This is a genomic window from Cellulomonas sp. B6, assembly GCF_001462455.1.
In the GTDB taxonomy this organism is placed as follows: domain Bacteria; phylum Actinomycetota; class Actinomycetes; order Actinomycetales; family Cellulomonadaceae; genus Cellulomonas.
In genome coordinates this window covers 1-55,279 of the sequence record NZ_LNTD01000129.1, presented here as the reverse complement: position 1 = coordinate 55,279, position 55,279 = coordinate 1, and the positions used below count along the sequence as shown (strand labels likewise).

Annotated in this window: 62 protein-coding genes and 1 tRNA gene; 51 read left to right on the top strand and 12 right to left on the bottom strand. The window is 72.1% G+C overall.

Translation table 11 applies throughout. The features are described from left to right. Positions 1–67: 67 nt before the first annotated feature. The 3 genes from ATM99_RS12375 to ATM99_RS12365 all read right to left on the bottom strand — a co-directional run bounded on the left by ATM99_RS12375 (position 68) and on the right by ATM99_RS12365 (position 3,227). Positions 68–874: an ABC transporter permease gene (locus tag ATM99_RS12375; protein ID WP_062103209.1), complete on the bottom strand. Its 807-nt coding sequence runs from the start codon at positions 872–874 to the stop codon at positions 68–70. A 104-nt stretch (positions 875–978) separates the two neighbouring features. After that, positions 979–1,878: an ABC transporter ATP-binding protein gene (locus tag ATM99_RS12370; RefSeq protein ID WP_062103201.1), complete on the bottom strand. Its 900-nt coding sequence runs from the start codon at positions 1,876–1,878 to the stop codon at positions 979–981. Between the two features lie 107 nt (positions 1,879–1,985). Next, positions 1,986–3,227, bottom strand: coding sequence for a pyridoxal phosphate-dependent aminotransferase (locus ATM99_RS12365; protein ID WP_062103200.1), 1,242 nt, complete (start codon positions 3,225–3,227; stop codon positions 1,986–1,988). A 251-nt stretch (positions 3,228–3,478) separates the two neighbouring features. Between ATM99_RS12365 and ATM99_RS12360 the strand changes: the two genes are divergently transcribed. From ATM99_RS12360 to rplA, 5 genes are all read left to right on the top strand, one after another. After that, positions 3,479–3,551: transfer RNA gene (locus tag ATM99_RS12360), tRNA-Trp, on the top strand. Between the two features lie 174 nt (positions 3,552–3,725). Beyond that, on the top strand, positions 3,726–4,007 hold the full coding sequence (gene secE / locus ATM99_RS12355) for a preprotein translocase subunit SecE (RefSeq protein ID WP_062103199.1): 282 nt from the start codon (positions 3,726–3,728) through the stop codon (positions 4,005–4,007). A gap of 97 nt (positions 4,008–4,104) precedes the next feature. Then, a complete protein-coding gene (gene nusG, locus ATM99_RS12350) occupies positions 4,105–4,938 on the top strand; it encodes a transcription termination/antitermination protein NusG (protein ID WP_062103198.1) in 834 nt (277 codons plus the stop codon). An 83-nt stretch (positions 4,939–5,021) separates the two neighbouring features. Beyond that, entirely contained in the window at positions 5,022–5,453 is a 432-nt protein-coding gene (gene rplK / locus ATM99_RS12345) for a 50S ribosomal protein L11 (RefSeq protein ID WP_062103197.1), read from the top strand. A gap of 103 nt (positions 5,454–5,556) precedes the next feature. Further along, complete coding sequence (gene rplA, locus ATM99_RS12340; protein WP_062103196.1) at positions 5,557–6,273, top strand: 50S ribosomal protein L1; 717 nt, start codon at positions 5,557–5,559, stop codon at positions 6,271–6,273. Between the two features lie 174 nt (positions 6,274–6,447). Here rplA and ATM99_RS12335 read toward each other — a convergent pair whose 3' ends face one another. The 3 genes from ATM99_RS12335 to ATM99_RS12325 form a co-directional block, all read right to left on the bottom strand. Further along, on the bottom strand, positions 6,448–6,966 hold the full coding sequence (locus ATM99_RS12335) for a hypothetical protein (RefSeq protein WP_062103195.1): 519 nt from the start codon (positions 6,964–6,966) through the stop codon (positions 6,448–6,450). Next, positions 6,947–7,582: an RNA polymerase sigma factor gene (locus tag ATM99_RS12330; RefSeq protein WP_062103194.1), complete on the bottom strand. Its 636-nt coding sequence runs from the start codon at positions 7,580–7,582 to the stop codon at positions 6,947–6,949. Before ATM99_RS12330 ends, ATM99_RS12335 begins: the two co-directional genes overlap by 20 nt. A 275-nt stretch (positions 7,583–7,857) precedes the next feature. Then, positions 7,858–9,189 (bottom strand): S8/S53 family peptidase, encoded by a 1,332-nt coding sequence (locus tag ATM99_RS12325; protein WP_062103193.1) that lies wholly within the window; start codon positions 9,187–9,189, stop codon positions 7,858–7,860. A gap of 42 nt (positions 9,190–9,231) precedes the next feature. Between ATM99_RS12325 and ATM99_RS12320 the strand changes: the two genes are divergently transcribed. From ATM99_RS12320 to rplL, 3 genes are all read left to right on the top strand, one after another. Then, positions 9,232–11,958 (top strand): CHAT domain-containing tetratricopeptide repeat protein, encoded by a 2,727-nt coding sequence (locus tag ATM99_RS12320; protein ID WP_062103192.1) that lies wholly within the window; start codon positions 9,232–9,234, stop codon positions 11,956–11,958. Between the two features lie 332 nt (positions 11,959–12,290). Beyond that, on the top strand, positions 12,291–12,818 hold the full coding sequence (gene rplJ, locus ATM99_RS12315) for a 50S ribosomal protein L10 (protein ID WP_046529003.1): 528 nt from the start codon (positions 12,291–12,293) through the stop codon (positions 12,816–12,818). Positions 12,819–12,911: 93 nt separating this feature from the next. Beyond that, positions 12,912–13,304, top strand: coding sequence for a 50S ribosomal protein L7/L12 (gene rplL / locus ATM99_RS12310; RefSeq protein ID WP_046529002.1), 393 nt, complete (start codon positions 12,912–12,914; stop codon positions 13,302–13,304). 145 nt (positions 13,305–13,449) lie between these two features. On the opposite strand, the gene ATM99_RS12305 is transcribed toward rplL, so the two are convergent. After that, complete coding sequence (locus ATM99_RS12305) at positions 13,450–14,061, bottom strand: hypothetical protein (protein ID WP_062103191.1); 612 nt, start codon at positions 14,059–14,061, stop codon at positions 13,450–13,452. Beyond that, positions 14,058–14,465 (bottom strand): DUF4383 domain-containing protein, encoded by a 408-nt coding sequence (locus ATM99_RS12300; protein ID WP_062103190.1) that lies wholly within the window; start codon positions 14,463–14,465, stop codon positions 14,058–14,060. Before ATM99_RS12300 ends, ATM99_RS12305 begins: the two co-directional genes overlap by 4 nt. Positions 14,466–14,893: 428 nt before the next feature. On the opposite strand from ATM99_RS12300, the gene rpoB reads away from it, so the two are divergent. From rpoB to ATM99_RS12115, 37 genes are all read left to right on the top strand, one after another. Beyond that, complete coding sequence (gene rpoB / locus ATM99_RS12295; RefSeq protein ID WP_062103189.1) at positions 14,894–18,400, top strand: DNA-directed RNA polymerase subunit beta; 3,507 nt, start codon at positions 14,894–14,896, stop codon at positions 18,398–18,400. Between the two features lie 127 nt (positions 18,401–18,527). After that, on the top strand, positions 18,528–22,397 hold the full coding sequence (locus ATM99_RS12290) for a DNA-directed RNA polymerase subunit beta' (protein WP_062103188.1): 3,870 nt from the start codon (positions 18,528–18,530) through the stop codon (positions 22,395–22,397). Between the two features lie 577 nt (positions 22,398–22,974). Then, positions 22,975–23,343, top strand: a complete 369-nt coding sequence (gene rpsL, locus ATM99_RS12285) for a 30S ribosomal protein S12 (RefSeq protein WP_013117883.1) — start codon at positions 22,975–22,977, stop codon at positions 23,341–23,343. A gap of 5 nt (positions 23,344–23,348) precedes the next feature. After that, entirely contained in the window at positions 23,349–23,819 is a 471-nt protein-coding gene (gene rpsG / locus ATM99_RS12280; RefSeq protein WP_062103187.1) for a 30S ribosomal protein S7, read from the top strand. Positions 23,820–23,912: 93 nt separating this feature from the next. After that, entirely contained in the window at positions 23,913–26,015 is a 2,103-nt protein-coding gene (fusA, locus tag ATM99_RS12275) for an elongation factor G (RefSeq protein WP_062103186.1), read from the top strand. A gap of 121 nt (positions 26,016–26,136) precedes the next feature. After that, positions 26,137–27,330 (top strand): elongation factor Tu, encoded by a 1,194-nt coding sequence (tuf, locus tag ATM99_RS12270; protein ID WP_062103185.1) that lies wholly within the window; start codon positions 26,137–26,139, stop codon positions 27,328–27,330. 367 nt (positions 27,331–27,697) lie between these two features. Continuing rightward, positions 27,698–28,006, top strand: a complete 309-nt coding sequence (rpsJ, locus tag ATM99_RS12265) for a 30S ribosomal protein S10 (protein ID WP_013117879.1) — start codon at positions 27,698–27,700, stop codon at positions 28,004–28,006. A 25-nt stretch (positions 28,007–28,031) separates the two neighbouring features. Next, on the top strand, positions 28,032–28,691 hold the full coding sequence (rplC, locus tag ATM99_RS12260) for a 50S ribosomal protein L3 (RefSeq protein WP_062103184.1): 660 nt from the start codon (positions 28,032–28,034) through the stop codon (positions 28,689–28,691). A 5-nt stretch (positions 28,692–28,696) separates the two neighbouring features. Then, positions 28,697–29,383: a 50S ribosomal protein L4 gene (gene rplD, locus ATM99_RS12255; protein ID WP_046530713.1), complete on the top strand. Its 687-nt coding sequence runs from the start codon at positions 28,697–28,699 to the stop codon at positions 29,381–29,383. Next, complete coding sequence (gene rplW, locus ATM99_RS12250; RefSeq protein ID WP_046528991.1) at positions 29,380–29,682, top strand: 50S ribosomal protein L23; 303 nt, start codon at positions 29,380–29,382, stop codon at positions 29,680–29,682. The genes rplD and rplW overlap by 4 nt, the downstream gene beginning before the upstream one ends. 25 nt (positions 29,683–29,707) lie before the next feature. Further along, positions 29,708–30,544, top strand: coding sequence for a 50S ribosomal protein L2 (rplB, locus tag ATM99_RS12245; RefSeq protein WP_062103183.1), 837 nt, complete (start codon positions 29,708–29,710; stop codon positions 30,542–30,544). 15 nt (positions 30,545–30,559) lie between these two features. After that, positions 30,560–30,841 (top strand): 30S ribosomal protein S19, encoded by a 282-nt coding sequence (rpsS, locus tag ATM99_RS12240; RefSeq protein WP_013117874.1) that lies wholly within the window; start codon positions 30,560–30,562, stop codon positions 30,839–30,841. Positions 30,842–30,896: 55 nt separating this feature from the next. Beyond that, positions 30,897–31,277 carry a 50S ribosomal protein L22 gene (gene rplV, locus ATM99_RS12235; protein ID WP_046528989.1) on the top strand — a complete coding sequence of 127 codons (381 nt, stop codon included), beginning with the start codon at positions 30,897–30,899 and terminating at the stop codon, positions 31,275–31,277. Further along, complete coding sequence (rpsC, locus tag ATM99_RS12230; RefSeq protein ID WP_062103182.1) at positions 31,277–32,110, top strand: 30S ribosomal protein S3; 834 nt, start codon at positions 31,277–31,279, stop codon at positions 32,108–32,110. Before rplV ends, rpsC begins: the two co-directional genes overlap by 1 nt. Positions 32,111–32,113: 3 nt before the next feature. Further along, on the top strand, positions 32,114–32,530 hold the full coding sequence (rplP, locus tag ATM99_RS12225; protein ID WP_062103181.1) for a 50S ribosomal protein L16: 417 nt from the start codon (positions 32,114–32,116) through the stop codon (positions 32,528–32,530). Further along, positions 32,530–32,766 (top strand): 50S ribosomal protein L29, encoded by a 237-nt coding sequence (gene rpmC / locus ATM99_RS12220; protein ID WP_062103180.1) that lies wholly within the window; start codon positions 32,530–32,532, stop codon positions 32,764–32,766. The genes rplP and rpmC overlap by 1 nt, the downstream gene beginning before the upstream one ends. Before the next feature lie 7 nt (positions 32,767–32,773). Continuing rightward, positions 32,774–33,064: a 30S ribosomal protein S17 gene (gene rpsQ / locus ATM99_RS12215; protein WP_062103179.1), complete on the top strand. Its 291-nt coding sequence runs from the start codon at positions 32,774–32,776 to the stop codon at positions 33,062–33,064. 176 nt (positions 33,065–33,240) lie between these two features. After that, complete coding sequence (rplN, locus tag ATM99_RS12210) at positions 33,241–33,609, top strand: 50S ribosomal protein L14 (protein ID WP_013770175.1); 369 nt, start codon at positions 33,241–33,243, stop codon at positions 33,607–33,609. A gap of 2 nt (positions 33,610–33,611) precedes the next feature. Beyond that, positions 33,612–33,953 (top strand): 50S ribosomal protein L24, encoded by a 342-nt coding sequence (rplX, locus tag ATM99_RS12205; RefSeq protein WP_062103178.1) that lies wholly within the window; start codon positions 33,612–33,614, stop codon positions 33,951–33,953. Further along, on the top strand, positions 33,953–34,525 hold the full coding sequence (gene rplE, locus ATM99_RS12200; protein ID WP_062103177.1) for a 50S ribosomal protein L5: 573 nt from the start codon (positions 33,953–33,955) through the stop codon (positions 34,523–34,525). Before rplX ends, rplE begins: the two co-directional genes overlap by 1 nt. A gap of 2 nt (positions 34,526–34,527) precedes the next feature. Continuing rightward, positions 34,528–34,713 (top strand): type Z 30S ribosomal protein S14, encoded by a 186-nt coding sequence (locus ATM99_RS12195; RefSeq protein WP_046528982.1) that lies wholly within the window; start codon positions 34,528–34,530, stop codon positions 34,711–34,713. Between the two features lie 75 nt (positions 34,714–34,788). Beyond that, positions 34,789–35,187: a 30S ribosomal protein S8 gene (rpsH, locus tag ATM99_RS12190; protein WP_062103176.1), complete on the top strand. Its 399-nt coding sequence runs from the start codon at positions 34,789–34,791 to the stop codon at positions 35,185–35,187. Positions 35,188–35,212: 25 nt separating this feature from the next. After that, entirely contained in the window at positions 35,213–35,752 is a 540-nt protein-coding gene (rplF, locus tag ATM99_RS12185) for a 50S ribosomal protein L6 (protein WP_062103175.1), read from the top strand. A 3-nt stretch (positions 35,753–35,755) separates the two neighbouring features. Further along, the gene (gene rplR / locus ATM99_RS12180) at positions 35,756–36,127 is read left to right on the top strand and encodes a 50S ribosomal protein L18 (protein WP_062103174.1); all 372 of its coding nucleotides are present in this window, start codon (positions 35,756–35,758) and stop codon (positions 36,125–36,127) included. A 34-nt stretch (positions 36,128–36,161) separates the two neighbouring features. Beyond that, on the top strand, positions 36,162–36,806 hold the full coding sequence (gene rpsE / locus ATM99_RS12175; RefSeq protein ID WP_062103173.1) for a 30S ribosomal protein S5: 645 nt from the start codon (positions 36,162–36,164) through the stop codon (positions 36,804–36,806). Beyond that, on the top strand, positions 36,806–36,988 hold the full coding sequence (gene rpmD / locus ATM99_RS12170; RefSeq protein WP_013117860.1) for a 50S ribosomal protein L30: 183 nt from the start codon (positions 36,806–36,808) through the stop codon (positions 36,986–36,988). Before rpsE ends, rpmD begins: the two co-directional genes overlap by 1 nt. Before the next feature lie 2 nt (positions 36,989–36,990). Then, on the top strand, positions 36,991–37,650 hold the full coding sequence (gene rplO, locus ATM99_RS12165; RefSeq protein WP_082659669.1) for a 50S ribosomal protein L15: 660 nt from the start codon (positions 36,991–36,993) through the stop codon (positions 37,648–37,650). Between the two features lie 255 nt (positions 37,651–37,905). Further along, a complete protein-coding gene (gene secY / locus ATM99_RS12160) occupies positions 37,906–39,201 on the top strand; it encodes a preprotein translocase subunit SecY (RefSeq protein ID WP_062103172.1) in 1,296 nt (431 codons plus the stop codon). After that, complete coding sequence (locus ATM99_RS12155; RefSeq protein ID WP_062103171.1) at positions 39,198–39,776, top strand: adenylate kinase; 579 nt, start codon at positions 39,198–39,200, stop codon at positions 39,774–39,776. Before secY ends, ATM99_RS12155 begins: the two co-directional genes overlap by 4 nt. A gap of 10 nt (positions 39,777–39,786) precedes the next feature. Then, positions 39,787–40,608: a type I methionyl aminopeptidase gene (gene map / locus ATM99_RS12150; protein ID WP_062103208.1), complete on the top strand. Its 822-nt coding sequence runs from the start codon at positions 39,787–39,789 to the stop codon at positions 40,606–40,608. Between the two features lie 349 nt (positions 40,609–40,957). Continuing rightward, positions 40,958–41,179 (top strand): translation initiation factor IF-1, encoded by a 222-nt coding sequence (infA, locus tag ATM99_RS12145; RefSeq protein WP_012867920.1) that lies wholly within the window; start codon positions 40,958–40,960, stop codon positions 41,177–41,179. Between the two features lie 63 nt (positions 41,180–41,242). Further along, positions 41,243–41,356 carry a 50S ribosomal protein L36 gene (gene rpmJ / locus ATM99_RS12140; protein WP_013117849.1) on the top strand — a complete coding sequence of 38 codons (114 nt, stop codon included), beginning with the start codon at positions 41,243–41,245 and terminating at the stop codon, positions 41,354–41,356. Between the two features lie 176 nt (positions 41,357–41,532). Continuing rightward, a complete protein-coding gene (gene rpsM, locus ATM99_RS12135; RefSeq protein ID WP_046528974.1) occupies positions 41,533–41,913 on the top strand; it encodes a 30S ribosomal protein S13 in 381 nt (126 codons plus the stop codon). A 77-nt stretch (positions 41,914–41,990) separates the two neighbouring features. Then, positions 41,991–42,392 (top strand): 30S ribosomal protein S11, encoded by a 402-nt coding sequence (rpsK, locus tag ATM99_RS12130; protein WP_046528973.1) that lies wholly within the window; start codon positions 41,991–41,993, stop codon positions 42,390–42,392. 202 nt (positions 42,393–42,594) lie between these two features. Beyond that, positions 42,595–43,608 (top strand): DNA-directed RNA polymerase subunit alpha, encoded by a 1,014-nt coding sequence (locus ATM99_RS12125; protein WP_062103170.1) that lies wholly within the window; start codon positions 42,595–42,597, stop codon positions 43,606–43,608. Between the two features lie 80 nt (positions 43,609–43,688). Further along, entirely contained in the window at positions 43,689–44,198 is a 510-nt protein-coding gene (gene rplQ, locus ATM99_RS12120) for a 50S ribosomal protein L17 (RefSeq protein ID WP_062103169.1), read from the top strand. A 124-nt stretch (positions 44,199–44,322) separates the two neighbouring features. After that, positions 44,323–45,168, top strand: coding sequence for an alpha/beta fold hydrolase (locus ATM99_RS12115; RefSeq protein ID WP_082659667.1), 846 nt, complete (start codon positions 44,323–44,325; stop codon positions 45,166–45,168). On the opposite strand, the gene ATM99_RS12110 is transcribed toward ATM99_RS12115, so the two are convergent. Then, positions 45,049–45,816, bottom strand: a complete 768-nt coding sequence (locus ATM99_RS12110) for an ROK family protein (protein ID WP_062103168.1) — start codon at positions 45,814–45,816, stop codon at positions 45,049–45,051. The two genes, ATM99_RS12115 and ATM99_RS12110, sit on opposite strands and share 120 nt — an antisense overlap. A 34-nt stretch (positions 45,817–45,850) precedes the next feature. Between ATM99_RS12110 and truA the strand changes: the two genes are divergently transcribed. Next, positions 45,851–46,798 carry a tRNA pseudouridine(38-40) synthase TruA gene (gene truA / locus ATM99_RS12105; protein WP_062103167.1) on the top strand — a complete coding sequence of 316 codons (948 nt, stop codon included), beginning with the start codon at positions 45,851–45,853 and terminating at the stop codon, positions 46,796–46,798. 127 nt (positions 46,799–46,925) lie between these two features. On the opposite strand, the gene ATM99_RS12100 is transcribed toward truA, so the two are convergent. The 3 genes from ATM99_RS12100 to ATM99_RS12090 all read right to left on the bottom strand — a co-directional run bounded on the left by ATM99_RS12100 (position 46,926) and on the right by ATM99_RS12090 (position 49,789). Continuing rightward, positions 46,926–47,408, bottom strand: a complete 483-nt coding sequence (locus tag ATM99_RS12100; protein ID WP_062103166.1) for a DUF5709 domain-containing protein — start codon at positions 47,406–47,408, stop codon at positions 46,926–46,928. Between the two features lie 111 nt (positions 47,409–47,519). Continuing rightward, positions 47,520–47,855, bottom strand: coding sequence for an STAS domain-containing protein (locus ATM99_RS12095; RefSeq protein ID WP_062103165.1), 336 nt, complete (start codon positions 47,853–47,855; stop codon positions 47,520–47,522). Next, positions 47,855–49,789, bottom strand: coding sequence for a glycosyltransferase family 2 protein (locus ATM99_RS12090; protein WP_062103164.1), 1,935 nt, complete (start codon positions 49,787–49,789; stop codon positions 47,855–47,857). The genes ATM99_RS12095 and ATM99_RS12090 overlap by 1 nt, the downstream gene beginning before the upstream one ends. A gap of 125 nt (positions 49,790–49,914) precedes the next feature. Between ATM99_RS12090 and ATM99_RS12085 the strand changes: the two genes are divergently transcribed. The 5 genes from ATM99_RS12085 to ATM99_RS12065 all read left to right on the top strand — a co-directional run bounded on the left by ATM99_RS12085 (position 49,915) and on the right by ATM99_RS12065 (position 55,049). Further along, entirely contained in the window at positions 49,915–51,591 is a 1,677-nt protein-coding gene (locus ATM99_RS12085) for an ABC-F family ATP-binding cassette domain-containing protein (protein ID WP_062103163.1), read from the top strand. Between the two features lie 263 nt (positions 51,592–51,854). Further along, complete coding sequence (rplM, locus tag ATM99_RS12080) at positions 51,855–52,298, top strand: 50S ribosomal protein L13 (RefSeq protein WP_062103162.1); 444 nt, start codon at positions 51,855–51,857, stop codon at positions 52,296–52,298. Between the two features lie 43 nt (positions 52,299–52,341). Further along, complete coding sequence (gene rpsI / locus ATM99_RS12075; RefSeq protein ID WP_062103161.1) at positions 52,342–52,830, top strand: 30S ribosomal protein S9; 489 nt, start codon at positions 52,342–52,344, stop codon at positions 52,828–52,830. Positions 52,831–52,984: 154 nt separating this feature from the next. Continuing rightward, positions 52,985–54,331, top strand: a complete 1,347-nt coding sequence (gene glmM, locus ATM99_RS12070) for a phosphoglucosamine mutase (protein WP_062103160.1) — start codon at positions 52,985–52,987, stop codon at positions 54,329–54,331. Between the two features lie 7 nt (positions 54,332–54,338). Next, entirely contained in the window at positions 54,339–55,049 is a 711-nt protein-coding gene (locus ATM99_RS12065) for a peptide deformylase (protein ID WP_062103159.1), read from the top strand. Positions 55,050–55,279 lie beyond the last annotated feature (230 nt).

The following is a 55,279-nucleotide window of genomic DNA, read 5'->3' as shown; positions in this document are numbered from 1 at the left end:
GGACTCTCCCACACGCGCGGCAGCCCGCCGCCGCAGGACCCGGCGGGTCCCGCGGCGGCACGCGTCGTCAGCCGTCGTCACGGCGCCGCCAGCGGAACGTGCGCACGCCCACCACGAGCCCGACCACGAGCCACGCCGCGAGCACAGCGGCGGTCGCGCCGTGCTGCCAGGTCCCCGCCGGCTCGACCACGACCGCGGCGTCGGGCAGGAACACCGAGCGCATGCCCTGGGCCATCCACTTGAGCGGGAACACCGAGGCCACCTGCTGCATCCAGGTCGGCAGCTGGTCGAACCGGAAGAACACGCCCGACACGAACTGCAGGACCAGCACCACGGGGATGACGACGGGGCTCGCGGAACGCCCGGTGCGGGGGACCGACGAGTACGCGACCCCGCAGACCGCACCGGCGGCGGTGCCGAGCACGAACACCCACGCGAACGTGCCCCAGCGTGCCGCGTCGTCGGGCAGCGGCACGTCGAACACGAGCGCCGCGACCGCGAGCAGCAGCGCGGTCTGCACGCCGGCGGTCACGAGCACCTGCCCGGTCTTGCCGAGGAAGTACGCAGCCGGCGGCAGCGGTGTCGAGCGCAAGCGCTTGAGCGTGCCGTCGTCGCGCTCGCCCGCGATCGAGATCGCGAGGTTCTGGAAGCTCGAGAGCATGACGCCCGTCGCGACCATCCCGGGCAGGAAGTACTGCGGGAAGTGCACGCCCGACCCGGCGACGACCTCGTCGTCGGTGCCGAAGACCGTCGCGAAGATCGCGAGCATGAGGATCGGGTAGGCGAACACGAACACCACGGCGTCGCGCTCGCGGAAGAAGGTCAGCACCTCGAACGCGGTGCGCGACCACGCGAGCCGCGTCGTGCCGGGCAGCCGTGCGGGGGGCGCCGCACGGCGCGTCGTCGCGTGGGCCGCGGCGCCCGCCGGCGGAGGCGTCCGGGGTGTCGTCGCGGGTGTCGTGGGAGGTGTCGTCGCGCTCACAGGTCCGTCTCCTCGTGCGTCGTGGCGCCGGTGCCGTCGGCGGCGGCGATGAGGCCGAGGTACACGTCCTCGAGCGTGGGGCGCAGCACCTGCAGCCCGGCGACCTCGCCGTCCGGTCCGGCGAGCCGGTCCGTGAGGTGCGCGACGAGCGCTGTGGGGGTCTCGGTGGCCTCCTCGCGGGGTGCGCCGTCCTCGGTCCAGCGGACGCGGGCGCGACGCGCCTGACGTCCCCCGAGGCCGTCGGGCGTGCCCTCGGCCACCACCCGCCCGTCCGCGACCACGACGACGCGGTCCGCGAGGCGTTCGGCCTCCTCGAGGTAGTGCGTCGTCAGCAGGATCGTCGTGCCCTCGTCGCGCAGCGCGTGGACGAGGTCCCAGAACTCGTGGCGGGCCTGCGGGTCGAACCCGGTGGTCGGCTCGTCGAGGAACAGCAGCTCGGGGTCGCCGACCACGCCGAGCGCGACGTCGAGGCGGCGCCGCTGCCCGCCCGACAGGGCGCGCGTGCGCGCCGACCTCTTCTCGCGCAGCCCGACGGCGTCGATCACGGCTTCGGGGTCGCGCGGCGCGGGGTAGAAGCCCGCGACGTGGTGCACGATCTCCCGCACGGTCGCCTCGGCCATGTCGTGGTTGTCCTGCAGCACGACGCCCAGCCGCGACCGCCACCGCCGGTCGCCGTGCGCCGGGTCCTCGCCGAGCACGCGCACGTGCCCGGCGTCCGCGCGGCGGAACCCCTCGAGCGTCTCGACGGTCGTCGTCTTGCCCGCGCCGTTGGGGCCGAGCACTGCCACGATCTCGCCGTGCTCGACCCGCAGGTCCAGCCCGTCCACGGCGCGCTTGGCGCCGTACCTCTTGTGCAGGCCCTCGACCAGGACGGCCGGGGCACTCGTCGTCGTCATGCGCCCAGCGTGGCCGCCGGGTCGGCCCGCGCGGGACGACCGGGAGACGGGGCCGGGGGTCCACCGATCGGTGGACCCCCCGGCTCAGCGCGGCGCGGCGACCGACGTCAGACGGCCTCGCCCAGCAGGGCCTGGATGCGGCGCACGCCCTCGACCAGGTCGTCGTCGCCCAGCGCGTACGACAGTCGCAGGTACCCGCTCGGGCCGAACGCCTCGCCCGGGACCACCGCGACCTCGGCCTCGTCGAGGATGAGCGCGGCCAGCTCGGCCGACGTCGTCGGCGTGACGCCGCGGATCGTGCGGCCCAGCACGCCCTCGACCGACGGGTACGCGTAGAACGCACCCTGCGGTGCGGGGCAGCGCACGCCGTCGATCGCCTCGAGCATCTCGACCATGGTGCGGCGGCGGCGGTCGAACGCCGCGCGCATCGTCTCGACGGCCGACAGGTCTCCCGTGAGCGCGGCGACGGCCGCGCGCTGCGACACGTTCGCGACGTTCGACGTCAGGTGCGACTGCAGGTTGGTCGCGGCCTTGACGACGTCCGACGGCCCGATCATCCAGCCCACGCGCCAGCCCGTCATCGCGTACGTCTTGGCGACGCCGTTGAGGACGATCGTGGTGTCCGCGAGCTCGGGGACCACGCGCACGACGGGCGTGAACACGGCGTGGTCGTACGTGAGGTGCTCGTAGATCTCGTCGGTGATCACCCAGATGCCGTGCTCGAGCGCCCAGCGCCCGATCTCGGCCGTCTGCTCGGGCGAGTACACGGCGCCCGTCGGGTTGGACGGCGAGTTGAACAGCAGCGCCTTGGTGTGCGGCGTGCGAGCGGCCTCGAGCTGCTCGACGGTGACGAGGTAGCCCTGGTCGACGCCGGCGAACACCTCGACCGGGGACGCGCCGGTGAGGCGGATCGCCTCGGGGTAGGTCGTCCAGTAGGGCGCGGGCAGCAGCACCTCGTCGCCCGGGTCGAGGATCGCCGCGAACGCCTGGTAGACGGCCTGCTTGCCGCCGTTGGTCACGAGCACGTCGGACGGGCGCACCTCGTACCCGGAGTCACGCAGCGTCTTGGCCGCGATGGCCTCGCGCAGCACCGGCAGGCCGGCGGCGGGGGAGTAGCGGTGGTTCGCGGGGTCCTGCGCGGCGCGCACCGCGGCCTCGACGATGTAGTCGGGTGTCGGGAAGTCGGGCTCGCCGGCGCCGAACCCGATCACGGGCCTGCCGGCGGCCTTGAGGGCCTTCGCCTTGGCGTCGACCGCGAGCGTCGCGGACTCCGCGATGGCGGCGACGCGGGTGGAGACCCGCGCGCGGGGGGACGAGGTCGGTGCGCTGTGCTCGCTCACGAGGTCCATCCAAGCAGAGCCGCCCTCGCGTGCGCCCGGGGTGTCACGACGTGGTACGCGAGGTCCCGGCGGCCGTCCCCCCGGTCGCGTGCGGACCCTGCCCGGACGTCCGCGCGGACCCCGCCCGGACCTCGGGGGCCGACGTGTTCGACCACGCGCCGCGGGTCGCGTACAGTGATCCCCCGGCGGTTGACGTCCGTCATGATGAAGCACGCCCTCGCGCGAGGGTCGGGCGGACCCGTGACGAACCAGGCCGTCGTAGGGCAGTGGCGCAATTGGTAGCGCAGCGGTCTCCAAAACCGCAGGTTGCAGGTTCGAGTCCTGTCTGCCCTGCGCACGCGGAGCGGCCGCGGCCCGACCACCCCCCGCGGGTCGGTCGGGTCGGGGTCGCCCGCCGTGAGCAGGACCGCCGGACGGTCCGGCGCGACGCGTCGGCCTGTCGGCACGTCCTCGACCCGCGGCGCCCACCCGGGAGTCGCACGACGAGTCACGAGACAGGGGCCAGACGTGAGCGATACCGCAGCCGCAGCGGCGTCCGACGCCGAGGGCTCGGCCGCCCGCAAGGGCGAGCACGCACCGCGTCGTGGCGAGGAGAAGCGCGGGCTGTTCGCGCGCATCGCGCTCTTCGTGCGCCAGGTCGTGGCCGAGCTCAAGAAGGTCGTCCGGCCCACGCGTCAGGAGCTCGTGACCTACACGAGCGTCGTGCTCGTCTTCGTCGCGGTCGTCATGGCCTTCGTGACGGTCGTCGACCTGGGCCTCGGCCAGCTGACGTTCCTCGTCTTCGGGTGACGCGCGCCGGCCACGGGCCGGCACCCACCCCACCCGCGCGGCCCCGGGCCGCGCACCGCCGGCCCGCGGGCCGACCATCGGAGAAAGCAGGTTGCACGTGTCGCAGGAGTCGCAGGAGCCCACGCCGGGCGCCGAGGACGAGCTCGCGGACGCCATCGCGTCGGTCGAGTCGGTCGAGGCGACCGCGGGTGACGAGGTCGACGGCACGGACGTCGAGGCGACCGAGCTCGACGACGTGACCGGCGACGACGAGGTCGACGCCGACGGGTCCGACGTCCAGGAGTCCGACGCCGAGCCCGACGAGTCGGACGACGACGAGGACGACGAGGACGAGGACCCGGTCGAGGCGTTCAAGACCGCGCTGCGCCGTCAGCCCGGCGACTGGTACGTCATCCACTCGTACGCGGGCTACGAGAACCGCGTGAAGACGAACCTCGAGTCGCGCACGCAGAGCCTCAACATGGAGGACTACATCTTCCAGGTCGAGGTGCCGATGGAAGAGGTCGTCGAGATCAAGAACGCGCAGCGCAAGGTCGTCAAGCGCGTGCGGATCCCCGGCTACGTCCTCGTGCGCATGGACCTCACCGACGAGTCGTGGGGCGCGGTGCGCCACACGCCCGGCGTCACCGGCTTCGTCGGCCACACGCACCAGCCGGTGCCGCTCACGCTCGACGAGGTCTTCTCGATGCTCGCGCCCGTGATCGAGGCGAAGACGCCGGCGCAGACCGCCACCAAGGCGGCCGCCAAGCCCATCGAGGTCGACTTCACGGTCGGCGAGTCCGTCACCGTCACCGACGGCGGCCCGTTCGACACGCTGCCCGCGACGATCTCCGAGATCAACGCCGAGAGCCAGAAGCTCAAGGTCCTCGTCTCGCTCTTCGGCCGGGAGACCCCGGTCGAGCTGTCCTTCAGCCAGGTCTCGAAGATCTGACCTGCTGACCGCCCCGCGCCGCGGGGCCCTGCAACCGGGTCATCGCCCACGGCGTCGGCCCACGAGGAAGAGAGGGAGGCATCATGCCCCCGAAGAAGAAGGTCACCGGCCTCATCAAGCTCCAGATCAACGCCGGTGCGGCCACCCCCGCGCCGCCGATCGGCCCCGCGCTCGGTCAGCACGGCGTCAACATCATGGAGTTCTGCAAGGCGTACAACGCGGCGACCGAGTCGCAGCGCGGCAACGTCATCCCCGTCGAGATCACGGTGTACGAGGACCGCTCGTTCACCTTCATCACGAAGACGCCGCCGGCCGCCGAGCTCATCAAGAAGGCTGCGGGCGTCGCCAAGGGCTCGCCCACGCCGCACACCACCAAGGTCGCGAGCCTCACCCGCGAGCAGGTCCGTGACATCGCGTCGACCAAGCTCGAGGACCTCAACGCGAACGACCTGGCCGCCGCCGAGAAGATCATCGCCGGCACCGCGCGTTCCATGGGGATCACGGTCCAGGACTGAGACCCCGAGGGGCGGCACCCGCCGGGTGCCGCCCAGCACCACCCCTGTGGCAGGGCCCGTGTGCGGCCCGTTCGACCACGACTGCTGAGAAGGAGACAGGCAGATGCCCAAGCACAGCAAGGCGTACCGCGCCGCCGTCGAGAAGATCGAGGCCGGCCGGATCTACTCGCCGCTCGAGGCCGTGCGCCTCGCCCAGGAGACGTCGACCACGAAGTACGACGCGACCGTCGAGGTCGCGTTCCGCCTCGGCGTCGACCCCCGCAAGGCCGACCAGATGGTCCGCGGCACGGTCAACCTGCCGCACGGCACCGGCAAGACCGCGCGCGTCATCGTGTTCGCCAACGGCGAGCGTGCCGAGCAGGCCCGCGCCGCCGGCGCCGACGAGGTCGGCGGCGACGAGCTCATCGCGAAGGTCGCCGACGGCTGGACGGACTTCGACGCCGCGGTCGCGACGCCGGACCTCATGGGCAAGGTCGGTCGACTCGGCAAGGTCCTGGGCCCGCGTGGTCTCATGCCGAACCCGAAGACCGGCACCGTGACGATGGACGTCGCCAAGGCCGTCGCCGACATCAAGGGCGGCAAGATCGAGTTCCGCGTGGACCGTCACGCGAACCTGCACTTCATCATCGGCAAGACGTCGTTCTCCGACGTCCAGCTGGTGGAGAACTACGCCGCGGCGCTCGAGGAGATCCTGCGTCTGAAGCCCGCGTCGTCGAAGGGTCGCTACATCAGCAAGGCGACCATCTCGACGACGAACGGCCCCGGCATCGCGCTGGACCAGAGCAAGACGCGCAACCTCACGGAGGAGGACGCCGCCTGACGGCTGCCCCCCCTGCGACGACGGCCCGGCACCCCACGAGGGTGCCGGGCCGTCGTGCGTCCCGGGCCGTGGTCCGGGAGGGGCGGATGCCCCGGGTCGGCGTGCGGTGCGGTCCCCCCTGCGGACCGCACCGCGCGGGTACGGAGCACCCCGACGGGCCTCACGACGTCCGCGTCACCACGGCAGCCACTCGGTGACGCACACGCCGTCCGCGCTCTCGCAGACCAGACGGACGGGGCCGGTCGGTGGCGCGTCGAGCCGGAAGTAGCCGACCTCGTCGGTCGTGACCGCGCCGACGTCACCGTCCGGCGTGCGCAGGACGACCCGCCCCTGCCGTGCGGGGATCAGCTGTCCCTCGACCCCCGCCTCGCCGACCTCGACCTCGACGGCCACGCCGTCGCCCTCGAACACGAGCGTCCGTGAGGGCTGACCGCTGCGGTCCCGGACGCCCGCCGTGCGCGCGGACGTGCGGGAGTCGTGCACGAGGGTGAGCAGCAGCAGCTCGGTGTCGAGCTCCTCGCGCAGCGCGAGCATGCCGCGGTGCGCGCGCAGCGCCGTGGCGCCCGCGTGCTCGACCCGACGGCGGACGTCGTCCTCCGCGAGCGCCTGAGCGAGCTCGTCCGCGAGGACGTCGTCGTCGTGCCAGCGCCGCGCCGACCCCGGGGGCCTCACGTCATCCGAGCGCCAGGGCATCGTGGCCTCCTTCGTGCAGCGCGGCTCCGACCGCGAGGTAGCGGCGGATCGCGTCGGTCCGACGCAGGCGCGCGAGCGCGCGCTGACGCGTCGGGCCGATCGACCCGACCGGGACGCCGAGCCGTGCCGAGATCTCCTGGTAGCTCGGCGCCGGGTCGGTGGACAGCAGGAGCAGCAGGTCACGCTGGTGGGCGGGCAGCTCGTCGAGGGCGGCCCGCAGCGCCGCGCGCCGCTCGTCGCGCAGCAGCTCGCCGTCGACGTCGGCGTCGGCGGGCACGTCGAGGCGGCCGGTCGCCGGGTCGACGGGCACCGAGCGCCGTGCCTGGTTCGCGGTGCGGATGCACTCGTGACGCGTGGCCGTCGCGATCCACCCGGGCAGGGCCTCGGGCTCGCGCAGCGAGCCCAGGTGCTCGAGCAGGTTGAGCCACACGGTCTGCGCGACGTCCTCCGCCTGCTGCGGCGTGAGCCGGAACTGCCGGACGCGCGCGAGCACGAGGCCGGTGTGGCGGCGCACGATCTCCGACCACGACGCCTCGTCACCCGTCAGGGCGCCGGTGACGAGCTGGGAGGTCGTGCGCTCGTGGTACGGACCGCCCAGCTGCTCACGGCTGCTCACAGCACGCCTCCCTCGCCCGTCCGGTCGCTCCCGCAGGCCATCATGGCGTGCCGGCAGGCACGTGCCCAGCACGTCAGGCACCTCGGTGGCGCGCGTCCGGCGCACCGGGCGTCGACGGCCCGGTGCACCGGGTGGCCCGTGGGTCGCGGGGCGTGGGTCGTGGCACGGGCGCTCCTCGGTCCGGGCGCCGGGCGGTGGCCGGCGCGTCCGCCTGGTGAGAGACCGGCGGGGGGCGCCGTGATACCTCGGCGGGCCGGCCGGGTCGCGGGTGGGCGTCACAGCCCGTCCAGCACGTGCAGCGCGCGGCCGTAGTCGGGGAGCGGACGCCCGGTCGCGCGCAGCCGGGCGTAGGCGCGTCGCGCACCCACGCCGTGCTCGAGCATGAGGTTCGCGACGGCGCCGGCGACCTGCGGCGCGGCGAACGACGTGCCGGACCACCACGCGAACGCGTCGGCCGGGAAGTCGTCGGGGTCGGCGGTGAACTCGTACGACTCGCGACCCTCGACGAACGGCGCGCGGATGCCCTCGGCGACGGCCGAGCAGTCCACCCAGAACCCGTGGCTCGACCACGGCGCGGGTCGGCCGTCGGGCGTCAGGCCGGCGACGGCCACGACCTGACGGAACGCGGCGGGCCACACCGGTCGGGCGGTGCCCGCGTTGCCCGCCGCGGCGACGACGAGGATCTCGCGGCCCGTCTCGTCCTCGATCTGGTCGATCGCGTCGAGCGCGGCCTCGACCGCCAGCGACGGCTGGTCGAACCGGGTGCTCGAGCCGAGCGAGAGGTTGATGACGTCGGCGCCCTGCCGGGCCGCGCGCACCATGGCGGTCGCCACGTCCACCTCGCTGCCCACCCCGCCGCCGAGCAGCGCGCGGTGGACCGTGAGCCGTGCGCGCGGCGCGACCCGGGCGACCACACCGGCGACGAACGTGCCGTGGCCGGCGCACAGGTCGAGGTAGCCGTCGTCGGGCTCGACGTCGAGCGGGTCGACGTTGCGGTCGCGCCCCCGCCGGTGGCGGGGCACGGACGCGAGCCAGCCGTCGCCGCGCACGCGCGCGTCGATCCCGGTGTCGACGACGGCGACGTGCGGCGCGTCGTCGGCCGGCTGCTGGGTCACGGGGGGCAGGGGCTCCGCGAGCGCCGGCCCGCCGAGGTTCTTCATGACGGGGTCGCACGGCAGCACCTGGTTCTGCGAGGCGGCGAAACCCCGCAGGCGCAGCTCGGCGACGGTGTCGTCCAGGTCGTCGAGCGACACGTCGTCGGCGCGCAGCAGGACGACGTGCTCGGCGATGCCGTCGAGGTCGACGCGCGCCCGTCGCAGCCCCCGCGCCTCGAGGTAGGCCCGGGCGCCGCGGTCGGACCACGTCGCGGCGGTGACGACGAGCTCGCCCTCGACCGCCAGGACGTGCGGCGCGCCGTCGCCGACGGTCCCGATGCGCTGGTCGGTGCGCGCGCGGTAGCGCCGCGAGATCGACCGCGCGGCCTGGCGTCGCAGCGCCGGGTCCTGCGCGGTGCGGACCAGCTCGGTGACCTGGCGGCGGACCTTCGTCCGCGCGGCGGACCGCTCGTGGTCGCCCTGCGGCTGACCGGTAGCGTCGGACGTGCTCATCGTCGGGCTCCTTCGGGGGCGTGGTGCCTGGGGTGGAGGGTCATGACGGGGACGTCGCACCAGCCCGACGCGCCCACGCACCAGGAGGGCCCGGACGCGCTCCTGATACGTGCGCGGGCGCTCGCGGAGCGGGCGGCCGCGGACCCGCGCCCGGTCGAGGCGGAGGCGCGGGCCCTGGCCGACCACGCGCGGGGCGTCGGTGCGCACGCCGCGCACGCGGTCGCGCTGCGCGCGCTGGCCGCGGTCCACCGCGTGCGGTGGGAGCACGCCGAGGCGGCACGGCTGCTGGGCAGGGCGCTGCGCCTGGGGTCGAGGCACGGCGACGCGCTGGTGGACGCCGAGGTGCTCGGAGCCCGTGCGGCGGTCCGGCACGGGCAGGGGCGGGTGCTGGGCGCCGCGCGCGACGTCGACGCGGCGCTCGCGGCCCTCGGGCGCGCGCACCGGGCGTCCGTGGCCGAGCGGGAGGGGCTGCGCGCGTACCTCGAGCTGCAGCGTGCGGCGCTCGACCACAACGCCGGCCGGCTGCGGGACGCTGAGACGCGGTACCGCCGGGTCCTGGCCTCGGGTCGCGCGTCGCAGGACGTGACGGTGCGCGTCGCGAACAACCTCGCGCTGGTCCTGGCGGCCCGGGGCCGTCACGCCGAGGCGCTGACGTGGTCGGCGCGTGCCGTCGAGGTCGCGGCGGACCTGGGCCCGGTGCCGCACGCGGTCACGCGTCAGACGCACGCGTGGATCGCGGTGCACCAGGGCCGGCTCGCCGACGGCCTCGCGGAGCTCGCGCAGGTCGCCGACGCCTACCGGCGCGCGGGCGTGCCGCTCGGCGAGCACCACGTGGAGGTGGCCGACGCGATGGCCGACCTGCGCCTGCTGCCCGAGGCCGTCGCCGCAGCCCAGGCCGCCGCCGACGAGCACGCGCGGTCGGGGACCTGGCTGATGTGGGTGGAGGCGCAGACGCGGCTCGCGCACCTGCACCTCGCCGGTGGTGACGCGGCACGGGCGCGCACGGCGGCCGCGGCCGTGCTGGCCCGCAGCCGCAGCCAGCGTCGAGACGCGTGGCTCGCGCGCGCCCGCGTCCTGGACTCGCGTGCGCGTGCCGCGCTCGGCGAGGACGTGTCGTCGGACGCGTCCGCGCTCCGGCGGGCGGCGAGCGGGCTGCAGCGCCACGGCGACCTGGTCGCGGCCGTCGACGCGCACCTGGCGGCGGGGCGCGCCGCGCTGACGGGACCGCGGCCGGACCGGGCGTACGACGACCTGGCGACCGCGGCGCGCCTGGCCGTGCGGGGGCCGCTGCTGCTGCGCGTGCGGGGACGGGTCGCCTCCGCCACCGCGGCGCTCGTGCGGGCCGACGACGCGCGCGCGCTCCGCGAGGCGCGCGCGGGCCTGCGGGACCTCGCGTCGCACCGGTCGTCGCTGCCGACCATGGAGCTGCGGGCGCTCGCGTCGGGGCACGGCGGCGAGCTGGGGGAGATCGGCCTGCGCGTCCTGCTGCGCACCGCGGGGCCGTCCCGCGTGCTGCGGTGGATGGAGCGCACGCGCGCGGCGGCGCTCGCGGCGCGGCTGCCCGTGGTGCCGCCGGGCGACGAGGCGCCGCGCGTGCCGCCGGGTGACGACGAGCCCGGCCCGGCGGTGGGGAGCGGTGCGGCGGGCGGCCGTGAGGTCGCCGCCCCGTCCGGCGGGCAGGAGCGGGCGCTGCACGTCGTCGCGCGGGGCGTGGTTCGTGCGGCGGCGCCACCGGCACCTGTCGGCCCCGACGCGCCGACCACCCTGCCGGAGGACCTCACGACGCTCCCGGTCCCGTCCGGTGCGGCGCTGCGGTCGGCCCTGGACGGCCGCGTGCTGGTCGAGCTCGGGACGTGCGACGGCCGGTACGTCGCGGTCGTGGTGGACCGGCGCGGCGCGCGCGTCGTCCCGCTGGCGGCGACGGCCGACGTCGCGGCGGCGCTGCGGCCCCTGGTGTTCGCGCTGCGGCGGCTCGCCGACCCGCGGTCGGCCGCGGCGGGCACGGCGGCCCGCGCGAGCGCGGAGCTGTCCTTGCGCCGCCTGCGGGCGCTGCTGCTCGAGCCGCTCGACGTCGGGGGCGCCGAGCTCGTCGTGGTCCCCGTCGGAGACCTGCACCAGGTCCCGTGGGCGGCGCTGCACGACGCGCCGCTCGCGCTCGCGCCGTCGGCCACCGTGTGGTGGGCCACCGCGGCGGCGGGCGCCGCGCCGCCGCCGGGGCCGGTGGTCCTCGTGGCCGGTCCCGACCTGCGGGGTGCGCAGGACGAGGTCGACGCGCTCGCACGGCTGCACGACGCGCCGCACGTGCTGGGCGCGGCCGGCAGCACGGCGGCGGCCGTGCTGCCGGCCGTCCGCGGCGCGGGCCTGGCGCACCTCGCGTGCCACGGCGTGCCGCGGGGCGACAACCCCATGTACTCCGCGCTCGTGCTCGCCGACCGGGCGGTGACGGTGCAGGAGCTGCACGCGGCGGGGGTCGCGCCCCGGCGGCTGGTCCTGGCCTCGTGCCACGCGGGTGCCGACGTCGCGTACGACGGCGACGAGGTGCTGGGCTTCGTGTCGGCGATGCTCGCACGCGGCACGCGGGGGGTCGTGGCCTCGATCGCGGCGGTGCCGGACGTCGAGGTGGTCGACCTCATGGTGGGGCTGCACCGCGGACTGGCGCGCGGCGAGACGATGGCGCGTGCGCTGCACGCGGCGCGGGCGGAGGTCGACCGCACGTCCCCGGCGGGCTTCGTCAACTGGTGCACGTTCGGGGCGCACGGGGCCGCGTGAGGACGAGCGCGGTCGCGCGGCGCGAGCCCGCCGGCCACGGCGCACCTCCCCGACGTCCGCCCGTGGCGCGATTTGGCGCCACAGGCGGTCTGCCGTAGTCTCGTGGGGCCCAAGACCGCCGGTCGTCGGTCCGCTCGTCGGACAGGCCGAAGCTCCGCGAGAACGCGGGGGCCAGCGCAGGCGAGAGTTCACCGCACGGCACGTCCGCACGTCCGAGCCTCACGGCTCGAGTGCGTCCCGCCCTGCTCCGAGCCCCGCGCCTGCGCGGGGCTCTCTGTCGTTCTGGGGGTGCGACGCAGACGCCCGGTGGCACCACCATCGGAAGGATTGCCATGGCGAGGCCGGACAAGGCTGCCGCTGTCGCGGAGCTCGCGGAGCGCTTCCGCGGCGCGAACGCGGCCGTGCTGACCGAGTACCGCGGGCTCACCGTCGCGCAGCTCAAGACGCTGCGCAAGGCGCTCGGCGGCAACGCGCAGTACGCCGTGGTGAAGAACACGCTGACCGCGATCGCGGCCAAGGAAGCCGGCCTCGAGGGCCTCGACGACGCGCTCGCGGGCCCGTCGGCGATCGCCTTCGTCACCGGTGACCCGGTCGAGGCGGCCAAGGGACTGCGTGACTTCGCCAAGGCGAACCCCGCACTGGTCATCAAGGCGGGTGTGCTCGACGGGCGCCCGCTGACCGCTGCGGACATCACCAAGCTCGCGGACCTCGAGTCCCGCGAGGTGCTGCTGGCCAAGGCGGCCGGCGCGATGAAGGCCAAGCTCTACCAGGCCGCGTACCTGTTCACGGCTCCTGCCTCGCAGGCCGTGCGCACCGTCGAGGCCCTGCGTGCCAAGCAGGAGTCCGACGCCGCAGCCTGAGCCCGACGCTCCGGCCGCACGCTCTCGTAGCAAGCCCAGCACCCCCCGCCGCCGACGACCGGACGGCGGGTCCGAACGGAAGGAAGCGCCACCATGGCGAAGCTCACCACCGACGAGCTCATCGACGCGTTCAAGGAGCTCACGCTCATCGAGCTCTCGGAGTTCGTGAAGGCGTTCGAGGAGACCTTCGAGGTCACCGCTGCCGCTCCGGCCGCCGTCGCGGTCGCCGCCCCCGCCGCCGGTGGCGGCGCGGACGCCCCGGCCGAGGAGGAGAAGGACTCGTTCGACGTCATCCTCGAGGCCGCCGGTGACAAGAAGATCCAGGTCATCAAGGAGGTGCGCACGCTCACGTCCCTCGGCCTGAAGGAGGCCAAGGACCTCGTGGACGGCGCGCCGAAGCCGGTCCTGGAGGGCGTCAACAAGGAGACCGCCGACAAGGCGAAGGCTGCCCTCGAGGGCGCCGGCGCGACCGTCGGCCTCAAGTGATCCGACCCGGTCGGGGCGCTTGACGCCCTCACCGGTCGAGCACGGCACGAAGCCCGGCCCCCTCGTGGGGGCCGGGCTTCGTGCTGTCCGCGGCGACCGCGTCCCGGGCGGTGGTGCGGTGGTGCGTGCCGGGGGAGCGGACGCGTCAGCCGTGGTGGCCGTGCGTCCCGGGGTCGAGCAGCAGGCCGTGGCTGCCGTGGGGCACCGCGTGCGCGCCCGCCTCGGTGGCCGCCAGTCCGTGCACCGTCGCGGCGGACGCGAGCAGCGCGCCGACGGTCAGGACGCCGAGCCGTGCCCACGGCCCGGGCGTCGTGCGGTCCGCGCGCCCCACCGGGGTGCGCGCCGCGACGCCCAGCAGGACGGCCCCGCCCAGGGTCAGCGCGCCCGCCGTGACGGCCGCGGTGCCGACGAGGCCCCAGCTGGGTGCCGAGAGCAGCACGGCCGCCCCCGTGGCCGTGGCCGCCCCTGCGGCGGCGCGAGCGGCCCGGCCGGGTCCCCGCAACGTGGCGACCGACCCCACGGCGGTGGCCGCGGCGAGCAGCAGCAGCGCCGTGGCGAGCAGCACGTGGCTCGCGAGGTGGGGGACCGCGACGGCCACGGTCACGAGAGCGCCGCCGCCGACCGCGAGGGCGCCCCACGAGCGCGCGCCGAACGACGTCCCGCCCTCGTCCGGCCACGCGGCCCGCGCGGATGCGCCGCGCGGACCGGACGGCGCCGGGGGCGCGGCCGCCGCGGCGCGGCCCGCGGTGGTCGTCACGCCGTCGCGGTGCGGGCGGCGGGCGCCTTGTCCGCACCGAGCCCGACCGCGAGCAGCAGGACCGCGCTGGCCAGGTGAAGGACGTTGTCGGCGCCGTTGAGGGCCAGGATGTTCGCGCCCGAGCCGATGAGGAACAGGCCGAGGACGCCGACCAGCAGGTAGACCGCACCGATCGTCGTGGTGGTCGCGCGGGCGCCGGCGACCGAGCGCGACGCCAGGAGCAGCGCGAGGCCGATCCCCAGGTGGACGACGTTGTGCAGCGGGTTGACGTCGAAGACGACGAGCGCGTTGCCCTGCTGGCCCGCGAAGGGCAGGCCGCCCGTGACGAGGAAGCCGGCGAGGCCGACGAGCAGGTAGACGGCGCCGAAGACGGTGGCGACGAGCCGGTTCGGGGACGAGGTCATGGCGGGGCCCTTCTGTCGCGGGCGGGTGCCCGGGCCGGCGTGCGCCGGGAGGGTGCGCGGTGCGGCTCCCTCGACGGTGGTTCGGAGCCGTCCGCCCGTCGGATGGCCCGCGACACCGGGGCAGCCGCGCCTCGACCGGTCGCGCAGCCCGGCGCGCGCCGGCCCGGCTACCGTGCGCGGGCGGCGTGTGCCACCATGTTGACCGACGGGTTCGTCGTCGACGACGACCGCGAGGGAGCGGTCGTCGGACGGGGTTTACTTCGCGTGCCTGCGCGGGTATGCTGTCGCTTTGCGCTGGCCTGTGCCCGCGACCTCAGATATCCCGACCACGGTGACGACGTACGTGCGCGTCGCACCGGGCGTCGTGGCGGGGGGTCGCGCATCGCCTGGCCGCGCAGCGTGCCACGATCCGCAGGGAAGGACCCCTCTTGGCTGCCTCGCGCATCCCTTCTGCACCGTCCGCCGACGCCATCGCGAACCGCACCGCATCTCGTCGTGTCTCCTTCGCCAAGATCCACGAGCCGCTCGAGGTCCCCGACCTGCTCGGCCTGCAGACCGAGAGCTTCGACTGGCTGCTCGGCAACGAGCGGTGGCAGGCCCGAGTGGCCGCCGCGCTCGAGCTCGGTCGCAACGACGTGCCGGAGACCGCGGGCCTCGAGGAGATCTTCGAGGAGATCTCGCCGATCGAGGACTTCGGCGGCACCATGTCGCTCTCCTTCCGCGAGCACCGCTTCGAGCCGCCGAAGTACACGGCCGAGGAGTGCAAGGAGAAGGACTTCACCTTCGCCGCGCCGCTGTTCGTGACGGCCGAGTTCGTCAACTACACGACCGGCGAGATCAAGTCGCAGACCGTGTTCATGGGTGACTTCCCCCTCATGACCGAGCGCGGCACGTTCATCATCAACGGCACCGAGCGCGTCGTCGTCTCGCAGCTCGTGCGCTCGCCCGGCGTCTACTTCGAGCGCGTCGCCGACAAGACGTCCGACAAGGACGTCCTCACGGCCAAGGTCATCCCGAGCCGCGGCGCGTGGCTCGAGTTCGAGATCGACAAGCGCGACAACGTCGGCGTCCGCGTCGACCGCAAGCGCAAGCAGAACGCCACCGTGCTGCTCAAGGCGCTCGGCATGACCGAGGGCGAGATCCGCGAGGAGTTCGCGGACTACCCGGCCGTCATCGACACGCTCGAGAAGGACAGCGTCCAGACGCAGGACGAGGCGCTGCTCGACCTCTACCGCAAGATCCGCCCGGGCGAGCCGCCGACCGTCGAGGCCGGCCGCGCGCTGCTCGAGAACTTCTACTTCAACCCCAAGCGCTACGACCTGGCGAAGGTCGGCCGCTACAAGCTGAACAAGAAGCTCGGCCAGGACGCGCCGCTGTCGGACTCGGTCCTGACGCTCTCCGACGTCGTCGCGACGATCAAGTACCTCGCCGCGCTCCACATCGACCGCCCGTCGCTGCCCGGCACGCGCGGCGGCGAGGCGATCGAGATCCGCGTCGAGCCCGACGACATCGACCACTTCGGCAACCGTCGCATCCGTGCGGTCGGCGAGCTCATCCAGAACCAGGTCCGCACGGGCCTGTCGCGGATGGAGCGCGTCGTGCGCGAGCGCATGACGACCCAGGACGTCGAGGCGATCACGCCGCAGACGCTGATCAACATCCGCCCCGTCGTGGCCTCCATCAAGGAGTTCTTCGGGACGAGCCAGCTGTCGCAGTTCATGGACCAGAACAACCCGCTCGCGGGCCTGACGCACAAGCGGCGTCTGTCGGCCCTCGGCCCGGGTGGTCTGTCCCGCGACCGCGCCGGCATGGAGGTCCGTGACGTCCACACCTCGCACTACGGCCGCATGTGCCCGATCGAGACCCCCGAGGGCCCGAACATCGGTCTCATCGGCTCGCTCGCGACGTACGGGCGCATCAACCCGTTCGGCTTCGTCGAGACCCCCTACCGTCGCGTCGTCGACGGGAAGGTCACCGACGAGGTGGACTACCTCACCGCGGACGACGAGGACCGGCACATCATCGCGCAGGCCAACGCGCCGCTGCACGGCGACGGCTCGTTCGTCGAGGACGCCGTCCTCGTCCGCACCAAGGGCGGCGAGCCGGACCTCGTGCCCGGCGCCACCGTCGACTACATGGACGTCTCGCCGCGCCAGATGGTGTCGGTCGCGACCGCGCTGATCCCGTTCCTCGAGCACGACGACGCCAACCGCGCCCTCATGGGCGCGAACATGCAGCGCCAGGCCGTGCCGCTCGTGCGGTCCGAGGCGCCGCTGGTCGGCACCGGCATGGAGCGCCGCGCCGCGGTCGACGCCGGTGACGTCATCGTCGCGACCAAGGCCGGTGTCGTCACCGAGGTGTCGGCCGACCTGGTCACCGTCGCCAACGACGACGCGACCACCTCGACCTACCGCGTGGCGAAGTTCCGCCGCTCGAACCAGGGCACGAGCTACAACCAGCGCGTGCTGGTGGACCAGGGCGCGCGCGTCGAGCCCGGCTCGGTGCTCGCCGACGGCCCGGCCACGGACGAGGGCGAGCTCGCGCTCGGCCGCAACCTGCTGGTCGCGTTCATGTCGTGGGAGGGCCACAACTACGAGGACGCGATCATCCTGTCGCAGCGCCTCGTGCAGGACGACGTGCTGTCCTCGATCCACATCGAGGAGCACGAGGTCGACGCGCGCGACACCAAGCTCGGCCCCGAGGAGATCACGCGGGACATCCCGAACGTCTCCGAGGAGGTCCTGGCGGACCTCGACGAGCGCGGCATCATCCGCATCGGCGCCGAGGTCGCGGCGGGCGACATCCTCGTCGGCAAGGTCACGCCCAAGGGCGAGACCGAGCTGACCCCCGAGGAGCGCCTGCTCCGCGCGATCTTCGGCGAGAAGGCGCGCGAGGTGCGCGACACGTCGCTCAAGGTGCCCCACGGCGAGTCCGGCACGGTCATCGAGGTGCGCACGTTCAGCCGCGACGACGGCGACGAGCTGCCCGCCGGCGTCAACGAGCTGGTCCGCGTGTACATCGCGCAGCGCCGCAAGATCACCGCGGGCGACAAGCTCGCCGGCCGTCACGGCAACAAGGGCGTCATCTCGACGATCCTGCCGCAGGAGGACATGCCGTTCCTCGAGGACGGCACGCCGGTCGACATCATCCTCAACCCGATGGGCGTCCCCGGGCGCATGAACGTCGGCCAGGTGCTGGAGGTCCACCTCGGGTGGATCGCCAAGCAGGGCTGGGACATCCAGCTCGCCGAGGGCGACGTGCAGTGGCGGGACGGCGTGCCCGAGGTGGCGCACCGCTCCGAGCCCGGCAACCCCGTCGCGACCCCCGTCTTCGACGGCGTGCCCGAGGGGACCCTCACGGGTCTGCTGTCCTCGACGCTGCCGAACCGGGACGGCGAGCGCATGGTCAAGGGTGACGGCAAGGCGCGGCTCTTCGACGGCCGCTCCGGCGAGCCGTTCCCCGAGCCCGTGTCGGTCGGCTACATGTACATCCTCAAGCTCCACCACCTCGTGGACGACAAGATCCACGCCCGGTCGACCGGCCCCTACTCGATGATCACGCAGCAGCCGCTGGGTGGTAAGGCGCAGTTCGGTGGCCAGCGGTTCGGCGAGATGGAGGTGTGGGCCCTGGAGGCGTACGGCGCCGCCTACACGCTGCAGGAGCTGCTCACCATCAAGTCGGACGACGTCCCGGGCCGCGTCAAGGTCTACGAGGCGATCGTCAAGGGCGAGAACATCCCGGACTCCGGCATCCCGGAGTCGTTCAAGGTCCTGCTCAAGGAGATGCAGTCGCTCTGCCTGAACGTCGAGGTGCTGTCGTCCGACGGCGTGTCCATCGACATGAAGGAGAACGACGACGAGGTCTACCGCGCGGCGGAAGAGCTCGGCATCGACCTGTCGCGGCGTCCGAACGCCAGCAGCATCGAGGAGATCTGAGGCCGAGCCCCGGCCCGGTACCGCACCCCGCGCACGCGGGGCAGCGGGTCCGGGCCGGGCGCCGACACCCCTGTTGCAGATTCGCCGGTGAGCCGTCAGGCCCCGGAACGCGAAGGAAGTAGGAACCTTGCTCGACGTCAACGTCTTCGACGAGCTGCGCATCGGCCTGGCCACGGCCGACGACATCCGTGCCTGGTCGCACGGTGAGGTGAAGAAGCCCGAGACCATCAACTACCGGACCCTGAAGCCGGAGAAGGACGGGCTCTTCTGCGAGAAGATCTTCGGTCCCACCCGGGACTGGGAGTGCTACTGCGGCAAGTACAAGCGCGTGCGCTTCAAGGGCATCATCTGCGAGCGCTGCGGCGTCGAGGTGACGCGCTCGAAGGTGCGCCGTGAGCGCATGGGCCACATCGAGCTGGCCGCCCCCGTCACGCACATCTGGTTCTTCAAGGGTGTGCCGTCGCGGCTGGGCTACCTGCTGGACCTGGCGCCCAAGGACCTCGAGAAGGTCATCTACTTCGCGGCCTACATGATCACGTGGGTCGACGTGGACGGTCGCCAGGAGGACCTCCCCAACCTCCAGAACGAGATCGACCTGGAGAAGAAGGAGATCGAGGACCGCCGCGACAACGACATCAACGCCCGCGCCCAGAAGCTCGAGGCCGACCTGGCCGAGCTCGAGGCCGAGGGTGCCAAGGCCGACGCGCGCCGCAAGGTGCGCGACTCGGCCGAGCGCGAGATGGCGCAGCTGCGCAAGCGTGCCGACGCCGAGCTCGACCGCCTCGCGCAGGTGTGGGACCGCTTCAAGAACCTCAAGGTCGCCGACCTCGAGGGCGACGAGATGCTCTACCGCGCCCTGCAGGACCGGTACGGCAACTACTTCGAGGGCTCGATGGGCGCCGCGGCGATCCAGAAGCGCCTCGAGGCGTTCGACCTGGTCGCCGAGGCCGAGTCGCTGCGCGAGACCATCCGCAGCGGCAAGGGCCAGCGCAAGACGCGTGCCCTCAAGCGCCTCAAGGTCGTCAACGCGTTCCTCACGACGAACAACTCGCCGACGGGCATGGTCCTCGACGCGGTCCCGGTCATCCCGCCGGACCTGCGCCCGATGGTCCAGCTCGACGGTGGCCGCTTCGCCACGTCGGACCTCAACGACCTGTACCGCCGCGTCATCAACCGGAACAACCGCCTCAAGCGGCTGCTGGACCTGGGCGCGCCGGAGATCATCGTCAACAACGAGAAGCGGATGCTCCAGGAGGCCGTGGACTCGCTGTTCGACAACGGTCGTCGTGGCCGCCCGGTGACGGGCCCCGGCAACCGGCCGCTCAAGTCCATCTCCGACATGCTCAAGGGCAAGCAGGGCCGGTTCCGCCAGAACCTGCTCGGCAAGCGCGTCGACTACTCGGGCCGCTCGGTCATCGTCGTCGGCCCGCAGCTCAAGCTGCACCAGTGCGGTCTGCCCAAGCAGATGGCGCTCGAGCTGTTCAAGCCGTTCGTGATGAAGCGCCTGGTGGACCTCAACCACGCGCAGAACATCAAGTCGGCCAAGCGCATGGTCGAGCGCGCCCGCCCCGTGGTGTGGGACGTGCTCGAGGAGGTCATCACCGAGCACCCGGTGCTGCTGAACCGTGCGCCCACGCTGCACCGTCTGGGCATCCAGGCGTTCGAGCCGCAGCTCGTCGAGGGCAAGGCGATCCACCTGCACCCGCTCGTCTGCGCCGCGTTCAACGCGGACTTCGACGGTGACCAGATGGCCGTCCACCTGCCCCTGAGCGCCGAGGCGCAGGCCGAGGCCCGCATCCTCATGCTCTCGAGCAACAACATCCTCAAGCCGTCGGACGGCCGTCCGGTGACCATGCCCTCGCAGGACATGATCATCGGCCTGTTCCACCTCACCTCCGACAAGGAGGACCCGCTGGGTGCGGGCCGCTCCTTCAGCTCGGTGTCCGAGGCGATCATGGCGTTCGACCAGGGGAGCCTGGACCTCAACGCGGTCGTCAAGATCCGCTTCGAGGACCTGGTCCTGGACGAGGAGACGGCGCCCGAGGGCTGGGAGCCCGGTCAGCCGCTGCTGTTCGAGACGACGCTCGGCCGTGCGCTCTTCAACGAGCTGCTGCCGGTCGACTACCCGTACGAGAACGGCGTGGTCGACAAGAAGCGCCTCTCGGCGATCGTCAACGACCTGGCCGAGCGGTACCCCAAGGTCGAGGTCGCGGCGTCGCTGGACGCGCTGAAGGAGGCCGGCTTCCGCTGGGCCACCCGCTCGGGCGTGACCATCGCGATCTCCGACGTCGCCACGCCGGCGATCAAGCAGGAGATCCTCGAGGAGCACGAGGCGCGCGCGGCGAAGGTGCAGGGCCAGTACGACAAGGGCCTCATCACCGACGACGAGCGTCGTCAGGAGCTCATCGAGATCTGGACGAACGCCACCGACAAGGTCGCGAAGGCGATGCAGGCCAACTTCCCGGCCCGCAACACCGTCTTCCGCATGGTCGGCTCGGGCGCGCGAGGCAACTGGATGCAGGTCCGCCAGATCGCGGGCATGCGTGGCCTCGTCGCCAACCCGAAGGGCGAGATCATCCCGCGCCCGATCAAGGCGAACTACCGCGAGGGCCTGTCCGTCCTCGAGTACTTCATCGCGACGCACGGTGCCCGCAAGGGGCTGGCGGACACCGCTCTGCGGACCGCCGACTCGGGCTACCTCACGCGTCGTCTGGTGGACGTCTCGCAGGACGTCATCGTCCGCGAGGAGGACTGCGGCACCGAGCGCGGCCTGACCATGCCGATCGGCGTGGCCGCGGCCGACGGGACGCTGCGCCGGCACGACAAGGTCGAGACGTCCGTCTACACCCGGACGCTCGCGACCGACGTGTCGGTCGGCGACGAGGTCGTCGGCCACGCGGGCGACGACGTCGGCGACGTGCTGCTGGACCGGCTGCTCGAGGCGGGCGTCACCGAGCTCAAGATCCGCTCGGTGCTCACCTGCGAGTCGCGGGTCGGCACGTGCGCCAAGTGCTACGGCCGGTCGCTCGCGACCGGCAAGCTCGTCGACATCGGCGAGGCCGTCGGCATCATCGCGGCCCAGTCGATCGGTGAGCCCGGCACGCAGCTCACGATGCGTACCTTCCACACCGGTGGTGTGGCCTCGGCCGACGACATCACGCAGGGTCTGCCCCGTGTCCAGGAGCTCTTCGAGGCCCGCACCCCCAAGGGTGAGGCGCCGATCGCGGAGTTCTCGGGCCGCGTGACGATCGAGGAGGGCGACCGCTCGCGGGCGATCGTCCTGACGCCGGACGACGGCTCCGAGGAGATCCGGTACCCGATCACCAAGCGCTCGCGCCTGCTGATCGGCGACGGCGACCACGTGTCGGTCGGCACCCAGCTGGTCCAGGGTGCGGTGGACCCCAAGAAGGTCCTGCGCATCCTCGGCCCGCGCGCCACGCAGAAGCACCTGGTGGACGAGGTCCAGGAGGTCTACCGCTCGCAGGGCGTGGACATCCACGACAAGCACATCGAGGTCATCGTGCGGCAGATGCTGCGCCGCGTGACGGTGCTCGACTCCGGCGAGACGGGTCTGCTGCCCGGCGAGCTGGCCGAGCGCGGTCGTTTCGAGGACTTCAACCGTCGTGCGGTGTCCGAGGGCGGGCAGCCGGCCTCGGGTCGTCCCGAGCTCATGGGCATCACCAAGGCGTCCCTCGCGACGGACTCGTGGCTGTCGGCCGCGTCCTTCCAGGAGACGACCAAGGTGCTGACCGAGGCCGCGATGTCGAGCCGCTCGGACCCGCTGCTGGGTCTGAAGGAGAACGTCATCCTCGGCAAGCTGATCCCCGCCGGCACGGGCCTGCCCCGCTACCGGAACATCGCGGTGGAGGCGACCGAGGAGGCCAAGGCCGAGCTGTACCCGGCCTTCGGCTACGACGAGATCGACTTCCCCGCGCTCGGCCTGGGCAGCGGCGACGCGATCCCGCTCGAGGACATCGACTTCGGCGACTACCGCTGAGGTCGACCACCTCCCAGCACCACCCTCGAGGGGCTCGTCGGTTCGTCCGACGGGCCCCTCGGGCCGTCCCGGCCTGCGGGGGCGCGAACGGGGTGCACCCGTGGCCGGGCGTCGCGCCCCTGGGCGCCGGTCGTCCGTCGCGGCGTGCCACGGGTGCGGCGCCGGCCGTCGCTGTGCTCGCGACGGCGTGCACGAGCCCGTACGCGGCGCGTACGCGGCGCGTACGCGGAGGCGTGCGTCGGGGTGGCGTCGTCCCGTTGCCTGGTCCTTTGACGCTCCCTTCCGTGGCGGGTAACGTAGGACACCGTGCCCGCGCCGTCGGGCCCTTGTGCGTGCACGCGGTCGGCCCTCTTGCGGGGTGGTCGCGCGGCACCGGGTGGTTCGCCACCCTCCCCACGGATCGTCCTCCGGGACAGTCTCGTGCGGAGGAGAGCGAGCGACACGCCCGGGCGCGGGGGTCGGTGCGGGACTCGAGACCTCCGGGGTAGCCGCGCGACGGGCGGCGATCCGGGCCGAGCCGGCCGTCCTGGGTGACGGGTGCCGGTCAGACCAGAGAACACCGACAGACGGAGACGTAGTGCCTACGATCCAGCAGCTGGTCCGCAAGGGCCGGCAGGCGAAGACCAACAAGTCGAAGACGCCTGCCCTCAAGGGCTCCCCCCAGCGACGCGGTGTGTGCACCCGCGTCTACACGACGACCCCGAAGAAGCCGAACTCGGCGCTCCGCAAGGTCGCGCGCGTCCGCCTCTCCTCGGGCATCGAGGTCACGGCGTACATCCCGGGTGTCGGCCACAACCTGCAGGAGCACTCGATCGTGCTCGTGCGCGGCGGTCGTGTGAAGGACCTCCCCGGCGTCCGCTACAAGATCGTGCGCGGCGCGCTCGACACGCAGGGCGTCAAGAACCGCAAGCAGGCGCGCAGCCGCTACGGCGCGAAGAAGGGCTGAGACAGATGCCTCGCAAGGGTCCCGCTCCGAAGCGGCCGCTCGTCGTCGACCCGGTCTACGGATCGCCCGTCGTCACGCAGCTCATCAACAAGATCCTCCTCGACGGCAAGAAGACCGTCGCGGAGTCGATTGTCTACGGCGCCCTCGAGGGCGTCCGCGAGAAGACGCAGTCCGACCCGGTCGTCGTGCTCAAGCGCGCGCTGGACAACGTGCGCCCCGCGCTCGAGGTCAAGTCGCGTCGCGTCGGTGGCGCCACCTACCAGGTGCCGATCGAGGTGCGTCCCGTGCGCGCCACGACGCTCGCGCTGCGCTGGCTCACGGACTACTCGCGCGCCCGTCGCGAGAAGACCATGACCGAGCGCCTCATGAACGAGATCCTCGACGCGTCCAACGGCCTCGGTGCCGCGGTGAAGCGCCGTGAGGACATGCACAAGATGGCCGAGTCCAACCGGGCGTTCGCGCACTACCGCTGGTGATCCCGTGCGCCGCGGCGGGTCGACCCTCACGGGTCGACCCGCGGCGGCGCGGACGGCACCCCACCGCAAGCCAACCGACAAGGGGCTATTCACGTGGCACTGGACGTGCTGACGGACCTCACGAAGGTCCGCAACATCGGCATCATGGCGCACATCGATGCCGGCAAGACGACGACCACCGAGCGGATCCTGTTCTACACGGGGGTCAACTACAAGATCGGTGAGACGCACGACGGCGCCTCGACGATGGACTGGATGGAGCAGGAGCAGGAGCGCGGCATCACGATCACGTCGGCCGCGACGACCTGCTACTGGAAGAACAACCAGATCAACATCATCGACACGCCCGGCCACGTGGACTTCACGGTCGAGGTCGAGCGCTCGCTGCGCGTCCTCGACGGCGCGGTCGCCGTGTTCGACGGCAAGGAGGGCGTCGAGCCCCAGTCGGAGACCGTCTGGCGCCAGGCCGACAAGTACGACGTCCCGCGCATCTGCTTCGTCAACAAGATGGACAAGCTCGGCGCGGACTTCTACTTCACGGTCAAGACGATCGTCGACCGCCTCAAGGCCAAGCCGCTGGTCATCCAGCTGCCGATCGGCTCCGAGAACGACTTCATCGGCGTCGTGGACCTGGTCGAGATGCGCGCCCTGGTGTGGCGCGGCGAGACCGCCCTCGGCGAGAAGTACGAGATCGAGGACATCCCGGCCGACCTGCAGGAGAAGGCGGAGCAGTACCGCGCCGAGCTCCTCGAGGCCGTCGCCGAGACCAGCGACGAGCTGCTCGAGAAGTTCCTCGGCGGCGAGGAGCTGACGGTCGCGGAGATCAAGGCCGGCATCCGCCAGCTCACGGTCACCTCGTCGGCGTACCCCGTCCTGTGCGGCTCGGCGTTCAAGAACAAGGGCGTGCAGCCCATGCTCGACGCCGTCATCGACTACCTGCCGACGCCCCTGGACGTCGCCGCCGTCGAGGGCCACGACGTCAAGGACCCCGAGAAGGTCGTCGAGCGTCACCCCGACGCGACCGAGCCCTTCTCGGCCCTCGCGTTCAAGGTCGCCGCGCACCCGTTCTTCGGCAAGCTGACCTACGTCCGGGTGTACTCGGGTCGCGTCGAGTCGGGCGCCGCGGTGCTCAACTCGACCAAGGGGAAGAAGGAGCGCATCGGGAAGCTCTTCCAGATGCACTCCAACAAGGAGAACCCCGTCCCCGAGGCGCAGGCCGGCCACATCTACGCCTTCATCGGCCTCAAGGACGTCACCACGGGTGACACCCTGTGCGACCCGGCCGCGCCGGTGATCCTGGAGTCGATGACCTTCCCGGAGCCCGTCATCGACGTGGCCATCGAGCCGAAGACGAAGGCCGACCAGGAGAAGCTCTCCACGGCCATCCAGAAGCTCGCCGAGGAGGACCCGACCTTCCGCGTCAAGCTCGACGAGGAGACCGGCCAGACCGTCATCGGCGGCATGGGCGAGCTCCACCTCGACATCCTCGTCGACCGCATGCGGCGCGAGTTCAAGGTCGAGGCCAACGTCGGCAAGCCGCAGGTCGCGTACCGCGAGACCATTCGTCGTGCGGTCGAGAAGATCGACTACACGCACAAGAAGCAGACCGGTGGCTCGGGCCAGTACGCGAAGGTCCAGATGACCTTCGAGCCGCTCGACCCCGCCGAGGGCGAGCTGTACGAGTTCGAGAACAAGGTCACCGGTGGCCGCGTCCCGCGCGAGTACATCCCGTCGGTCGACGCCGGCATCCAGAGCGCGATGCAGCTCGGCGTCCTCGCGGGCTACCCGCTCGTGGGCGTCAAGGCGATCCTGCTCGACGGTGCCGCGCACGACGTCGACTCCTCGGAGATGGCGTTCAAGATCGCGGGCTCGATGATCCTCAAGGAGGCGGTCCGCAAGGCGGACCCCGCTCTCCTCGAGCCGATCATGGCCGTCGAGGTGCGCACGCCCGAGGACTACATGGGCGACGTCATCGGCGACATCAACTCGCGACGCGGCATGATCCAGTCCATGGAGGACGCGACGGGCGTGAAGGTCATCCGCGCCCAGGTGCCGCTCTCCGAGATGTTCGGGTACGTCGGTGACCTGCGGTCGAAGACCCAGGGTCGTGCCGTCTACTCGATGCAGTTCGACAGCTACGCCGAGGTTCCTCGGAACGTTGCCGACGAGATCATCAAGAAGACCCGGGGCGAGTAGTCCCACAGGTCGAACCCTGCAGTTCCAGCTACACATCCGACCCGTAGGACCGCACGCCGCGCAGGTACCGTCAGGTGGCTGCCGTCGGGCAATCTCTACCAAGTCCTGAGGAGGACACCCAGTGGGCAAGGCGAAGTTCGAGCGGACCAAGCCGCACGTCAACATCGGGACCATCGGTCACGTCGACCACGGCAAGACGACGCTGACCGCCGCGATCTCGAAGGTGCTGCACGACAAGTACCCGGAGCTGAACCCCTTCACGCCTTTCGACGAGATCGACAAGGCGCCCGAGGAGAAGCAGCGCGGCATCACGATCAACATCGCGCACGTCGAGTACCAGACCGAGAAGCGTCACTACGCGCACGTCGACGCCCCCGGTCACGCCGACTACATCAAGAACATGATCACGGGTGCGGCGCAGATGGACGGCGCCATCCTCGTGGTCGCGGCGACCGACGGCCCGATGGCCCAGACGCGTGAGCACGTCCTGCTCGCCCGTCAGGTCGGCGTGCCCTACCTGCTCGTCGCGCTCAACAAGTCCGACATGGTCGACGACGAGGAGATCCTCGAGCTCGTCGAGATGGAGGTCCGCGAGCTGCTGTCGTCGCAGGAGTTCGACGGCGACAACGCTCCCGTCGTGCGCGTCTCGGGCCTCAAGGCGCTCGAGGGCGACCCGCAGTGGGTCAAGTCGGTCGAGGACCTGCTCGACGCCGTCGACGAGAACGTGCCGGACCCGGTGCGCGACATCGACAAGCCGTTCCTCATGCCGATCGAGGACGTCTTCACGATCACCGGTCGTGGCACGGTCGTCACCGGTCGCGTCGAGCGCGGTCAGCTCAAGGTGAACGAGGAGGTGGAGATCGTCGGCATCAAGGAGAAGGCGATCAAGACCACCGTCACCGGCGTCGAGATGTTCCGCAAGCTGCTCGACTACGCCGAGGCCGGCGAGAACGTCGGTCTGCTCCTGCGCGGCACGAAGCGCGAGGAGGTCGAGCGCGGCCAGGTCGTCGTCAAGCCCGGCTCGATCACGCCGCACACCGAGTTCGAGGGCCAGGTCTACATCCTGTCCAAGGACGAGGGTGGCCGTCACAACCCGTTCTACGGGAACTACCGTCCCCAGTTCTACTTCCGGACGACGGACGTCACCGGTGTCATCACGCTGCCCGAGGGCACCGAGATGGTCATGCCCGGCGACAACACGGAGATCTCCGTGACGCTGATCCAGCCCATCGCGATGGAGGAGGGCCTCGGCTTCGCCATCCGCGAGGGCGGCCGCACCGTCGGCTCGGGCCGCGTCACCAAGATCACCAAGTGATCCCCGCCCTTCGGGGCTGATCCACCACGCAGGGCCCGGGAGCTTCGGCTCCCGGGCCCTGCGTCGTCCCCGGCGCCGGTCGTGCGGCGTGGGCGGCGGCGTCCTCACCTCGGAAGTTGGCCTTTGCGGCCCGTGTCTGGCAGACTGTCGGGGTTGCCCGCTGGGGTGTGCGTTCACGCGCGCCCATCGCTGGGCGAACAGACGTGGCGGACGCCCAGACCCTCGGGGTCACCCGACGGGGGGCGGACGACAACCACGGCCCCCGTCCGGGTTCGGTGCGCGAGCGCCGAGGTGCGTCGCGCAGAGCGACACGCCCGAGTGCGGGGGTCGGACAGGACCGGTTCGAGAGAGAGAAGTAGACGACGCCATGGCGGGACAGAAGATCCGCATCAGGCTCAAGTCCTACGACCACGAGGTCATCGACAGCTCGGCGCGCAAGATCGTCGACACGGTGACTCGCGCTGGTGCGTCGGTCGTGGGTCCGGTGCCGCTGCCGACGGAGAAGAACGTCTTCTGCGTCATCCGGTCGCCCCACAAGTACAAGGACAGCCGCGAGCACTTCGAGATGCGCACGCACAAGCGGCTCATCGACATCATCGATCCCACGCCGAAGGCCGTCGACTCGCTCATGCGTCTCGACCTGCCTGCGGACGTGAACATCGAGATCAAGCTCTGATTCGCTGGGAAGGGACTGATCTTTCATGGCTACCCAGCAGAACGCGCGCCCCGTCACGGCGCTGCTCGGCACCAAGCTCGGCATGACGCAGCTGTGGGACGAGGCCGGTCGCCTCGTGCCCGTCACGGTCATCGCCGTCGGCACGAACGTCGTGACGCAGGTCCGCTCCGCTGAGAGCGACGGCTACGCCGCGGTCCAGCTGGCCTACGGCCAGATCGACCCGCGCAAGGTCACCAAGCCGCTCAAGGGTCACTTCGAGAAGGCGGGGGTCACCCCCCGTCGGCACGTGGCCGAGATCCGCACGTCGGACGCCTCCGAGTTCACGCTCGGCCAGGAGATCACCGCGACGGCCTTCGAGGCCGGCCAGGTGGTCGACGTCATCGGCACCACCAAGGGCAAGGGCACGGCCGGTGTCATGAAGCGTCACGGCTTCTCCGGCGTCGGCGCCTCCCACGGTGCGCACCGCAACCACCGCAAGCCCGGCTCGATCGGTGGGGCCTCGACCCCGTCGCGCGTCTTCAAGGGCCTGCGCATGGCCGGTCGGATGGGCGTCGCCCGTCAGACCACCCAGAACCTGACCGTGCACGCGGTCGACGCAGAGAAGGGTCTGCTGCTCGTCAAGGGCGCGGTTCCCGGCCCCAAGGGCGGCGTCGTCGTCGTGCGTACCGCTGCGAAGGGTGCGTGACCTCGATGAGCGACACGCTGACCGTCGACGTCCTCGACGAGAAGGGCAAGAAGGCCGGCACGGCCGACCTGCCCGGTGACGTCTTCGACGTGCAGACGAACGTCCCGCTGATCCACCAGGTCGTCGTCGCCCAGCTCGCCGCCGCGCGGCAGGGCACCCACGACACCAAGACCCGCGGCGAGGTCCGCGGTGGTGGCAAGAAGCCGTACAAGCAGAAGGGCACCGGCCGCGCCCGTCAGGGCTCGACCCGCGCGCCGCAGTTCGCCGGCGGTGGCACCGTCCACGGCCCGACCCCTCGCGACTACTCGCAGCGGACCCCGAAGAAGATGAAGGCCGCGGCGCTCCGCGGTGCTCTCTCGGACCGCGCGCGTGCCGGCCGCGTCCACGTCGTCACGGGCTTCGCCCCGGGCGAGGTCCCGTCGACCAAGGCCGCCCTCGCGGTGCTCGACAACCTCTCCGGTCGCAAGCACGTCCTCGTGGTCGTCGAGCGCCAGGACGAGATCACCTGGAAGTCGCTGCGGAACGTCGAGCGGGTCCACCTGCTCGTCGCCGACCAGCTCAACACCTACGACGTCCTCATCTCGGACGACGTGGTCTTCACGCAGGGTGCGCTCGACGCGTTCCTCGCCGGCCCTGCCAAGGGTGCGAAGGCCGTCGCCACCGAGGCCGAGGCCAACGAGGAGACGAAGTGACCGCCGTCGGTAAGGACCCGCGCGACATCCTGATCGCGCCGGTCGTCTCGGAGAAGAGCTACGGCCTGCTCGACGAGGGCAAGTACACGTTCCTCGTGGACCCGCGGGCCAACAAGACCGAGATCAAGATCGCCGTCGAGCAGGTCTTCGGCGTCAAGGTCGAGTCGGTCAACACCGCGAACCGTCAGGGCAAGGCCCGCCGGACCCGCTTCGGCATCGGCCGCCGCAAGAACACGAAGCGTGCGATCGTCACCCTCCGCGAGGGCTCGATCGACATCTTCGGCGGACCGGTCGGCTGACCGAGAGCGAAGAGGACGAACTCCCATGGGAATCCGTAAGTACAAGCCGACGACGCCCGGCCGCCGCGGCTCGAGCGTCGCCGACTTCGTGGAGATCACGCGCTCGACGCCTGAGAAGTCGCTGGTCCGCCCGCTGCACAAGACGGGTGGCCGCAACTCGACCGGTCGCATCACGACGCGTCACCAGGGCGGCGGGCACAAGCGCGCCTACCGCGTGATCGACTTCCGTCGTCACGACAAGGACGGCGTGCCGGCCAAGGTCGCGCACATCGAGTACGACCCCAACCGCACGGCGCGCATCGCGCTCCTGCACTACGCGGACGGCGAGAAGCGCTACATCATCGCCCCCAACAAGGTGCAGCAGGGTGACGTGCTCGAGGCCGGCCCCGGTGCCGACATCAAGCCCGGCAACAACCTGCCGCTGCGCAACATCCCGACCGGTACGGTCATCCACGCCATCGAGCTCAAGCCCGGTGGCGGCGCGAAGATCGCCCGTTCGGCCGGTGCGTCGGTGCAGCTCGTCGCCAAGGACGGGCCGTACGCGCAGCTGCGCATGCCGTCCGGCGAGATCCGCAACGTCGACCTGCGCTGCCGCGCCACGGTCGGCGAGGTGGGCAACGCCGAGCAGTCGAACATCAACTGGGGCAAGGCCGGCCGCATGCGCTGGAAGGGCAAGCGCCCGACCGTCCGTGGTGTCGCCATGAACCCGATCGACCACCCGCACGGTGGTGGTGAGGGCAAGACCTCCGGTGGTCGCCACCCGGTGAGCCCGTGGGGTCAGCCCGAGGGTCGCACCCGTCGTCCGAACAAGCCGAGCGACAAGCTCATCGTGCGCCGTCGGCGCACCGGCAAGAAGCGCTGATAGGAGCCCGAGAGAATGCCTCGCAGCCTCAAGAAGGGCCCGTTCGTCGACGGCCACCTGCAGAAGAAGGTCGACGCGCAGAACGAGGCCGGCACGAAGAACGTCATCAAGACGTGGTCGCGTCGTTCGATGATCACGCCGGACTTCCTCGGCCACACCTTCGCGGTCCACGACGGCCGCAAGCACACCCCGGTGTTCGTGACGGAGTCGATGGTCGGGCACAAGCTCGGCGAGTTCGCCCCGACGCGGACGTTCCGCGGCCACGAGAAGGACGACCGGAAGGGCCGTCGCCGCTGACCCCCGGGTCAGCCTGGTGACGCCCTGACGGCAGAGACAAGAGAGCAGGACAGCGATGGAAGCCAAGGCGAAGGCGCGGTTCGTCCGCGTCACGCCCCAGAAGGCCCGCCGCGTCGTGGACCTCATCCGTGGCAAGCAGGCGGCGGAGGCCGTGGCGGTGCTGAAGTTCGCGCCGCAGGCCGCGGCGGAGCCCGTCCTCAAGACGGTGCAGTCCGCGGTCGCGAACGCGGTCGAGGGGGCCAAGCGCAACTCCGAGCGCCTCGACGAGGCAGACCTCTACATCTCCGAGGTCTTCGTCGACGAGGGCCCGACGCTCAAGCGCTTCCGCCCGCGCGCGCAGGGTCGCGCCGGTCGGATCATGAAGCGCACGAGCCACATCACGGTCGTCATCTCGCAGCGCGAGAAGGCGACCTCCACCAAGGGAGGGACCCGCTAGTGGGACAGAAGGTCAACCCGCTCGGGTACCGCCTCGGCATCACGACCGACCACCGGTCGCGGTGGTTCGCGGACTCGACGAAGCCGGGCCAGCGGTACCGCGACTACGTGCGCGAGGACGTGCAGATCCGCAAGCTCATGAGCACGGGTCTCGAGCGCGCCGGCATCGCCAAGGTCGAGATCGAGCGCACGCGTGACCGCGTCCGCGTCGACATCCACACCGCCCGCCCGGGCATCGTCATCGGGCGTCGTGGTGCGGAGGCCGACCGCATCCGCGGCGAGCTCGAGAAGCTCACGGGCAAGCAGGTCCAGCTGAACATCCTCGAGGTCAAGAACGCCGAGATCGAGGCTCAGCTGGTCGCCCAGGGCATCGCCGAGCAGCTCGCGAGCCGCGTGTCGTTCCGCCGTGCCATGCGCAAGGGCATCCAGTCGGCCCAGCGTGCGGGTGCCAAGGGCATCCGCGTGCAGGTCTCGGGCCGCCTCGGCGGCGCGGAGATGAGCCGCACGGAGTTCTACCGCGAGGGTCGTGTGCCGCTGCACACGCTGCGCGCGAACATCGACTACGGCTTCTTCGAGGCCCGCACGACCTTCGGCCGCATCGGCGTGAAGGTCTGGGTCTACAAGGGTGACGTCACGGAGAAGGAGTGGGCGCGCGAGCAGGCCTCGCAGGCTCCCCGTCCCTCGCGTGGTGGCCCGCGCGGCGACCGCGGCGACCGTGGGGACCGTGGTCCTCGCGGCGGCGGACGCCGTCCCGAGCGTCAGGACGCACCCGCCCCGGCCGCCGAGCAGGCGCCCGCGGCGGAGGCGCCCACCGAGTCCGGAACGGAGGCCTGAGCCGTGCTGATCCCGCGCAGGCTGAAGCACCGCAAGCAGCACCACCCCGGGCGCTCCGGCGCCGCGACGGGTGGCACCACGATCTCGTTCGGTGAGTTCGGCATCCAGGCTCTCGAGCCGGCCTACGTCACCAACCGGCAGATCGAGGCTGCACGTATCGCCATGACCCGCCACATCAAGCGTGGTGGGAAGGTCTGGATCAACATCTACCCGGACCGTCCCCTCACGAAGAAGCCCGCCGAGACCCGCATGGGTTCCGGCAAGGGCTCGCCCGAGTGGTGGATCGCCAACGTCAAGCCGGGTCGAGTGATGTTCGAGCTCGCCGGCGTCCCGGAGCCGCTCGCCCGCGAGGCCATGCGTCGCGCGCAGCACAAGCTCCCGATGAAGACACGTTTCATCGTGCGCGAGGGTGGTAACTGATGGCTATCGGAACCAAGGAGCTGGCTCCCACCGAGCTGGACACCTTCGACGACGGGAAGCTGGTCGCCGAGCTGAAGAAGGCCAAGGAGGAGCTGTTCAACCTCCGCTTCCAGTCCGCGACCGGTCAGCTCGAGAGCCACGGGCGCCTCAAGGCCGTCCGCAAGGACATCGCGCGCATCTACACGATCCTGCGCGAGCGCGAGCTCGGCATCCGGACCGCCCCGAGCGCGGAGTGAGGCACTCATGAGCACGAAGCACGAGCAGACCACCGCGACGACGGACCCCCGCGGGTACCGCAAGACCCGTCGTGGCTACGTCGTCTCCGACAAGATGGACAAGACCGTCGTCGTCGAGGTCGAGGACCGCGTCAAGCACCCGCTGTACGGCAAGGTCATCCGCCGCACCAGCAAGGTGAAGGCGCACGACGAGCTCAACGCCGCCGGCATCGGCGACCTGGTCGAGATCATGGAGACCCGGCCGCTGTCGGCGACCAAGCGCTGGCGCGTCACGGAGATCCTCGAGAAGGCGAAGTGACACGTGCCGGCGCCCCTGCCGGGGCGCCGGCACGGCACGCAGGACAGCACCACCACAGTTGCCCACGGCGCGGGCGGGTCCGCCCGCCCGCGGCGTGTGCACCACGGCAACCATCCGTATGGCCAGGCTCGGCGCCACGGCTGACCGAGAACCCGCCAGACGACAGGAGTAGCTAGATGATCCAGCAGGAGTCGCGACTGCGTGTCGCCGACAACACGGGTGCGAAGGAGATTCTCTGCATCCGTGTGCTCGGCGGCTCCGGCCGTCGCTACGCCGGTATCGGCGACGTCATCGTCGCCACCGTCAAGGACGCGATCCCCGGCGGCAACGTCAAGAAGGGCGACGTCGTCAAGGCGGTCGTCGTGCGCACCCGCAAGGAGCGCCGGCGTCCCGACGGCTCGTACATCAAGTTCGACGAGAACGCCGCGGTGATCCTCAAGAACGACGGTGAGCCGCGCGGCACGCGCATCTTCGGCCCCGTGGGTCGCGAGCTGCGCGACAAGAAGTTCATGAAGATCATCTCGCTGGCGCCGGAGGTGCTCTGACCATGGCGAAGATCAAGAGGGGCGACCTGGTCGTCGTCATCTCGGGCCGCGACAAGGGGCAGCAGGGCCGTGTGCTCGAGGTGCTCCCCGAGACGCAGCGCGTGGTCGTCGAGGGCGTGCAGCGCGTGCAGAAGCACGTCAAGGCGGGCCAGTCGGCCCGTGGCACCCGCACCGGTGGCATCGAGACCGTCGAGGCCCCCATCCACATCAGCAACGTCATGCTGGTGGACCCGGAGACCAAGAAGGGCACCCGGGTCGGCTACCGCACCGAGCAGGTCGAGCGCGACGGGCGTACGCGCACGGTGCGCGTCCGCGTCGCCAAGCGCTCCGGTAAGGACATCTGATGACCGAGACCACCATCGAGGCCCCGGCGCTGCCCCGTCTGAAGACGCGGTACGCCGAGGAGATCAAGCCGGCGCTCTTCGAGCAGTTCGGCCACGAGAACATCAACCAGGTCGCGCGGCTCGTCAAGGTCGTCGTGAACATGGGTGTGGGCGACGCCGCCAAGGACTCCAAGCTCATCGAGGGCGCGATCCGCGACCTGACCCAGATCACGGGCCAGAAGCCGCAGGTCACCAAGGCCCGCAAGTCGATCGCCCAGTTCAAGCTGCGTGAGGGCATGCCGATCGGCGCGCACGTCACGCTGCGCGGCGACCGCGCCTGGGAGTTCCTGGACCGCCTGCTGAACATCGCGCTGCCCCGCATCCGCGACTTCCGCGGCCTGTCGCCGAAGCAGTTCGACGGCAACGGGAACTACACGTTCGGTCTGACCGAGCAGTCGGTGTTCCACGAGATCGACCAGGACAAGATCGACCGGGTCCGCGGCATGGACATCACGGTCGTCACGACCGCGACGACGGACGACGAGGGGCGCGCGTTCCTCAAGCTCCTCGGCTTCCCGTTCAAGGAGAACTGACCATGGCGAAGACCGCCCTCATCAACAAGGCGGCCGCGAAGCCGAAGTTCGCGGTCCGTGGCTACACGCGCTGCCAGAAGTGCGGTCGCCCGCACTCGGTGTACCGCAAGTTCGGCCTGTGCCGGATCTGCGTGCGGGAGATGGCCCACCGCGGCGAGCTCCCCGGCGTGACCAAGAGCAGCTGGTAAGTACCACCGGACGTCGGTAGGTCCGCGGCCCCTCCGGGGGCCGCGGATACCCCGGCGAGAAAGGGCAGACGCCCGATGACCATGACCGACCCGATCGCAGACCTGCTGACGCGTCTGCGGAACGCGAACTCGGCTCACCACGACACGGTGACGATTCCGTTCTCGAAGCTCAAGAGCCACATCGCGGAGATCCTCCAGGCGGAGGGCTACATCACGGGCTGGACCGTCGAGGACGCCCCCGTGGGCAAGAACCTCACGATCACCCTGAAGTACGGCCCCAACCGCGAGCGTGCGCTCGCCGGTGTGAAGCGCGTGTCCAAGCCGGGCCTGCGCGTGTACGCCAAGTCGACCAACCTGCCCAAGGTGCTCGGCGGCCTGGGCGTGGCGATCCTGTCCACGTCCTCCGGTCTGCTGACCGACAAGCAGGCAGCCAAGAAGGGCGTGGGTGGGGAAGTCCTCGCCTACGTCTGGTAAGCCCGAGACGGAGAGGAGAACAGCCATGTCTCGAATCGGCAGGATCCCCGTCCCGGTGCCTTCGGGTGTCGACGTGACGATCGACGGCAACCTCGTGACGGTGAAGGGCCCCAAGGGTCAGCTCACCCACACGGTCGCCGCCCCCATCGCGGTGGACCGCGACGACGCCGGCGCCCTCGTGGTGACGCGTCCCGACGACGAGCGCGCGTCGCGCTCGCTGCACGGCCTGACCCGCACGCTCCTGGCCAACCTGGTCACCGGCGTCACGGAGGGCTACATCAAGAAGCTCGAGATCGTCGGCACGGGTTACCGCGTCACGGCGAAGGGCAGCAACCTCGAGTTCGCGCTCGGCTTCAGCCACCCTGTCGTCGTCGAGCCGCCCGCGGGGATCGCGTTCGTCGTCGAGACGCCGACGAAGTTCTCGGTCGAGGGCATCGACAAGCAGCAGGTGGGCGAGGTCGCCGCGAACATCCGCAAGATCCGCAAGCCCGAGCCCTACAAGGGCAAGGGTGTGCGGTACGCGGGCGAGAACGTGCGCCGCAAGGTCGGAAAGGCTGGGAAGTAAGCCATGGCGATCAGCATCAAGGGCAAGGGCACGACCATCGCCCGTCGCCGCCGCCACCTGCGTCTGCGCAAGAAGGTCGTCGGCACGGCTGCGCGTCCCCGCCTCGTCGTGACCCGCTCCGCGCGTCACATCACGGCCCAGGTCGTCGACGACGCCATCGGCAAGACCGTCGCGTCGGCGTCGACCCTCGAGGCCGACCTGCGCGGCCACGACGGCGACAAGACCGCCAAGGCGAAGAAGGTCGGCGAGCTCGTCGCCGCCCGCGCCAAGGCTGCGGGTGTCGAGGCGGTCGTGTTCGACCGCGGCGGCAACAAGTACCACGGCCGGGTGGCCGCGGTCGCCGACGGCGCCCGTGAGGGTGGTCTGGCCCTGTGACGACGAACTCCGCATCGAAGAAGAGGACTTTCTGATGGCTGCTCCTCAGCGCAGCAACACCGGTGCCGGCGGCACCGGCGGCGACCGCCGGGACGGCGGCCGTCGTGACGGCGGGCGGCGCGGTGACGCCGCCGAGAAGAGCGCGTTCGTCGAGCGCGTCGTGACCATCAACCGTGTCTCCAAGGTCGTCAAGGGCGGCCGCCGGTTCAGCTTCACCGCGCTCGTCGTGGTGGGCGACGGTGACGGCACGGTCGGCGTCGGCTACGGCAAGGCCAAGGAGGTGCCCGCGGCGATCGCCAAGGGTGTCGAGGAGGCGAAGAAGAGCTTCTTCCGCGTCCCCCGCATCCAGGGCACCATCCCTCACCCCGTCCAGGGCGAGAAGGCCGCCGGTGTCGTGTTCCTGCGTCCCGCGTCCCCGGGTACCGGCGTGATCGCCGGTGGTCCGGTGCGTGCGGTGCTCGAGTGCGCCGGCATCCACGACGTGCTCAGCAAGTCGCTCGGGTCGTCCAACGCGATCAACATCGTGCACGCCACGGTCGAGGCCCTGCGCTCCCTCGAGGAGCCCGAGGCCGTCGCCGCCCGTCGTGGGCTGGCTCTCGACCACGTCGCCCCGGCCCCGCTCCTGCGGGCGCAGGCCGAGGGCCGTGCCGCCTCGGCGGCCGCGAAGGCGGGTGCGTGATGGCGCGTCTGAAGGTGACCCAGACCCGGTCCGCCATCGGCGGCAAGCAGAACCAGCGCGACACGCTGCGCACCCTGGGCCTCAAGCGGATCGGCGACGTCGTCGTCAAGGAGGACCGTCCTGAGATCCGCGGCATGGTCAAGACGGTGACGCACCTCGTCGCGGTCGAGGAGGTCGAGTGACCATGGCCGACGACAAGAAGGCCGACGAGAAGGCGACGGAGACCACGGCTGCGGCCGAGAAGAAGGCTCCGGCGAAGAAGGCTCCCGCCAAGCAGGCCACGGCCAAGGCGACCGCCACGACGGAGTCCTCGGCTGCGGCCGAGAAGAAGGCTCCGGCGAAGAAGGCCCCCACCGCTGCCGCGAAGGCGGCGGCCGAGGCCGCCGCGGCGCCCGGTGCGGGTGGCACCCTCAAGGTGCACCACCTGCGTCCGGCCCCCGGCGCCAAGACCGCCAAGACCCGCGTGGGTCGTGGTGAGGCGTCCAAGGGCAAGACCGCGGGCCGTGGCACCAAGGGCACGAAGGCCCGCTACCAGGTGCCGGACCGCTTCGAGGGCGGGCAGATGCCGCTGCACATGCGGCTGCCCAAGCTCCGCGGCTTCAAGAACCCGTTCCGCGTCGAGTACCAGGTCGTCAACCTGGACAAGCTCTCGGCGCTGTACCCGGACGGCGGCGACGTGACGGTCGCCGACCTGGTCGCCAAGGGTGCGGTCCGCAAGGGCCGCCCCGTCAAGGTGCTCGGCACCGGCGAGCTCACGGTCAAGGTGTCCGTCGCGGTGGACGCGTACTCCGCGTCCGCGAAGGACAAGATCGTGGCCGCCGGCGGCAGCGTCGCTCAGGACTGACCTCCTGACGGCGCCCGAGGCGCACAGCACTGCCAGCGGGCGGTCCCGGTTCTCCGGGGCCGCCCGCTGTCTTTCCGGGAGGCGCGTCGTGCCTGGTCGACGCGTACCGGAACGTTTCAGATCGGGTCGGCGGAGCCGCCGGCACGGACTCCGTGCGGGACCGCGTGAGCCGCAGGGTAGGCTTTCCCGGCGGTCCGTCCCGCTCATCGACGGCGACGGGGTCGGTGGACGGCCCACACAGCAGGAGGACGACAGGTGCTCGGTGCATTCGCGAGGGCGTTCAGGACGCCCGACCTGCGGCGCAAGCTGCTCTTCACCATCGGGATCATGGTGGTGTTCCGTGCGGGCTCGTTCCTGCCCACGCCCGGGGTGAGCTACCCGAACGTGCAGGTGTGCATCGACCGCTCGGCCGAGAACGACCTGCTGGGGCTGGTGAACCTGTTCAGCGGCGGGGCGCTGCTGCAGCTGTCGGTCTTCTCGCTCGGGATCATGCCGTACATCACGGCGAGCATCATCATCCAGCTGCTGCGCGTGGTGATCCCCAAGTTCGAGGAGCTCCACAAGGAGGGCCAGGCGGGCACCGCCAAGCTCACCCAGTACACGCGCTACCTCACGATCGGCCTCGCGGTCCTGCAGTCGACGACGATCATCACGTTCGCGCGCAGCGGCAACCTGTTCCAGGGCTGCCCCGTCGACGTGATCCCGGACGACTCGCCGATGACGCTCCTCATCATGGTCATCACCATGACGGCCGGCACCGGCCTGATCATGTGGCTCGGCGAGATGATCACCGAGCGCGGCGTCGGCAACGGCATGTCGCTCCTCATCTTCACGTCGATCGCCGCGTCGTTCCCCGGCGCCATGTGGTCGATCGCGGGCGGCGCCGGCGGCATCGGCAAGTTCCTCGCCGTGATGGGCATCATCGTCCTGGTGATCGCGCTGGTCGTGTTCGTCGAGCAGTCGCAGCGCCGCGTGCCGGTGCAGTACGCCAAGCGCATGGTCGGGCGGCGCATGTACGGCGGGTCGAGCACCTACATCCCGATCAAGATCAACATGGCCGGCGTCATCCCGGTGATCTTCGCGTCGTCGCTGCTCGCCGTGCCGACGCTGATCGCGCAGTTCGGCGACCCGACGGCCGGCTGGGTGCAGTGGATCACGCGCTACGTCGCCGCCCCCGAGGCGCCGCTGCACATCGGCATCTACGTGCTGCTGATCATCTTCTTCTGCTACTTCTACACGGCCATCACGTTCAACCCGGACGAGGTCGCCGACAACATGAAGAAGTACGGCGGCTTCATCCCCGGCATCCGCGCAGGCCGTCCCACGGCCGAGTACCTCGACTACGTGATCACGCGCATCACGGCGCCGGGTTCCATCTACCTCGCGCTCGTGGCGCTGATCCCGACGATCGCCTTCATCGTGCTCGACGTCGGCAGCAACATCCCGTTCGGCGGTGCGTCGATCCTCATCGTCGTCGGCGTCGGGCTCGAGACCGTCAAGCAGATCGAGTCGCAGCTCCAGCAGCGGCACTACGAAGGGTTCCTCCGTTGAGCGCACGTCTGGTCCTGCTCGGCCCCCCCGGAGCCGGCAAGGGAACGCAGGCCGTCCGCCTGGCCGAGCGGCTGGGCGTCCCGGCCATCTCGACCGGCGACATCTTCCGGTCCAACATCAAGAACGGCACCGAGCTCGGCCGTCGCGTGCAGGACATCACGGCGTCCGGCGCTCTCGTGCCGGACGAGCTCACGAACGAGCTCGTGCGCGACCGTCTGGCGCAGGCGGACGCGGTCGACGGGTTCCTGCTGGACGGGTACCCGCGCAACGTCGCCCAGGTCGCGGCGCTCGACGAGATGCTGGCCGCGGCCGGTCAGGCGATCGACCTCGCCCTCGAGCTGACGGTCGACCCCCAGGTCGTGGTCGAGCGGCTGACGAAGCGGGCCGAGATCGAGGGCCGCGCGGACGACACCGAGGACGTCATCCGCCATCGCCTCGACGTCTACGCCGAGCAGACCGCGCCCATCTCGCAGGTCTACGCCGCACGCGGCGTCCTCGCGCAGGTCGACGGGCTGGGCGAGGTCGACGAGGTCACCGAGCGTCTCGTCGCGGCGCTGGCCCCCGTCCTGTCCTGAGGCGGTGCCCGTGTTCGGCCGCGAGAAGATCGAGTACAAGACGCCCGAGCAGGTCGCGATCATGCGCCGAGCGGGGATGGTGGTCGCCGACGCGCTCGAGGCGGTGCGCGGTGCGCTCGCTCCCGGCGTGACGACGGCCGAGCTCGACGCCGTCGCGGAGGACGTCATCCGCTCCGCCGGTGCGACGCCGTCGTTCCTGGGCTACCACGGGTACCCCGCGAGCCTGTGCGTCTCGGTGAACGAGGAGATCGTCCACGGCATCCCGGGCAGCCGCGTCCTGCAGCCGGGCGACGTGGTGTCCGTGGACTGCGGGGCGATCGTCGACGGCTGGCACGGCGACTCGGCGTTCTCGGCGGTCCTGGAGCCGGCCGATCCCGCCGACGTCGCCCTCGTGACCGCCACCGAGGACGCGCTCTGGGCCGGCATCGCGGCGCTCGCGACACCGGGGGGTCGGCTCGGTGCGGTCGGGGAGGCCGTCGAGGACGTGGTCGAGTCGGCGAGCGCGCCCTACGGCATCGTCGAGGACTACGTAGGCCACGGCATCGGCACCGCCATGCACCAGCCGCCCGACGTCCCGAACTACCGCACGAAGGATCGTGGCACCAAGCTGCGCGCCGGCCTGTGCGTCGCCGTCGAGCCGATGCTCGTGCGCGGTGCGGAGGCGAACCACGTGCTCGCCGACGACTGGACGGTCGTGACGGACGACGGCTCCCGGGCCGCGCACTGGGAGCACACCGTCGCGATCCTCGAGGCAGGGATCGTCGTGCTGACCGCGCGTGACGGGGGAGCGGAGCGCCTGCGTGCGCTCGGGGTCGAGATCGCCGCGCTCTGACGTCGACCGTGCGCGGGTGGGGCGGGGCGCCCCGTCGGCCGGTGAGGCCTGCGCCGACCCGCGGCGTCCGGGCGATGCGGCGCAGGGATCCGTGGTCCCGGGGGTCGCGACCCGGCAGGACGGCGGCACCCGTGCGGGACCCGTTCCGGTTCGTCGCCGTGATGGCGTATGATGGTTCGTTGGTTGTGCGTTCCGTGATACCCACCTGTCGGTGGCGGGATCGGTGCCCAGCCGCCCCACGACCGTCGCGCGGCTTCCGGCACGTCCGGAGCCGCTGGCGGCGCGGGGCTCGTCGGCCCGTCGCGAGGCGTGCCTGCAGCACCCGTCAGTACGACAGTTAGCGGAGGACATGGCCAAGAAGGACGGCGTCATCGAGATCGAGGGCAGCGTTGTCGAAGCGCTGCCCAACGCGATGTTCCGTGTGGAGCTCGCGAACGGCCACAAGGTGCTCGCCCACATCTCGGGCAAGATGCGCCAGCACTACATCCGGATCCTCCCCGAGGACCGGGTGGTCGTCGAGCTCAGCCCGTACGACCTGTCCCGCGGGCGCATCGTCTACCGCTACAAGTAACCACCCCCATCGACACGCCGTCTCCCCGGGTCCGCCCGGTGCACGGCGGCGGAGGAACGAGCGATGAAGGTCAAGCCGAGCGTCAAGAAGATCTGCGACAAGTGCAAGGTGATCCGCCGGCACGGTCGCGTCCAGGTGATCTGCGAGAACCTGCGCCACAAGCAGCGCCAGGGCTGAGCAGCCACCTGCACCACCGCCCCTGACCGGGGCAGCAAGCGCACCGCCGCTCCGTGAACGAGACCCCTCGGGGTCGCGACCACGGTGAACCCCCCGCTCGGAGGCTGGGGCCCGCGAGAAGACGCGGGAGGACGGTGCGGCAGACCTCCGAACGCAGTACAGGAGCCACCAGGCACATGGCACGTCTCATCGGCGTCGACCTTCCCCGCGACAAGCGGGTCGAGGTCGCACTCACCTACATCTTCGGGGTCGGTCGCACGCGTGCGCACCAGGCCCTGGCCGCCACCGGCATCAGCCCCGACGTCCGGGTCAAGGACCTCGGCGACACCGAGCTCGTCGCGCTCCGTGACTTCCTCGAGGGCAGCTTCAAGCTCGAGGGCGACCTGCGCCGCGAGATCGCCGCCGACATCCGCCGCAAGGTCGAGATCGGCAGCTACGAGGGTCTGCGTCACCGCCGCGGCCTCCCGGTGCGCGGTCAGCGCACGAAGACCAACGCGCGTACCCGCAAGGGCCCCAAGCGCACCGTCGCCGGCAAGAAGAAGGCCGGGCGCAAGTGACGTCGCGGGCTGGTCGCGCCCGTCGCTGACCGCCCGCCCGTCGGCCCACCGACCCGCAGACCTCGAGAGAAGAAGAGATGCCTCCCAAGTCCCGCACCGCCGTGCGCAAGCCGCGCCGCAAGGAGAAGAAGAACGTCTCCCACGGCCAGGCGCACATCAAGAGCACGTTCAACAACACCATCGTGTCCATCACCGACCCGTCGGGCGCCGTGATCGCCTGGGCGTCGTCCGGTCAGGTGGGCTTCAAGGGCTCGCGCAAGTCGACCCCGTTCGCCGCGCAGCTCGCCGCCGAGGCCGCCGCGCGTCGTGCGCAGGAGCACGGCATGCGCAAGGTCGACGTCTTCGTCAAGGGCCCGGGCTCGGGCCGCGAGACGGCGATCCGCTCGCTGACGGCCGCCGGCCTCGAGGTCGGCTCGATCCAGGACGTCACGCCGCAGGCGCACAACGGCTGCCGTCCGCCGAAGCGTCGCCGCGTCTGACACGCAGCAGGCCGGGACGGTGCGTCCGCGCACCCGTCCCGGCCCTCGCGCGTCCGTCGTCGAGCCGCCCGCGGGCGGTCCGTGACGGCACGTCGGACACCACCCGCACCTTCCGCCCGGACATGCGGACCGAGGCACGTCCAGGCACGTAGCACCTGCGAAAGCGTCATATGGCGGACGCTCGCGGAGAGGAAACCCCACCGTGCTGATCGCACAGCGCCCCACCCTGACCGAAGAGGTCATCTCGGAGCACCGCTCGCGGTTCTCCATCGAGCCGCTCGAGCCCGGCTTCGGCTACACGCTCGGCAACTCCCTGCGCCGGACCCTCCTGTCGTCCATCCCCGGGGCTGCCGTCACGTCGATCCGCATCGACGGCGTGCTGCACGAGTTCTCGACGGTCCCGGGCGTCAAGGAGGACGTCACCGAGGTCATCCTCAACATCAAGAACCTCGTCGTCTCCTCGGAGAACGACGAGCCCGTCGTGATGTACCTGCGCAAGCAGGGCGCGGGTGACGTCACCGGTGCGGACATCGTCCCGCCCGCGGGTGTCGAGGTGCACAACCCCGAGCTCCACCTGGCGACGCTCAACGAGAAGGGCAAGCTCGAGATCGAGCTGACGGTCGAGCGCGGCCGCGGCTACGTCTCGGCGAACCAGAACAAGTCCTTCGACACCGAGATCGGCCGCATCCCGGTCGACTCGATCTACTCGCCGGTCCTCAAGGTGACCTACAAGGTCGAGGCGACGCGTGTCGAGCAGCGCACGGACTTCGACAAGCTCATCGTCGACGTCGAGACCAAGCCGGCGATCAGCCCGCGCGACGCGCTGGCGTCGGCCGGCAAGACGCTCGTCGAGCTGTTCGGCCTGGCGCGCGAGCTCAACGTCGAGGCCGAGGGCATCGAGATCGGCCCGTCGCCGACGGACGCCGCGCTCGCCGCGGACCTCGCGCTGCCGATCGAGGACCTGCAGCTGACGATCCGGTCGTACAACTGCCTCAAGCGCGAGGGCATCCACTCGGTGGGCGAGCTCGTGGCGCGGTCCGAGGCGGACCTGCTGGACATCCGCAACTTCGGTGCGAAGTCGATCACCGAGGTCAAGGAGAAGCTGGCCGAGCTGGGCCTGACGCTCAAGGACAGCCCGCTGGACTTCGACCCCACGGCCGCCGGCGCGTACTACGGGGACGACGAGACCGACTTCGTCGAGGACGAGCAGTACTGACGCAGCCGTTGCCCGGGGCCAGGCGCTGACGCGCCGGCCCCGGGGCGTCGCCCTCACTGAGAACTCAAGGAGTAGAGACCATGCCCACGCCCACCAAGGGCCCCCGTCTCGGTGGCAGCCCGGCGCACGAGCGGCTGATCCTCGCGAACCTCGCGACGCAGCTGTTCGAGCACAAGCGGATCACGACGACCGAGACGAAGGCCAAGCGCCTGCGTCCGCTGGCCGAGCGCCTCATCACGTTCGCCAAGCGCGGTGACCTGCACGCGCGTCGTCGCGTGCTGACCGTCGTCAAGGACAAGGGCGTCGTGCACGCCCTGTTCACGGAGATCGCGCCCGCCGTGGCCGACCGTCAGGGCGGCTACACGCGCATCACCAAGATCGGTCCGCGCAAGGGCGACAACGCCCCCATGGCCGTCATCGAGCTCGTCCTCGAGCCGCTGTCGCCCAAGCAGGCCGTCGTCAAGGAGGCCACGAAGGCCACCGCCAAGGCGGCGCCGAAGGCGGCGAAGCCCGTCGAGGACGCGCCCGTCGAGGACGCGCCCGTCGAGGACGCGCCCGTCGAGGACGCGAAGGCCGACGACAAGGCCTGAGCCACGTCGCACCCCGCAGGGCCCGGACGCCGCACGGTGTCCGGGCCCTGCGTCGTCCTGCCCGGCATCGTCCTGCGCACGCGGTGCCCGGCACACCGTCGCCACGCGGACTAGCGTCGTCCGCATGGCGGAGCGGCAGGTCCCGGTGGTGCTGGTGCACGGCCTGCGCACGTCGCGCACCATGTGGCGCGCCCAGGTCGAGGCGCTCACGGCGACGGGGCGCACGGCCCACGCGGTCGACCTGCCCGGGCACGGTCGTCGCGTCGACGAGACGTTCACGCTCGACGGCGCGGTGGACGCGGTCGTGGACGGCGTCGACGCGGTGGGAGGGCGCGCCGTCGTCGTCGGCCTGTCCCTCGGCGGGTACACCGCGATCGCGCACGCGGCGCGTCACCCGGGTCAGGTGGCGGGGCTGGTCGCGGCCGCGTGCTGCACGGTGCCGCGCGCCGCGGTGGTCCGTGCCTGGGGGCTGGCGGCGGACGCCTTCTTCGCACGCCTGCCGGACCGCGGGGCGGCGATCAACCAGGCGCTCGTGGACCGCGTGCTGCCGCCGCAGGCGGCCGCCGACGTCGCGGCCGGCGGCTTCGCGCTCGACGTCGTGGGCGACGCGATGCGGGCCATGCGGGCGGCGACGCCGATCACGGACCTTGCGCGCGTCGCGGCGCCCGTGCGGCTCGTCAACGGGCGCTGGGACCACTTCCGCGGCGACGAGCGGCGGTTCCTGGCGGCGTGCCGCGACGGGCGCCTCAGCGTCGTGCCGCGAGCGACGCACCTCGTGAGCCTCGTGCAGCCGGTGCGCTTCACACGCGTGCTGCTCGACGTGCTCGACGACGTCGACGCGCGCGAGGCGTCAGCCGTGGGGACCCGCCAGCTCCCAGGCGCGCACGCCGCCGACGATGCCGGCCTGGTTGGGCACGACGACGACGTCGTCCCCGAGCCGGTCGAGCGTGGTCGCCGTGATGCGTCGTGAGTTGCCGCCGCCCAGGTAGAGGCGGTCCCAGCGGAAGACGGGACGGAAGCCCTCGACGACCTTGCGCACCCGGCGCGACCACAGCCCGTCGCCGAGCCGGGCGCGCTCGTGCTCGCCGACGTAGGCGTCGTACGTCGTGCCCCACCGCACCGGGGCGTGCGAGAGCTCGAGGTGCGGGGCGATCCGGCCGCCGTCGAACAGCGCCGACCCCAGGCCCGTCCCGAGCGTGAGGACGAGCTCGAGACCCGTCCCCGACACGACGCCGGCGCCGTGCACCTCCGCGTCGTTGAGCACGAGCGTGGGCAGGCCCAGGCGCCCGGCGAGCAGGGCTCGCACGTCGCACCCCTCCCACGCCGCGAGCAGCTCGGGAACCACCGCCGTGCGGGGCCCGGAGCGCGTCACGTAGTGCGGCGTCGCGACGACCACGCCGTGCCGGATCATGCCGGGAACGCCGACCGTCGCGCGCTGCGCCGGCGGCAGCGCGGCCGCGATCCCCGCGATCGTCTCGGCCAGGCGCTGCGGGGGCAGCGGGTACGGCGTCGGGACGCGCACGGGGGGAGCGTGCAGGGTTCCGGCGGCGTCGAGCACCGACGCCTTGATGCCGCTGCCGCCGCAGTCGACGGCCAGGGTGTAGGGCTCGGCGGGCACGTCACCACGGTAGCCCCACCGCTACCGTGGGCCCGTGACCAGCGTGCCCGCCGACCTCGTCCGCCTGCGCCTGGACCTCGCGTACGACGGCACGGGCTACGCCGGGTGGGCGCGGCAGCCCGGGCTGCGGACCGTGCAGGGCGTGCTCGAGGACGGGCTCGCGACCGTGCTGCGGTCCGCGCCGCGCGGGGACGTGCCACCGCGCGTCACGGTCGCGGGACGCACCGACGCGGGGGTGCATGCGCGGGGCCAGGTCGCGCACGTCGACGTCGTCGCCGACGCGCTCGCTGCGGCGCGCGGACGCTCGGACCGTGCCGACGTCGAGGCGCTGACCACGCGACTGGCCGGCGTGCTGCCGAGCGACCTGGTGGTGCGTGCCGTGACCCGTGCGCCGACAGGCTTCGACGCGCGGTTCTCGGCGCTGCGGCGGCGCTACGCCTACCGCGTGTGCGACGAGCCTGCCGCGCGTGACCCGCTGCGGCGCACCGCGGTGCTGTGGCACCGACGGCCGCTCGACGTCGCCGCGATGGACGCCGCGGCCCGCGCGCTCGTGGGGCGGCACGACTTCGCGGCCTACTGCAAGCCGCGACCCGACGCGACGACGATCCGCACCCTGGAGGAGTTCGCCTGGTCACGACCGGCGGACGGCGCGGACGCGGGTCTCGTCGTCGCGCACGTCCAGGCCGACGCGTTCTGCCACTCCATGGTTCGTGCGCTCGTCGGCGCGAGCCTCGCCGTGGGGGAGGGTCGGCGGGCGGTCACCTGGCCGCGCGACCTGCTCGACGCGCGCCGCCGCGAGGGTGGTGCGACCGTCGTCGCCGCGCACGGACTGACCCTCGAGGAGGTCGGCTACCCGCCCGAGGCCGAGCTCGCGGAGCGCGCCGAGCGCACCCGGGCCCGCCGGGGTGCGCACGAGGTCGACGGTCCGCACGACGCCGCGACCGACGACGACGGCCCGCCGGCGCGCGGCTGCTGCGACTGACGGGGCCCGGAGGTGCGCCGTCGCCGGACGACGCCGTCGCCGGTCGGCGCGGGCACCGAGCGTGCGGGACCGGTCCCCGCGCACGGCGGGGACCGGTCGCGGACCGCTCAGGCCACTCGGCGTGCGCTCAGTACCGTGCGCCCTCGTCGTCGCTCGTGAGGTCGTCGTCGTCATCGGTCGGCGCGGCGCCGACGTAGTCCTCCTCGACCAGGTGGACGGCGGCCTCCTCGGCGGACGCCGCGCCACCGGCGACGCCCGCGTCGATCGCGAACTCGTCGGTGCCGCCGGCCTCGACGGCGTCGTCGTCCTCGACCAGGCGGCCCGCGCGCAGCTCGTCGCGGTGCGGCGGCGGCGGGGCGTCGTCGGCCTCCCAGACCTCGGGCTCCTCCTGCGCGACGCGCTGGTCGAGCGTCTCGCCGCGCGACTCCTCCCACGCGGTCTCGCCGAACCGCGTCGACTGCGGCCGGGGCCGCTCGGGGGGAGTGACGCCCTCGTCGAGCGGGTCGTCGACGCCGCGCTCGACGAGCGTGTCCTCGCCGGGCAGCTGGTCGCTGTCGCCCTCCGAGCCGAGAGCCGGGTCGGTGCTGGTGGCTGGGGTGTCCTCGCTCATGGCACGAGCCAAGCACCGCGGGTCGCGGCCCGCCACAGCAGGGCGGGACGCGGGGGAGGTGCGGCGCCGCGTCGGCCGCGCGCCACGCTGCGGCACCACGGGCGGCGCGGGCTACTCGCCGCGCAGCGCGTCGTCCACGTGCGCGTACGGCCGCAGCACGCGGTCCACGGTCGTGAGCTCGAGGACCGTGCGGACCTGCTCGCCGACCCCGGCGATCCGCAGGTCGCCCTGCGCCGCTCGCGTGGCTCGCAGCCCGCCGACGAGTGCGCCGAGGCCCGAGGAGTCCATGAACGGCACGTCCGTCAGGTCCACGACGACGAGCGGGTGCCCCGCGGTGACGGCGCGGTCGACGGCGGCGCGCACGTCGCCTGCGCCGACCATGGTCAGGCGGCCGGTGATCCGCAGGACCGCCGTGCGGTCGCCCCGCAGCTCCAGGTCGAGGTCCATCACCCGTCTCCTTCCGTGGCTGCCGTGGCCCGGTACCCGCGGTACCGCAGCGCCTGGACGACGACGCCCAGGACGACGAGGTCGTAGCCGACCCACGCGACGTTGACGAGCGTGCCGCTCCACGCGGACAGGCCCAGCGCCGCACGCGCCAGCCCGACGGGCACCGCGACGACCAGCACGACCGTCGCGACGAGCTGCGGCAGCACCCGGCGCCACGCGACGGCGCTGGACCGGCCGTCCTTGCGCGTGACCGCGAACTCGAGCGGCCGGCCCCACCAGACGTTCGCGGCGGCGGTGACGCACGCGCGGATCCAGACCGGGAAGAGCGCGAGAGCGTACTGCTGGCCGCGCCAGGTGGTGAGGCCGCGGGCGACGACGAGGAAGAGCAGCTGGCTCGCGACGAGGAACGGCACGAACCGCGCGAAGAAGTCCGCGCTCCACGCGGTGACCGGCATGACCCCGAAGAAAAGGAACAGGACGGGTGCCACGAGGTAGACGACGGCGGTGAAGCCCGACAGGTAGCTCCACATGGTCGCGGAGTACATGAGGCGCTGGCCCGCCGTGAGCCCCGGCACGCGCAACGGGTTGCGCCGCAGCATCGTCTGGATCGTGCCCTGGGCCCACCGCAGGCGTTGCGTCAGCATCGTCGGGAGGTCCTCGGGGGCGAGGCCGTGCGCGAGCGTCTCGTGGTGGTAGACCGTGCGCCACCCCAGCGCGTGCAGCGCCATGGCGGTCGCCATGTCCTCCGTGACCGACACGGTCGCGACGGGCTGCACCGCCTGTGCCTCGTCGTGGCGGTCGACGTCGACGGCGCGCAGCAGGTCGCGCACGGACTCCAGCGCGCCGAGGGGTGACCAGTCGCGGGCCGCGAGCCGCGTGAGCACGGACTCGTCCAGCGGCAGCGTGCCGTCGGCGTCGCGCAGGTCGGCGATCTGCGCGAGGTCGGCCCGCATCCGCGCGACGTCCGCGTCGACGAGCGTGCCCGACGCGGCGTCGACCGCGCGCTGGAACTCGTAGGTGACGGGGCCGAGCGGGTCACCCGTGTCGAGGCGCCGCAGCGCGTGGGTCGCCGCGCCGCGCACGCTCGTCAGGGCCTCGGCGACGGTCGGGTCGGCGGCCCCGCGGGCGGCGCGGGCCAGGACGGTGCGCGCGGTGCGCAGCGCGCGGCGGACAGCGAGCCGGGACGCGTCGACGTACCCGACGAGGCCCAGCTGCATGAGCGCGTCACGGCGCAGGACGGCGTTCGAGCCGCAGAAGAAGGCCGCGTTCCAGCCGTCCTTGCCCTGCATGATCGGTCCGTAGAAGAGCGGCGCCTGGCTCCCGAGCGGGTCCTCGACCGGCACGTTGTCGAAGACCTGCGGCGTCTGGACGATCGCGACGCGCGGGTCGTCGAAGTACCCCACCGTCCGGTCGAGGATCGCGGGGTCGGGCACCTGGTCCGCGTCGAGCACCAGCACGAGCTCGCCGTCCGTCGCGAGGAGGGCGTTGTTGAGGTTGCCGGCCTTGGCGTGGCGCGGGCGACCCTCCCAGTCGGGTGAGCGCACGACGTAGCCGATGCCGGCAGCGAGCGCGGCGTCCCGCAGCGCGGGGCGTGCGCCGTCGTCGAGGACCCAGGTGGTGTGCGGGTACCGGATCCGCTGCGCGGCCAGCGCCGTGCGCATGACGAGGTCGACCGGCTCGTCGTAGGTGGTGATGAGCACGTCCACGGTCGTGCCCGGCGCGGGCGGCGGCGGCGCCGGGCGCTCGCGGGCTCGCCACATCGTCACGCCGAACAGCGTCACGTCGATCAGGGAGTAGGTCTCGGCGACCACCAGCGGCACCGCGATCCACCACGCGGCGAGGTTGAGCGACGCGGACCATCGCCAGCCGACGTACGTCCAGCCCAGTGCGAGCGTGAGGGCGACCAGGACGCGGATCGTGAGCAGTCGTGACACGTGTGAACCCCCTGCGTCCGACCGTAGCGGTCGACCACGTGGGGCGCCCGGCGCGACGGGGCGACCCGGGGCGGCCGGCCGCAATCAGGTACACCGGTGCGTGGGCGGCGGGCGACACTGGGCGCATGGGTCATCTGGACGTCGGTGGTGTCGGGTACACGCTCCCGGACGGCAGGCCGCTGCTGTCGGACGTGACGTTCCGGGTGGCGGACGGCGCGCGGGTCGCGCTCGTGGGGCCCAACGGCGTCGGCAAGTCGACGCTGCTGCGGATCGTGACGGGTGACCTCGTGCCGCACGAGGGCTCGGTGCAGCGCAGCGGCGGCCTGGGCGTCATGCGGCAGGACGTCGGGCGGATCGACGACGACCGCAGCGTGCGTGACCTGCTCGCCGACCTCGCGGCACCCGCCGTCCGGGCGGCGGCGGCGGAGCTGACGGCGGCCGAGCTCGCGATGATGGAGGTCGACGACGAGCCCACCCAGCTGCGCTACGCGCAGGCGCTCGCCGACTGGGCCGACGTCGGCGGCTACGAGGCCGAGGCCGGCTGGGACCGTGTGACCGACGCGGTGCTCTCGATCCCGTTCGAGCGCGCCCAGCACCGGTACCTGCGCACCCTGTCCGGCGGCGAGCAGAAGCGGCTCGCGCTCGAGGCGCTGCTACGGGGCCCGGACGAGGTGCTGCTGCTCGACGAGCCCGACAACGCGCTCGACGTGCCGACCAAGCGGTGGCTCGAGGAGCGTCTGGTCGCCAGCGGCAAGACCGTGCTGTTCGTCAGCCACGACCGCGAGCTGCTCGCCCGGGTCGCGACGCACGTCGCGACCCTCGAGCCGACGGCCGTCGGCGCGCGCGTGTGGGTGCACGGCGGCGGGTTCGCGACCTACGCGCAGGCGCGGACCGACCGGCAGGCGCGGCTCGAGGAGCTGCTGCGGCGGTGGGAGGAGGAGCACGCCAAGCTGCGCGACCTCGTGCTGACGCTCAAGACCAAGGCGGCGTTCAACGACGGACTGGCCTCGCGCTACCAGGCCGCGCAGACGCGGCTGCGCAAGTTCGAGGAGGCCGGCCCGCCCGAGGTCGTGGCGCGCGAGCAGCACGTGCGCGTGCGTCTCGCGGGCGGGCGCACCGCCAAGCGCGCCGTGGTCGCCACGGGGCTCGAGCTGACGGGTCTCATGCGGCCGTTCGACCTCGAGGTCTGGTACGGCGAGCGGGTGGCGGTCCTGGGGTCCAACGGCTCGGGCAAGTCGCACTTCCTGCGGCTGCTGGCCGCGGGTGGCTCGGACCCCGAGCACGCACCCGCCGGCGACGTCCCGGTCGACCCGGTGGCACACACCGGGGCGGTCGTGCTGGGCGCGCGCGTGCGACCGGGCTGGTTCGCGCAGAACCACGCGCACCCCGAGCTGGTCGGGCGCACGCTGCTCGAGATCCTGCACCGCGGCGACGGCCACCGGGCGGGCCTGGGGCGTGAGGCCGCGAGCCGCGCGCTGGACCGGTACGAGCTGGTCGACTCGGCCGAGCAGCCGTACGAGACGCTCTCGGGCGGGCAGCAGGCGCGCCTGCAGATCCTGCTCCTCGAGCTCGGGGGAGCGACCCTGCTGCTGCTCGACGAGCCGACGGACAACCTCGACCTGCACTCGGCCGAGGCGCTCGAGGCGGGGCTCGCGGCGTTCGACGGCACGGTCCTCGCGGTCACGCACGACCGGTGGTTCACGCGCACGTTCGACCGGTTCCTGGTGTTCTCGTCGGACGGCACCGTGGTGGAGACGCCCGAGCCGGTGTGGGACGCGGGGCGCGTGCAGCGCGTGCGCTGACGCGTGCCCGCGGGCGACGCCGCGGGCCTCCGGTGCGGCTGTCATGAGACGCGGCTCACGAGTTTTGCCCTCCGTCGGGCGTGCCGGTACTCTGTTGTGTCGTTGTGCGTCCCCTGTCGCGCACCGGTGGCTTCTCACCACCGGGTGCCGATGGCCGTCCTGGTGCGATCCCACTCGCCGGGCGGGATGCTCCGGCAGCCATCCTCGGCCGGTCACCAGCGTGCGACCGACCAACGACACGCATCACGAGACAGAGGCACACCGTGCGCACGTACACCCCGAAGCCCGGCGACGTCGAGCGGAACTGGTACGTCATCGACGCGACCGACGTCGTGCTCGGCCGTCTTGCCAGCCACGTGGCCACGCTCCTGCGCGGCAAGCACAAGGCGACCTTCGCCCCCCACGTCGACGGCGGTGACTTCGTCATCGTCATCAACGCGGGCAAGGTCGCGCTGACCGGCAACAAGCGTGAGACCAAGCTCGCCTACCGCCACTCGGGCTACCCGGGCGGTCTGCGGGCGACCCGCTACGTCGACCTCCTCGAGAAGCACCCCGAGCGTGCGATCGAGAAGGCCGTCCGCGGCATGCTGCCCCACACGACCCTCGGTCGTCAGCAGCTGAGCAAGCTCAAGGTCTACGCCGGCCCCGAGCACCCGCACGCGGCCCAGCAGCCGACGCCGTTCGAGCTGACCCAGGTGGCGCAGTAAGCCTTCGGCTGCTGCGGCAGAGAAACCAGAACGCGAGGATCCCGTGGCTCAGACCACCGTCGAGACCGAGTACGAGGGCGACGACACGCCCACCAGCTACACCTCCGAGACCGCTGCCCCCGTCGGCCGTGGCCAGTCCCTGACGGCACCGGGCCAGGCGCTCGGTCGCCGCAAGGAGGCCGTCGCCCGCGTCCGCCTGGTGCCCGGCACCGGCCAGTGGAAGATCAACGGCCGCACCCTCGAGGACTACTTCCCGAACAAGGTGCATCAGCAGCTCGTCAACTCGCCGCTGAAGACCGTGGACGTCGAGGGTCGCTTCGACGTCGTCGCGCGCATCACCGGTGGTGGCGTCTCCGGCCAGGCCGGTGCGCTGCGCCTGGGCATCGCCCGCGCGCTCAACGCGATCGACGCCGAGAACAACCGCCCGGCCCTCAAGAAGGCCGGCTTCCTCACGCGTGACGCGCGTGTGGTCGAGCGCAAGAAGGCGGGTCTCAAGAAGGCCCGCAAGGCGCCGCAGTACTCGAAGCGCTGACCCAGCGCCTCGGCCCGATGGCCCCGGCCGGTCGACAGACCGCCGGGGCCATCGGCATGCCCAGGGACGTCGCGGCGGCACCCGCCGGCGGCGCAGGACGAACGATGCGACGGTCGGCGGCAGCACCGCGCCCGTCGGGCGAAGGAGTCGGGTGATGGGTCGGCTGTTCGGCACGGACGGCGTGCGGGGTCTCGCGAACCGCGACGTCACGGCGGAGGTGGCGCTGGACGTGTCCGTCGCCGCGGCGCACGTCCTGGGGTCGCGTGGTGCGTTCGAGGGTCACCGACCCCGCGCGGTCATCGGTCGCGACCCGCGCGCGTCCGGCGAGTTCCTCTCCGCGGCGGTCGCCGCCGGTCTCGCGTCCGCGGGCGTCGACGTCGACAACGTCGGCGTCCTGCCGACGCCCGCCGTCGCGTACCTCACGGCGGCCCGGGGCGTGGACCTGGGCGTCGTGCTCTCTGCGTCCCACAACGCCATGCCCGACAACGGCATCAAGTTCCTGGCCAGCGGAGGCCACAAGCTCGACGACGAGGTCGAGGCCGCCATCGAGGCGCGCCTCGGCGAGGAGTGGGAGCGCCCGGTGGGTGCGGCCGTCGGTCGCATCCGGATGGACGTCAGCCTCGCCGGGCAGCAGTACGTCGACCACCTCGTGGCCACGATCGGCGTGCGGCTCGAGGGTCTGCGCATCGTCGTCGACTGCGCGAACGGCGCGGCCTCCGAGGTGGGGCCGGCCGCGCTGCGCGAGGCGGGAGCCGACGTCGTCGTCATCAACGCGTCCCCCGACGGCCGCAACATCAACGAGGCGTGCGGCTCGACGCACCCCGAGCAGCTGCAGGCCGCCGTGGTCGCCGCGCACGCCGACCTCGGGGTGGCGTTCGACGGCGACGCCGACCGCTGCCTCGCGGTCGACGCGAACGGCGTGCTCGTCGACGGCGACCAGATCATGGGCGTCCTCGCGATCGCGCTGCACGAGCGGGGCGAGCTCCCGCACGACACGCTCGTCACGACGGTCATGAGCAACCTCGGGCTCCGGCTCGCGATGCGCGACGCGGGGATCGAGACCGTCGTGACCTCGGTCGGCGACCGGTACGTGCTCGAGGCGATGCGAGCGGGCGGTTACGGCCTGGGCGGCGAGCAGTCGGGCCACATCATCCTCGCCGAGCACGCGACGACCGGTGACGGCCTGCTCACGGCGCTGCAGCTCGCGGCGCGCGTCGTCGAGACCGGGCGCACGCTCGCCGAGCTCGCGGCTGTCGTGCGGCGGCTGCCCCAGACGCTCGTCAACGTGCCGGGCGTGGACCGGACGCGCACGGACGACGTCGTCCTGGTGGAGGCGGTCGCGGCGGCCGAGAAGACGCTCGGGGAGACCGGCCGGGTGCTGCTGCGCCCGTCGGGCACCGAGCCGCTCGTGCGGGTCATGGTCGAGGCCGCGACGCAGGACGAGGCGGACGAGACGGCGCACGACCTCGCGGCCGTCGTCCGCGAGCGTCTCTCGTTGTAGGCCCGGCATGACGACGGGTGCGGTCGGCGCGTCCGACGTGGACCGCTGGGTGCGCGAGCACGTGCGCCGGCTCCTGGACGCGGTGCGGGCGGCGGGCCCCGACGCGATCGCCCCCATCGTCCAGGCCGGCCACCCGGTGCTGCGGTCGGTCGCCGTGCCGTTCGACGGCCAGGTGGACGACGACGAGCTGCGCGAGCTCCTGGCGGTCATGCACCGCACGATGCGTGCGGCGCCCGGTGTCGGCCTCGCGGCTCCGCAGATCGGGCTCCCGCTCGCCGTCGCGGTCGTCGAGGACCCCGGCCCGGGCGACGACGACATCGCCCGCGTGCGCGAGCGCCCCGCGGTCCCGTACCGCGTGCTCGTCAACCCGCGGTACGCGGCCGCGGGGGACGACGTGGTCGCGTTCTACGAGGGCTGCCTCAGCGTCGAGGGGTACCAGGCCGTCGTCGCCCGTCCCCGCAGCGTGCGGCTCACGGGTCACGACGAGCACGGCGCCGCGTTCGACGAGGTCGTCACGGGGTGGCCAGCGCGCATCGTGCAGCACGAGACGGACCACCTGGGCGGCACGCTCTACGTCGATCGTGCCGAGCTGCGCTCCCTGTCCGCGACGGACGCCTGGGGTGCACACTGGGGGGTGGAGCCCGTGCCGCGCGCCGCGGCGCGAGCGCTCGGGTTCGCGCTCCCGGGGACGGCCCCGGGCGCCGCGCCCGGAGCCTGAGCGGCGCACGTCACCGCGCGACGACGCACGTCACCGCGCGGCACCGCACCGTGCGGCACGGACGCCGCACGGTCGAGCACCTCCGCCGCCTCCGCCCTACGACGGACCCGCCGCCGGGGCGACCGGTCCCCGGGTCGGAGATCGTGGCACCTCAGGGCTGATTCGGGGGGTTTCCCGATGTCCGTCGGCGGTGAGCGGGCCTAGCGTGATGGTGTCGCCCCACCCGGGGG

Excerpts from the sequence above, each read along its gene's own strand:
- infA (WP_012867920.1), top strand. The coding sequence starts at position 40,958 with ATGGCCAAGAAGGACGGCGTCATCGAGATCGAGGGCAGCGTTGTCGAA.
- ATM99_RS12115 (WP_082659667.1), top strand. The coding sequence starts at position 44,323 with ATGGCGGAGCGGCAGGTCCCGGTGGTGCTGGTGCACGGCCTGCGCACG.
- ATM99_RS12325 (WP_062103193.1), bottom strand. The coding sequence starts at position 9,189 with ATGAGCACGTCCGACGCTACCGGTCAGCCGCAGGGCGACCACGAGCGG.
- rplK (WP_062103197.1), top strand. The coding sequence starts at position 5,022 with ATGCCCCCGAAGAAGAAGGTCACCGGCCTCATCAAGCTCCAGATCAAC.
- rplN (WP_013770175.1), top strand. The coding sequence starts at position 33,241 with ATGATCCAGCAGGAGTCGCGACTGCGTGTCGCCGACAACACGGGTGCG.
- ATM99_RS12300 (WP_062103190.1), bottom strand. The coding sequence starts at position 14,465 with ATGACCTCGTCCCCGAACCGGCTCGTCGCCACCGTCTTCGGCGCCGTC.
- rpsG (WP_062103187.1), top strand. The coding sequence starts at position 23,349 with ATGCCTCGCAAGGGTCCCGCTCCGAAGCGGCCGCTCGTCGTCGACCCG.
- rplD (WP_046530713.1), top strand. The coding sequence starts at position 28,697 with ATGAGCGACACGCTGACCGTCGACGTCCTCGACGAGAAGGGCAAGAAG.
- rpmJ (WP_013117849.1), top strand. The coding sequence starts at position 41,243 with ATGAAGGTCAAGCCGAGCGTCAAGAAGATCTGCGACAAGTGCAAGGTG.
- rplR (WP_062103174.1), top strand. The coding sequence starts at position 35,756 with ATGGCGATCAGCATCAAGGGCAAGGGCACGACCATCGCCCGTCGCCGC.
- rpsH (WP_062103176.1), top strand. The coding sequence starts at position 34,789 with ATGACCATGACCGACCCGATCGCAGACCTGCTGACGCGTCTGCGGAAC.
- rplF (WP_062103175.1), top strand. The coding sequence starts at position 35,213 with ATGTCTCGAATCGGCAGGATCCCCGTCCCGGTGCCTTCGGGTGTCGAC.
- ATM99_RS12335 (WP_062103195.1), bottom strand. The coding sequence starts at position 6,966 with ATGCCCTGGCGCTCGGATGACGTGAGGCCCCCGGGGTCGGCGCGGCGC.
- rplQ (WP_062103169.1), top strand. The coding sequence starts at position 43,689 with ATGCCCACGCCCACCAAGGGCCCCCGTCTCGGTGGCAGCCCGGCGCAC.
- ATM99_RS12065 (WP_062103159.1), top strand. The coding sequence starts at position 54,339 with ATGACGACGGGTGCGGTCGGCGCGTCCGACGTGGACCGCTGGGTGCGC.
- rpmC (WP_062103180.1), top strand. The coding sequence starts at position 32,530 with ATGGCTATCGGAACCAAGGAGCTGGCTCCCACCGAGCTGGACACCTTC.
- rplJ (WP_046529003.1), top strand. The coding sequence starts at position 12,291 with ATGGCGAGGCCGGACAAGGCTGCCGCTGTCGCGGAGCTCGCGGAGCGC.
- rpsE (WP_062103173.1), top strand. The coding sequence starts at position 36,162 with ATGGCTGCTCCTCAGCGCAGCAACACCGGTGCCGGCGGCACCGGCGGC.
- rpsJ (WP_013117879.1), top strand. The coding sequence starts at position 27,698 with ATGGCGGGACAGAAGATCCGCATCAGGCTCAAGTCCTACGACCACGAG.
- rplV (WP_046528989.1), top strand. The coding sequence starts at position 30,897 with ATGGAAGCCAAGGCGAAGGCGCGGTTCGTCCGCGTCACGCCCCAGAAG.
- ATM99_RS12320 (WP_062103192.1), top strand. The coding sequence starts at position 9,232 with ATGACGGGGACGTCGCACCAGCCCGACGCGCCCACGCACCAGGAGGGC.
- ATM99_RS12095 (WP_062103165.1), bottom strand. The coding sequence starts at position 47,855 with ATGGACCTCGACCTGGAGCTGCGGGGCGACCGCACGGCGGTCCTGCGG.
- rpsS (WP_013117874.1), top strand. The coding sequence starts at position 30,560 with ATGCCTCGCAGCCTCAAGAAGGGCCCGTTCGTCGACGGCCACCTGCAG.
- ATM99_RS12195 (WP_046528982.1), top strand. The coding sequence starts at position 34,528 with ATGGCGAAGACCGCCCTCATCAACAAGGCGGCCGCGAAGCCGAAGTTC.
- rplX (WP_062103178.1), top strand. The coding sequence starts at position 33,612 with ATGGCGAAGATCAAGAGGGGCGACCTGGTCGTCGTCATCTCGGGCCGC.
- rplB (WP_062103183.1), top strand. The coding sequence starts at position 29,708 with ATGGGAATCCGTAAGTACAAGCCGACGACGCCCGGCCGCCGCGGCTCG.
- ATM99_RS12370 (WP_062103201.1), bottom strand. The coding sequence starts at position 1,878 with ATGACGACGACGAGTGCCCCGGCCGTCCTGGTCGAGGGCCTGCACAAG.
- rplC (WP_062103184.1), top strand. The coding sequence starts at position 28,032 with ATGGCTACCCAGCAGAACGCGCGCCCCGTCACGGCGCTGCTCGGCACC.
- ATM99_RS12100 (WP_062103166.1), bottom strand. The coding sequence starts at position 47,408 with ATGAGCGAGGACACCCCAGCCACCAGCACCGACCCGGCTCTCGGCTCG.
- rpmD (WP_013117860.1), top strand. The coding sequence starts at position 36,806 with ATGGCGCGTCTGAAGGTGACCCAGACCCGGTCCGCCATCGGCGGCAAG.
- ATM99_RS12085 (WP_062103163.1), top strand. The coding sequence starts at position 49,915 with ATGGGTCATCTGGACGTCGGTGGTGTCGGGTACACGCTCCCGGACGGC.
- rplO (WP_082659669.1), top strand. The coding sequence starts at position 36,991 with ATGGCCGACGACAAGAAGGCCGACGAGAAGGCGACGGAGACCACGGCT.
- rpsK (WP_046528973.1), top strand. The coding sequence starts at position 41,991 with ATGCCTCCCAAGTCCCGCACCGCCGTGCGCAAGCCGCGCCGCAAGGAG.
- rpsQ (WP_062103179.1), top strand. The coding sequence starts at position 32,774 with ATGAGCACGAAGCACGAGCAGACCACCGCGACGACGGACCCCCGCGGG.
- rplL (WP_046529002.1), top strand. The coding sequence starts at position 12,912 with ATGGCGAAGCTCACCACCGACGAGCTCATCGACGCGTTCAAGGAGCTC.
- rpsM (WP_046528974.1), top strand. The coding sequence starts at position 41,533 with ATGGCACGTCTCATCGGCGTCGACCTTCCCCGCGACAAGCGGGTCGAG.
- rplE (WP_062103177.1), top strand. The coding sequence starts at position 33,953 with ATGACCGAGACCACCATCGAGGCCCCGGCGCTGCCCCGTCTGAAGACG.
- rplA (WP_062103196.1), top strand. The coding sequence starts at position 5,557 with ATGCCCAAGCACAGCAAGGCGTACCGCGCCGCCGTCGAGAAGATCGAG.
- glmM (WP_062103160.1), top strand. The coding sequence starts at position 52,985 with ATGGGTCGGCTGTTCGGCACGGACGGCGTGCGGGGTCTCGCGAACCGC.
- ATM99_RS12365 (WP_062103200.1), bottom strand. The coding sequence starts at position 3,227 with ATGGACCTCGTGAGCGAGCACAGCGCACCGACCTCGTCCCCCCGCGCG.